This window comes from Paenibacillus sp. FSL H8-0548 (assembly GCF_038630985.1).
In the GTDB taxonomy this organism is placed as follows: Bacteria; Bacillota; Bacilli; order Paenibacillales; family Paenibacillaceae; genus Pristimantibacillus.
The window spans coordinates 1,507,501-1,565,171 of record NZ_CP152049.1 but is presented as its reverse complement, the minus strand read 5'-3'; the positions used below and the strand labels follow the sequence as shown (position 1 = coordinate 1,565,171).

44 protein-coding genes, 16 tRNA genes and 1 rRNA gene (2 of these 61 only partly in view) are annotated in these 57,671 nt (G+C 45.1%); 9 read left to right on the top strand and 52 right to left on the bottom strand.

The window, feature by feature from the left end; genetic code table 11:
• Positions 1–775, bottom strand: the start of a protein-coding gene (locus MHI37_RS06585; protein ID WP_076334533.1) for a histidine kinase. 962 nt of this gene lie to the left of the window's left edge; 775 of the gene's 1,737 nt are visible here — the first part of the coding sequence; the start codon lies at positions 773–775; its stop codon lies beyond the left edge, outside the window.
• Between the two features lie 357 nt (positions 776–1,132).
• Here MHI37_RS06585 and MHI37_RS06580 point away from each other — a divergent pair, with 357 nt between their 5' ends.
• Entirely contained in the window at positions 1,133–2,065 is a 933-nt protein-coding gene (locus tag MHI37_RS06580) for an AraC family transcriptional regulator (RefSeq protein WP_076334534.1), read from the top strand.
• Between the two features lie 93 nt (positions 2,066–2,158).
• Here the strand turns inward: MHI37_RS06580 and ltrA are convergent, their stop codons facing one another.
• From ltrA to MHI37_RS06555, 5 genes are all read right to left on the bottom strand, one after another.
• On the bottom strand, positions 2,159–3,595 hold the full coding sequence (ltrA, locus tag MHI37_RS06575; protein ID WP_076334535.1) for a group II intron reverse transcriptase/maturase: 1,437 nt from the start codon (positions 3,593–3,595) through the stop codon (positions 2,159–2,161).
• 747 nt (positions 3,596–4,342) lie between these two features.
• A complete protein-coding gene (locus tag MHI37_RS06570; RefSeq protein WP_076334536.1) occupies positions 4,343–8,911 on the bottom strand; it encodes a glycoside hydrolase family 3 C-terminal domain-containing protein in 4,569 nt (1,522 codons plus the stop codon).
• A gap of 226 nt (positions 8,912–9,137) precedes the next feature.
• Positions 9,138–9,956 carry a carbohydrate ABC transporter permease gene (locus tag MHI37_RS06565; RefSeq protein ID WP_076334537.1) on the bottom strand — a complete coding sequence of 273 codons (819 nt, stop codon included), beginning with the start codon at positions 9,954–9,956 and terminating at the stop codon, positions 9,138–9,140.
• Positions 9,953–10,822: a sugar ABC transporter permease gene (locus tag MHI37_RS06560; RefSeq protein ID WP_076334538.1), complete on the bottom strand. Its 870-nt coding sequence runs from the start codon at positions 10,820–10,822 to the stop codon at positions 9,953–9,955. The genes MHI37_RS06565 and MHI37_RS06560 overlap by 4 nt, the downstream gene beginning before the upstream one ends.
• A 26-nt stretch (positions 10,823–10,848) precedes the next feature.
• Positions 10,849–12,183, bottom strand: coding sequence for an extracellular solute-binding protein (locus MHI37_RS06555; protein WP_076334539.1), 1,335 nt, complete (start codon positions 12,181–12,183; stop codon positions 10,849–10,851).
• Between the two features lie 160 nt (positions 12,184–12,343).
• Between MHI37_RS06555 and MHI37_RS06550 the strand changes: the two genes are divergently transcribed.
• Positions 12,344–14,152 carry a histidine kinase gene (locus MHI37_RS06550; RefSeq protein ID WP_076334540.1) on the top strand — a complete coding sequence of 603 codons (1,809 nt, stop codon included), beginning with the start codon at positions 12,344–12,346 and terminating at the stop codon, positions 14,150–14,152.
• Positions 14,130–15,650 carry a response regulator gene (locus tag MHI37_RS06545; protein ID WP_076334541.1) on the top strand — a complete coding sequence of 507 codons (1,521 nt, stop codon included), beginning with the start codon at positions 14,130–14,132 and terminating at the stop codon, positions 15,648–15,650. The genes MHI37_RS06550 and MHI37_RS06545 overlap by 23 nt, the downstream gene beginning before the upstream one ends.
• Before the next feature lie 131 nt (positions 15,651–15,781).
• Here the strand turns inward: MHI37_RS06545 and MHI37_RS06540 are convergent, their stop codons facing one another.
• The 3 genes from MHI37_RS06540 to MHI37_RS06530 form a co-directional block, all read right to left on the bottom strand.
• Positions 15,782–17,071 carry an extracellular solute-binding protein gene (locus tag MHI37_RS06540; RefSeq protein ID WP_076334542.1) on the bottom strand — a complete coding sequence of 430 codons (1,290 nt, stop codon included), beginning with the start codon at positions 17,069–17,071 and terminating at the stop codon, positions 15,782–15,784.
• A 317-nt stretch (positions 17,072–17,388) separates the two neighbouring features.
• Positions 17,389–18,213, bottom strand: a complete 825-nt coding sequence (locus MHI37_RS06535; protein ID WP_076334543.1) for an RNA methyltransferase — start codon at positions 18,211–18,213, stop codon at positions 17,389–17,391.
• Positions 18,214–18,220: 7 nt separating this feature from the next.
• On the bottom strand, positions 18,221–18,886 hold the full coding sequence (locus MHI37_RS06530; RefSeq protein WP_076334544.1) for a TrkA family potassium uptake protein: 666 nt from the start codon (positions 18,884–18,886) through the stop codon (positions 18,221–18,223).
• Between the two features lie 136 nt (positions 18,887–19,022).
• Here MHI37_RS06530 and sspI point away from each other — a divergent pair, with 136 nt between their 5' ends.
• Positions 19,023–19,256, top strand: coding sequence for a small acid-soluble spore protein SspI (gene sspI / locus MHI37_RS06525; RefSeq protein ID WP_076334545.1), 234 nt, complete (start codon positions 19,023–19,025; stop codon positions 19,254–19,256).
• Here the strand turns inward: sspI and MHI37_RS06520 are convergent.
• Positions 19,250–20,455: an alpha-D-ribose 1-methylphosphonate 5-triphosphate diphosphatase gene (locus MHI37_RS06520; RefSeq protein WP_256709404.1), complete on the bottom strand. Its 1,206-nt coding sequence runs from the start codon at positions 20,453–20,455 to the stop codon at positions 19,250–19,252. The two genes, sspI and MHI37_RS06520, sit on opposite strands and share 7 nt — an antisense overlap.
• A 143-nt stretch (positions 20,456–20,598) precedes the next feature.
• Positions 20,599–21,156: a GbsR/MarR family transcriptional regulator gene (locus MHI37_RS06515; RefSeq protein WP_076334546.1), complete on the bottom strand. Its 558-nt coding sequence runs from the start codon at positions 21,154–21,156 to the stop codon at positions 20,599–20,601.
• Positions 21,157–21,394: 238 nt separating this feature from the next.
• On the opposite strand from MHI37_RS06515, the gene MHI37_RS06510 reads away from it, so the two are divergent.
• The 3 genes from MHI37_RS06510 to MHI37_RS06500 all read left to right on the top strand — a co-directional run bounded on the left by MHI37_RS06510 (position 21,395) and on the right by MHI37_RS06500 (position 24,391).
• Positions 21,395–22,594, top strand: coding sequence for a glycine betaine/L-proline ABC transporter ATP-binding protein (locus MHI37_RS06510; protein ID WP_076334547.1), 1,200 nt, complete (start codon positions 21,395–21,397; stop codon positions 22,592–22,594).
• The gene (locus tag MHI37_RS06505) at positions 22,590–23,426 is read left to right on the top strand and encodes a proline/glycine betaine ABC transporter permease (RefSeq protein WP_076334595.1); all 837 of its coding nucleotides are present in this window, start codon (positions 22,590–22,592) and stop codon (positions 23,424–23,426) included. The genes MHI37_RS06510 and MHI37_RS06505 overlap by 5 nt, the downstream gene beginning before the upstream one ends.
• 98 nt (positions 23,427–23,524) lie before the next feature.
• A complete protein-coding gene (locus MHI37_RS06500) occupies positions 23,525–24,391 on the top strand; it encodes a glycine betaine ABC transporter substrate-binding protein (RefSeq protein ID WP_306010649.1) in 867 nt (288 codons plus the stop codon).
• A 60-nt stretch (positions 24,392–24,451) separates the two neighbouring features.
• Here the strand turns inward: MHI37_RS06500 and MHI37_RS06495 are convergent, their stop codons facing one another.
• The 8 genes from MHI37_RS06495 to MHI37_RS06460 form a co-directional block, all read right to left on the bottom strand.
• A complete protein-coding gene (locus MHI37_RS06495; RefSeq protein ID WP_076334548.1) occupies positions 24,452–25,552 on the bottom strand; it encodes a Gfo/Idh/MocA family oxidoreductase in 1,101 nt (366 codons plus the stop codon).
• A gap of 42 nt (positions 25,553–25,594) precedes the next feature.
• Complete coding sequence (locus tag MHI37_RS06490; protein WP_076334549.1) at positions 25,595–26,317, bottom strand: ThuA domain-containing protein; 723 nt, start codon at positions 26,315–26,317, stop codon at positions 25,595–25,597.
• Positions 26,318–26,363: 46 nt separating this feature from the next.
• A complete protein-coding gene (locus MHI37_RS06485) occupies positions 26,364–27,527 on the bottom strand; it encodes a Gfo/Idh/MocA family oxidoreductase (protein WP_076334550.1) in 1,164 nt (387 codons plus the stop codon).
• A 17-nt stretch (positions 27,528–27,544) separates the two neighbouring features.
• Positions 27,545–28,585, bottom strand: a complete 1,041-nt coding sequence (locus tag MHI37_RS06480) for a LacI family DNA-binding transcriptional regulator (protein ID WP_342556558.1) — start codon at positions 28,583–28,585, stop codon at positions 27,545–27,547.
• Between the two features lie 974 nt (positions 28,586–29,559).
• Complete coding sequence (locus MHI37_RS06475; RefSeq protein WP_076334552.1) at positions 29,560–30,627, bottom strand: undecaprenyldiphospho-muramoylpentapeptide beta-N-acetylglucosaminyltransferase; 1,068 nt, start codon at positions 30,625–30,627, stop codon at positions 29,560–29,562.
• A 159-nt stretch (positions 30,628–30,786) separates the two neighbouring features.
• Positions 30,787–32,373, bottom strand: a complete 1,587-nt coding sequence (locus tag MHI37_RS06470; protein WP_076334553.1) for a peptide chain release factor 3 — start codon at positions 32,371–32,373, stop codon at positions 30,787–30,789.
• A gap of 39 nt (positions 32,374–32,412) precedes the next feature.
• Positions 32,413–33,969, bottom strand: a complete 1,557-nt coding sequence (gene zwf, locus MHI37_RS06465; RefSeq protein ID WP_076334554.1) for a glucose-6-phosphate dehydrogenase — start codon at positions 33,967–33,969, stop codon at positions 32,413–32,415.
• 120 nt (positions 33,970–34,089) lie between these two features.
• Positions 34,090–34,941, bottom strand: coding sequence for a YwmB family TATA-box binding protein (locus MHI37_RS06460; protein ID WP_076334555.1), 852 nt, complete (start codon positions 34,939–34,941; stop codon positions 34,090–34,092).
• A gap of 243 nt (positions 34,942–35,184) precedes the next feature.
• Between MHI37_RS06460 and MHI37_RS06455 the strand changes: the two genes are divergently transcribed.
• Complete coding sequence (locus MHI37_RS06455) at positions 35,185–35,892, top strand: hypothetical protein (RefSeq protein WP_076334556.1); 708 nt, start codon at positions 35,185–35,187, stop codon at positions 35,890–35,892.
• An 87-nt stretch (positions 35,893–35,979) separates the two neighbouring features.
• Here MHI37_RS06455 and glp read toward each other — a convergent pair whose 3' ends face one another.
• On the bottom strand, positions 35,980–37,299 hold the full coding sequence (glp, locus tag MHI37_RS06450) for a gephyrin-like molybdotransferase Glp (RefSeq protein ID WP_076334557.1): 1,320 nt from the start codon (positions 37,297–37,299) through the stop codon (positions 35,980–35,982).
• Between the two features lie 130 nt (positions 37,300–37,429).
• On the opposite strand from glp, the gene mobB reads away from it, so the two are divergent.
• Positions 37,430–37,948 (top strand): molybdopterin-guanine dinucleotide biosynthesis protein B, encoded by a 519-nt coding sequence (gene mobB / locus MHI37_RS06445; RefSeq protein WP_076334558.1) that lies wholly within the window; start codon positions 37,430–37,432, stop codon positions 37,946–37,948.
• 21 nt (positions 37,949–37,969) lie between these two features.
• On the opposite strand, the gene MHI37_RS06440 is transcribed toward mobB, so the two are convergent.
• The 32 genes from MHI37_RS06440 to MHI37_RS06285 form a co-directional block, all read right to left on the bottom strand.
• Positions 37,970–38,638, bottom strand: a complete 669-nt coding sequence (locus MHI37_RS06440; protein ID WP_076334559.1) for a response regulator transcription factor — start codon at positions 38,636–38,638, stop codon at positions 37,970–37,972.
• Between the two features lie 75 nt (positions 38,639–38,713).
• Positions 38,714–39,700, bottom strand: coding sequence for a sensor histidine kinase (locus MHI37_RS06435; protein WP_076334560.1), 987 nt, complete (start codon positions 39,698–39,700; stop codon positions 38,714–38,716).
• Between the two features lie 148 nt (positions 39,701–39,848).
• On the bottom strand, positions 39,849–40,556 hold the full coding sequence (locus tag MHI37_RS06430) for a PspA/IM30 family protein (RefSeq protein WP_076334561.1): 708 nt from the start codon (positions 40,554–40,556) through the stop codon (positions 39,849–39,851).
• A gap of 1 nt (position 40,557) precedes the next feature.
• On the bottom strand, positions 40,558–41,025 hold the full coding sequence (locus MHI37_RS06425) for a PspC domain-containing protein (protein ID WP_179090112.1): 468 nt from the start codon (positions 41,023–41,025) through the stop codon (positions 40,558–40,560).
• The gene (locus tag MHI37_RS06420) at positions 41,013–41,699 is read right to left on the bottom strand and encodes a PspA/IM30 family protein (RefSeq protein ID WP_076334562.1); all 687 of its coding nucleotides are present in this window, start codon (positions 41,697–41,699) and stop codon (positions 41,013–41,015) included. The genes MHI37_RS06425 and MHI37_RS06420 overlap by 13 nt, the downstream gene beginning before the upstream one ends.
• A gap of 74 nt (positions 41,700–41,773) precedes the next feature.
• Complete coding sequence (locus tag MHI37_RS06415; protein ID WP_076334563.1) at positions 41,774–42,070, bottom strand: hypothetical protein; 297 nt, start codon at positions 42,068–42,070, stop codon at positions 41,774–41,776.
• 190 nt (positions 42,071–42,260) lie between these two features.
• A complete protein-coding gene (locus MHI37_RS06410; protein ID WP_076334564.1) occupies positions 42,261–43,820 on the bottom strand; it encodes an ABC transporter substrate-binding protein in 1,560 nt (519 codons plus the stop codon).
• Between the two features lie 140 nt (positions 43,821–43,960).
• Positions 43,961–45,508: an ABC transporter substrate-binding protein gene (locus MHI37_RS06405; RefSeq protein ID WP_076334565.1), complete on the bottom strand. Its 1,548-nt coding sequence runs from the start codon at positions 45,506–45,508 to the stop codon at positions 43,961–43,963.
• Between the two features lie 88 nt (positions 45,509–45,596).
• Positions 45,597–46,529 (bottom strand): carbohydrate ABC transporter permease, encoded by a 933-nt coding sequence (locus MHI37_RS06400; protein ID WP_076334566.1) that lies wholly within the window; start codon positions 46,527–46,529, stop codon positions 45,597–45,599.
• Between the two features lie 53 nt (positions 46,530–46,582).
• On the bottom strand, positions 46,583–47,560 hold the full coding sequence (locus tag MHI37_RS06395) for an ABC transporter permease subunit (RefSeq protein WP_076334567.1): 978 nt from the start codon (positions 47,558–47,560) through the stop codon (positions 46,583–46,585).
• Between the two features lie 127 nt (positions 47,561–47,687).
• Entirely contained in the window at positions 47,688–49,301 is a 1,614-nt protein-coding gene (locus tag MHI37_RS06390) for a helix-turn-helix domain-containing protein (RefSeq protein ID WP_076334568.1), read from the bottom strand.
• Entirely contained in the window at positions 49,294–51,045 is a 1,752-nt protein-coding gene (locus tag MHI37_RS06385; protein ID WP_076334569.1) for a histidine kinase, read from the bottom strand. Before MHI37_RS06385 ends, MHI37_RS06390 begins: the two co-directional genes overlap by 8 nt.
• A 134-nt stretch (positions 51,046–51,179) precedes the next feature.
• Complete coding sequence (locus MHI37_RS06380) at positions 51,180–51,926, bottom strand: hypothetical protein (protein WP_076334570.1); 747 nt, start codon at positions 51,924–51,926, stop codon at positions 51,180–51,182.
• Entirely contained in the window at positions 51,923–52,621 is a 699-nt protein-coding gene (locus MHI37_RS06375) for an ABC transporter ATP-binding protein (RefSeq protein ID WP_179090113.1), read from the bottom strand. Before MHI37_RS06375 ends, MHI37_RS06380 begins: the two co-directional genes overlap by 4 nt.
• A gap of 13 nt (positions 52,622–52,634) precedes the next feature.
• Positions 52,635–53,009: a GntR family transcriptional regulator gene (locus MHI37_RS06370; RefSeq protein ID WP_076334572.1), complete on the bottom strand. Its 375-nt coding sequence runs from the start codon at positions 53,007–53,009 to the stop codon at positions 52,635–52,637.
• A gap of 712 nt (positions 53,010–53,721) precedes the next feature.
• Positions 53,722–53,803 (bottom strand) — tRNA-Leu (locus MHI37_RS06365).
• A gap of 23 nt (positions 53,804–53,826) precedes the next feature.
• Positions 53,827–53,903: transfer RNA gene (locus tag MHI37_RS06360), tRNA-Arg, on the bottom strand.
• 23 nt (positions 53,904–53,926) lie between these two features.
• A tRNA-Cys gene (locus MHI37_RS06355) sits at positions 53,927–54,000 on the bottom strand.
• Between the two features lie 8 nt (positions 54,001–54,008).
• Positions 54,009–54,083 (bottom strand) — tRNA-Gly (locus MHI37_RS06350).
• 7 nt (positions 54,084–54,090) lie between these two features.
• Positions 54,091–54,164 (bottom strand) — tRNA-Gln (locus MHI37_RS06345).
• Between the two features lie 31 nt (positions 54,165–54,195).
• A tRNA-His gene (locus tag MHI37_RS06340) sits at positions 54,196–54,271 on the bottom strand.
• Positions 54,272–54,289: 18 nt separating this feature from the next.
• Positions 54,290–54,363: transfer RNA gene (locus MHI37_RS06335), tRNA-Trp, on the bottom strand.
• Positions 54,364–54,372: 9 nt separating this feature from the next.
• Positions 54,373–54,457: transfer RNA gene (locus MHI37_RS06330), tRNA-Tyr, on the bottom strand.
• 3 nt (positions 54,458–54,460) lie between these two features.
• Positions 54,461–54,536 (bottom strand) — tRNA-Thr (locus MHI37_RS06325).
• A 29-nt stretch (positions 54,537–54,565) separates the two neighbouring features.
• Positions 54,566–54,641: transfer RNA gene (locus MHI37_RS06320), tRNA-Phe, on the bottom strand.
• Positions 54,642–54,655: 14 nt separating this feature from the next.
• A tRNA-Asp gene (locus MHI37_RS06315) sits at positions 54,656–54,732 on the bottom strand.
• A gap of 41 nt (positions 54,733–54,773) precedes the next feature.
• Positions 54,774–54,850, bottom strand: a tRNA-Met gene (locus MHI37_RS06310).
• A 20-nt stretch (positions 54,851–54,870) separates the two neighbouring features.
• A tRNA-Val gene (locus MHI37_RS06305) sits at positions 54,871–54,946 on the bottom strand.
• Between the two features lie 65 nt (positions 54,947–55,011).
• Positions 55,012–55,086: transfer RNA gene (locus MHI37_RS06300), tRNA-Glu, on the bottom strand.
• Between the two features lie 4 nt (positions 55,087–55,090).
• Positions 55,091–55,179 (bottom strand) — tRNA-Ser (locus tag MHI37_RS06295).
• Positions 55,180–55,183: 4 nt separating this feature from the next.
• Positions 55,184–55,259: transfer RNA gene (locus MHI37_RS06290), tRNA-Asn, on the bottom strand.
• A gap of 114 nt (positions 55,260–55,373) precedes the next feature.
• Positions 55,374–57,671: ribosomal RNA gene (locus tag MHI37_RS06285) — 23S ribosomal RNA — on the bottom strand (it continues 635 nt past the right edge of the window).

The window sequence follows — 57,671 nt, the reverse complement described above, 5'->3', positions numbered from 1 at the left end:
ACCCACCTTTTTTGGAGGACTCCGCGACAACCAAATAACTATTATTCTTACCCGTCATATAAAAGGGGAGTGTTTGGGGAAGCAAATCGATTTCACGTTCTCGTATATATTCCCCATGTCCCATTGCCTTTCCATCATGTGTTGCAAACAACGCAGCGCCTTGATCGCCAATACGAACTAGAGACAGCGGCAATAATAAAGTTTTTGCATTGACCCATGCCCCTATATACGTATTGCCGATACGCGCAATAAAACACAAATAGTACTCGTTACCGACTTGGACTGCCCGCCAGCCTTTCCCTGACTCCACGGTTGGAACTAATTGCGTTTCCAAATAATCTCGCACCTCCTTTACTTGTTCCGCCTGTTGGTTCGCGTGATCGACTTGCATCCAATCACGTTTGACTGGAGAATATACGAAAAAGCTGTCAATCGATTTATAATTCATTGAATCCGCAAGAAGCTCATTATAAAGTCTTATTTTTGCTAACTCATAATCAGGTTCCGCCGAGTTTGGGTTTTCCATGATTTCCAGATCGTTAGAGGTTGCTGCCATTGTTTTAATATATTGATCCGTATCATCCAACCCACTATCAATGAGTTGAATATACAGTGATATCATATTTTGATTTGACTCTGCTACCTGTTGACGCACCACATTGATCGCATAAAAATTGTTATAAGCAAGCAACGCGATTAAAGGCAAAGTAATCGCAAGCGCCCCTGTTATCAGCTTAAAGCTAATTGACTTTGTAGAAATACTCATTTTCTTCATCTGCGTGTCATCTTCCTCTCAATATCATATTTTCCATTTAGTATGCATAAGTATGCAAAACTTTCCGCGAACAAGTAAGACTTCCAAATGCATATATTACGTCTATTTTAAGTGGCTTTTTGATGGAAATTAAACAGGTGGTCTCAAGGAGACCACCTGTTTTGTACGTTTCACTGTATGAAGTTTCATCCCTCTAAGGGAGTGGTTCATATACACCGATCCTTGTTATCCTGTGTAGACCTCGTATACCAGTATTCTGCAACCTCGAAACATTTCCAAAGAAATCCCCCTTACGATTCATGTAAGAATAATTGTATAATAGTAAACTAAGAAACAACACAGGAAGAAGTGACATATATGGATGATAAATATGCCGAAGACTTGAAACAGAACGTAAAACAGGCAGCTCGATCATCAATCCATCATTCTCAGGTTACGGAACATTTTAAAGACGAATTCCCACTTTTCTTAAATAGATGGGAGGAAGGATTCGAACTAAGGGCGCATGATCACGATTACATCGAAATCGTGTATGTAATGGCTGGCGATGGCTATCACTATGTTGGCGATATCGTTGAGCGAACCTATAAGGGCTGCTTATACGTACTACCTGTCGGAACCTCGCACGTATTTCGCCCGAGTGGAGCATCTAATAAAAACAAACTCATTGTATATAACCTTTGTATTCGACCGGAATTTTTAGATGAGTTAACGGTTTGGCTGTTACGGTATTCCGATAATCAACCGTTCACAATTTTTAAGGGGAGCCCTGGAACCTATGTTGCAATTGTCGACAAAAGCATGGAACTCGTGAGCTTGTTTGAGCATATGTATAGAGAGTTTTCAGAGATGAAGTCGAGCTTTACTACCTCCATTTTCGGGAGTTTGATGCAACTCTCCGTACGAATATCCCGAATTTGGCATCAAGAGGTATTATCGGAAGACGGAGATAACGTTCATCTAAGCTCGAATCTGTCGAATATTTTAGATTATGTACACCTCCATTTCACCGAGCGGTTAACCGTTGAACAATTATCTGCCAAATTCGGCATTAGTTCCCGTCATTTCATTCGGTTATTTCAATCAGCAACAGGAACGGGATTTTCAGAGTTTCTTCAGCATAAGCGGGTTGAATATGCCTGTCGATTGTTATTGGAAACCGATTTTAAAATTGCATATATCGCGAAAAGCTCAGGCTATAAGGATACTGGGCATTTTAATGCATTATTTCATAAAATTGTCGGTACTAGTCCAAGCCTGTATAGAAAGACAAATAAGTCTTTGAAGTAATAAAGTAGGGGAACCACTCTCATGGCTCCCCCCTTATCGAACCGCACGTGCCCTACTAAGGCATACGGCTCACCAACGTGATTCAACTTGTAATCAATATGTCGCTAAACGTTGTGCGTATTGCATTTTACGGACGCGGTCGGGAGTATAATACTCCTGTCCTCGTTCCTTTGCTTTCTGCACCTTCTGGGCATGCTTTGCCTTCTGTCTGTTCTTCATGTAGTCGATATAGTTTTCGAGTGTATAACCATACTGCGCATTGTAATATGCCCAGAAGGCAGAAACGAGACCGATTCTAGCAAAGAATTCGTTGTTCCATTTCGTCTTCATCGCGTGTCCTTTTCTTTGGCTTGGATGGCTGTGAGTCATGGCGACTCGCAGTCGTTGTCTCACATACCCGTCCATATCAAAGAGCTGGTTTCTGCATGCATTAAAGAAACAACGACTTTCCTGTCCGTATCGCTTGTTTTCCTCTACTGCTTTATACAGGTTCAGGAAGTAGTTTACCTTTCCACGAATAATCGGATTGACGCGCTCTAGCCATGCTTTTTTGTTTAGTGTTAGGGTTTTCCGGGTCTTCGCCTTGACTTTCTGCTTGAAGTCTTTCCACGTGGCATCTTTTGGTTTTGCGATGAAATACGGCTTACCGTCTTTCTTCCGCTCTCGCCAGTGCTCAAACGTGAAACCTAGGAAGTCGAAGTCGTCTTCCTTGAAGTTAACTGTTTTGGTTTTCTCCATGGCTACTTCTAGCCCTAGTTCTCCCAGTGTTTCTCGGGTGACTTCAGCCGCTTTCCGGATTTCTTCCTCCGTTTTCGCGAACAATAGAAAATCATCGGCATAGCGCACGAAGCGGATACCATGCTCCTCCAACTTCCAGTCCAACTCATTGAGATACAAGTTGGCTAGTAAGGGTGAGATAACTCCGCCTTGCGGCGTGCCGGCATCCACTTCATGATATCTCCCCTCTTCCATATACCCCGCTTTAAGCCATTTCCAGATCATGTCCAATACCGTTCCATCTGCGATGTATTTCGTCAGTATCCCTATCAGTTTCTTGTGAGGGATATTATCGAAGAAGCCGCGGATGTCACAGTCATAGATAAAATTATGGTCTGTTTCAATGTTCCACAGGATAATCTGGGCGACGCGTTTCGCCCCATAGTTAGGGCGATACCCGCATGACCAACGATGGAATATGCTTTCCTCACATTTTGGCTGTAACACGTTCACAATGGCTTGTTGCACAATCCGGTCTTCAATGTTGGGTATACCTAGCGGGCGCATCTTCCCGTTCTTCTTTGGGATATATCGTCTGCGTACGGGGGATGGAACATAGGCTTTGTTTTTGAGTTTCTGCAAGAGTTCGCTTAGATTTTCGTCCAGCTTCTTCTCATAGCTCTCCAAGGTTTCACCGTCGATTCCACCCGCACCTTTGTTTTCTTTCACTTGTAACCATGCTGCGTGAAGTTTTCGTTCAAACAGAATTTGCCCATAAATACTGTGCCACTTTAGCTTCAATTCTTGATTCAAGTCTATCGCCCACCTTTCATCGTACCCAATCCGTTCGTTCTTACCGCAGTAACGTGACGGTTGTTTGGCACCACATTCAAGTGTTTGTTCACGAGGTCGTTCCCCTTCCGTTCAGCAGATGTTTGGTCATCTGCCTACTTCCGTACTATGAGAACGTCTGAATTCTCAACCATGACTACAATTTCGACGAAGCCTTATATGTAACCATCCTTTATAGGGAAGCAGAGAACCTCACGGGGTCATCGTATCTTCCTTCTGAACATACCCAGCACCTTCACTTGATAAGCCACCGCTATCCGTCTGGTTCATTGGACAACGATTTTTTTTCCTAGGCTTCCCGTTATTTACGCACAGTCGCCGACTTATCCTGCCGCTACGTGCTTCACGCTTTCGCATTTGGGTCTGCTCATCCGCCTACGGGTCTCTCGATTATCCGCATCTCCTTCAGACAAGTACCTCGCGATATTGCCCTAGATTAGGCTTCTCAAGTCGCACCAGAGCGCTTGAGGAGGGACTTTCACCCTCCAGAAAACATCCTTCCAAGCTCTCGGCTCGTGTTTACCTAAGGTAACGTAGCCGCCGCTTTTAACAGATTGCATATAGCGAATAATTCGCTAAAGAAACGACTGCCCGTCGCACACAAGAAAGCCGCCAATTTTTGGCGGCTTCGCTTATTCAAAAAATCTTGTACTCGTATAACTCCAATGTTTAATGTTTTATTAAAAATGAGATGTAATGAATGATAAGTTAATTCAAGAGATTTAAGATAACTTGTGCGCTTTCGGCACGATTGGCAATCGCTTTAGGATCAAATCTATTTCCTCCTCGCCCTTGGAGCAATCCTACCTCAACAGCCGCATTAATGTATTCTTGTGCCCAAGCACTAACATCCTGCTGATCGACAAAATTTGTTTTTGTGGACTCGTTTGCTTTATTCCCTTCCTGCAGCTCATAGGCGCGGACGACCATAACTGCCATTTCCTCACGAGTAATGGCTGCGTTTGGCGCAAACTCATTAGGTGTTCTTCCCATAACGATACCTGCCTCGTTTGCTGCAGTTACCGCTTCTGCATACCACGAATTCGCTGCCACGTCTTTAAATGAAAGTGCATTTTTTGCTTCAAGTCCTAACACTCTCACAATCATCGCAGCAAATTCGGCACGTGTGACTTTTTGCAACGGAGCAAAATTCGTTTCGCTTACACCGAAAATGATATGTTTTGCGGAAAGTACCTTAATCACTTCATTCGCCCAGTAAGATTCAGGTACATCCTCAAACGACTTATCGTATTCAAGTACGCCATACTTGCTAAAATGAACCACATCAGCTACTAAAGCTCCCTCTATCAGCTTCCCTGCTGCATACTCTAAATTCCCATTACCAGCGAAGTGATAAACGCCAATCAAATTTGAAACGTTTTCCCCATTAATTTTAAGCGTAATCGTCACAGGTTTGGAGAATTCAGTAAGTTTAATTTCCTTCCCATCATTTGAAATAATTGAGATAACAAATTCAATAACTTCTCCGATTGCTTTGAGACTCGCCTGGTTTTTTTGTGCAGCCTGATTGATAAGATTTTCTGCCTGCGAATCCTCAATCGCCTTCATTGTTAACGAAATATGAGACCCGTTTAAATCTGTCGCAGAGACAAGTGATTTGAACTCCTTCAACACTTCCGATGGAATTTCGACAGTGGAAGCATTACCTTTTACGAATAAAGAGCGATTACCATCAAATACGTTAGCATTAGCTGGGATCTGCACTTGGCTTTTCCCCGATGGCAAATTGACTTCTACATTACCGTCAGCGTTCAAGGTCGGGTTATTAACGACCTCGACATCGCTGTTACTTCCAGTTGAACCACCTGGCGTAATAACGGGGTCGCCTCCACCTGAAGAATTGCTGGTATCAAATGACAAGCTGTCAATCCGTAAATCCGGCTCATGAAAAACGACGTATAGATCATGATTGCCATTAGGAGCGGCTTGACTCAGATCTACCGTGACATCCTGATATCCGAGTTCATTCACAAGTACCCCCGCATTCGCAATCGTGTATGACTTTGGACCCGTAACCGGTACTCCCAGCGTTGCAAGTGGCATACTATCCGGGGAATCGGCATGTAACGTGATCATTCCGCCAGTAGTGGTGGATGCAACGCTTGCTGTCACTTTATTTGCTGCTGTTAGGTTAACTTTCGGAATAGCTATCCATGAGTTGCTCTCTTTTGAACGTACCGCGTAATAACCTCCAACTACCTTTTTTTCTTTCAGGTTAACGGCCGTACGCTCCTTAGATACTTCATGATAAATAACATCATTCGACGCAAAGGAATGATCAAACACGTTAAAAGGCTCGTTTATATTAAGCTGTTCCAGTGTTTGACCTGTAACACTTATATCCTTCTGAAGCCAAATATCCTTGGATGATGCACCGATCATAAGCGTATAAGATCCATTTTCCACGATAAGGTCATCTTTATTTACATCCCAAATTGCAAGTTCGCTAGGATCAACTTGTAACGTAACCTTCTTTGTTTCTCCAGCTGCGAGCATCACCTTTTCAAAAGAAACCAACTTTTTAGCAGGTGCATATTCACCGTAAGCTGACGCATGATTCTTTGCATACACTTGTACAACTTCGGCTGTGTCCACTGTCCCTACATTCTTCACATTTAACGAAACCTCGAAAGGTTTTTGAAAATCAGCAGTCGTTGGTGAGGAAAAATCACTATACGAGAAACCACTGTATGATTGCCCGTATCCAAATTCATAGGTTACAGGAGCATCTGTGTACATATAAGTCAGTTTCGTTTCAATCGGATCCGCATTAGTCATGTCAATAACATACCTAGGGTCAGTCGTTGACAGCGTTTGTGAATCATTTCCTTCCGGTATAGCGTATTCCGAAATTGACGGTAAAGCAGACATGTCTGCATACCAAGTAGAAGTCAGTCGACCTGTAGGTGCATAATCACCATAAAGTACTTGAGCTAGTGCCTGTGCGTCATATTGCCCAGCATACGGTTGATATAGTATCGCTGAAACGTTAGGATTATTCTGAATCTCCTCCAGAATAACTGGGGAACTTGCTCGCACGACAACTACCGTTTTCTTGCCTTTTGCAGCAAAAGCGCTAGAAACCTTCTCAACAAGCTCATAATCGTCGTCGCCTAGGTAAAGGCTGGATCTATCATTACCTTCCCCTGAGCTTAGACGCGGTATCGCTCCGACAAATAGAATCGCGTAATCGTCAGTTTCCGCTCTAACCGAAGTAGCAGCACCTACATCCTGTACCGTTACCATTTCAAACTTCGCTCTGCTATCTTTTTTCACTTCACTAACTGTAGCGGCATCCGTTAATGTGGTGCCTGCAGTTTGTAAACCTCCATCATCGCCAGTAATAATAAACTTTCCGGTTTTGTAATATTTATTAGTAAAATTTCCGAAGAAGCTAAAATGAAAGGAGTCAGACACCAATGAGACCGTATCATCGCTGTTAGTTTCAATTCTTAACGTTGGGGGAATGGTACTGGTATTTCCCTGCAGTAGTTCTCCATTCCAGTCATTGCTAGTCAAATTTAATTTCGTTGAGTCTGTATTTCCGATCTGAGCGTTAAGCGCGCTAGGAGAGGTTACCCACTTATTGTTTTTCAACGAAAGCAAGCTGACCGCTTCCTGGCCCCAATCATAAACTTCGAAAAGTTGTGCTGAATCGGAAGTATTTAAAGGATCTGTCGTCGTGACCAGCTGTGCCCCGGTCTCATTCTCGCTAGCGGTAATCATTTGATCATTAAATGTGGATTTTAACGCAATCACTTTGCCGCCAGTCTTATGGAAAACATTCGCTCCACCAATTTGCTTAATGATGGATGTCAGCGGTGCATCCCCAGAATTCGTTATACCTGGAGTTGATCGTAACGATTTTGCAGTTTTAAACCTAGAATCGGCATAAATGCCTGATATCGCTGCTTTTTTGTTCTTTGCCAGCGGGAGCGTACCGTCATTCTTGAGTAGAACAATACTTTCCTGTGCAGCCCTAAGAGCTATCTCCTGATGCTCAGGCAATATATAAGTCGCTTGAGTAGCAGACACATCACGTGCTCCGCTAGCAAACGGATAGAATTTCGGTATGCCATTTTCGTCTACTTCATTAAAAATACCTAGACGAACCATTTGGTTTACATGTGCTCGTGCAGCTTCAACCAAATCTGCCTCAGTTGCACCATAGAGACCCGATTCTACTGCATCAACTAACATAAGGACATCCTGAAGGCCATCACCTGACTTAGCTAAAGCAAAGAGAACAGATGCATGAGCACTATCAACTGCGTAATTTGTGTCGTAACCGTTCCCTTGAGTATCCTCTCCATTATTAAACGGATTACTATAAGCCCAACGATCGCTATAAAAGTCTGTGCTACTGTAAACTCCGTACTTTGATAAATTGTTCGCATGAATTTGAAATGGTGATAGGATATTAGGAATTCCATTCGTCCTACCGTATGAAGTCATAGCACCTGCAAGGGAACCACTCTCAAATCCTTTAATAGGACTACGAGTATAATACTCATAGATCGATCGAGCGCCAGCACTATTGCTTGCAACTTCTCGGAACCACTGAGAATTGTACACAGAAAAATGCTTTGTTGCTACAGCTGCACGCATCCAGAAGCCATCCGAGCTCGCATCTTGATCCGTACCGCTAAGCCCAGTTGCCATTGTATTCACCAAAGTTGAAGTTAAATGTACATCTTCGCTAAAGCTTTCATCGAATCTACCAATTAAGGGATTCATTCTTAAATCGCTCACAGCTGTGAAAGCGACAGAGTGTGACGCATTCGCTCCATCTTGGATATTGGAGTCTCCTTGTTTTACTCTAAGTTGGCTGAGCTTCTCTGCTCCCATGACATTACCGATATCCGCAATTAGCTCTTTATTCCAAGATTGCCCCATTCCAATATACGCCGGGAAGTCAGTTGAGATACCCTGATCATTATCCGCCGCGGATAATGCACCAGGAATTTTCTTCCCTGAATTTGGTCCACGCTTTAATGTATAATGATTTCTGGCTCCTGCTACGTATACGGCTGGTCCCTCAATCCCTGTATATTCGAAATATGTATCTACAAACTCATCTAAATGTTCGGGGTTCCCATCAAACAGCGGCATGCCGTCAAAGACACCACCTATTTGCGTCTTAAACATCGGAACATCTTCTGCATTTACTTTAATCGTTGGGGTAAAACCTGATATTAATCCTACGGATAATGTAAAAGCTAGTGTAACGGACATCCATTTCTTTTTAACCATCATATATAAACCTCCCTATTTAATTTAGATATATCTTCTTTTAAAGCGTTTACAATAATTGATTTGGATTTCATACATAGAAAAATAAAAGATTAATTTAAATTCCTCATATCAGCGTGCAGGCCGAGTAGTTAACAGGTCAGTTGAAAGCTTATCTGTTAGGTTAGTTTTTTAGATACGATCATAAATCGTACGAGGTTTACAGCTCGCACGATTTACGATTATTACCTTATCCTTTGACCGAGCCCGATGTCATCCCTTCGATGATATACCTTTGTAAGAACAGGTAAACGATCAACATAGGAATCATTACTGTGAGTAAATCAGCGAATACGTAGTGCCACTGTGTCCCATACATCGATACAAAATTATATACGGAGAAAGGCAGAGTCCACATATTGCTATCACTAATAATATAGAGCGTGTTCAAAAAATCGTTCCAAGAAGAAATGGAAACTAAAACAGTGACAGTTGCAATGGATGGCTTCAACAAAGGCAAAATGATCCGTGAGAAGGTATAGAAGCTACCTGCGCCGTCAATCGTTGCTGCCTCGTCCAGCTCTCTTGGCAAGGATCGAACAAAGCCATTCATAATAAAGATCGTGAGTGGAAGATTGAGTGCTGTCATGAATAAAATGAGACCAATGAATTCCCCAGAAATATGGAGTGCCTGCATCAACTTAATTGTCGGAATCATTGAAGGAGGTGCAATCATCCCTGCGAAAAATAAAAAGAACAATGATTGGACCCACTTCCCATGACGTCGTGCAATGAAATATGAACACATGGATCCTGCACCGATAGTAAACGAAACTGTTAATATCGTAACTAATAGGCTATTCTTCAATCCGTTTAGCAGTTTTCCTTCAATAAACACCGTTTTGTAGTTTGACCACATCCACTGAGAAGGGATACTTAGGTCTAACTTTGCCGCTTCAGCAGGACTTTTCAAGGAGCCAAAAACGACTAAAGCTACAGGCAGAATGATGACTAAGCTGCCAATGGCTGCTAATAAAGTAAGCAACCATTTTCTATATTGATTTTTCATTCTGCCGTCTCTCCTTTCCGCATTACTTTTAAGAGAAGAACTGAGACGGCAGCCACGGACAAGAATAGCACAACGTTTGCTGCCGTTCCGTACGCATAAAGTCCCGAACCAAATTGTTTGAAAATAAAGGTGTTCATGACCTCAGTGGCCCCCCCAGGCCCGCCACCCGTCGTAACGAAAATAATCTCGAACGCTTTCATCGAGCCAATCATACTTAGCAAAACGCTGATCGTGACTACCGGGGCCAGGATTGGCAACATGATATACCTGAGTCTTTGTGTATATGTTGTACCATCAATCACCGCTGCCTCCAGCAAATCCTTAGATATCCCCTGAAGACCAGCAAGATACAAAGCCATAGATAAACCAGCCCATTGCCATACATTAACTGCTACCACGCTGTAAAGCGCAATTTTCGGATCACCAAGCCAATCTCTGGTCCAATCAGATAGGCCTATAGTCGTTAAAAGCTGATTAAATATACCATCCGGGTGTAACACAGTCGTGAAGGTATATCCGACAACAAGTGCACTTAGAATACATGGTAAAAAGTATACACTTCGAAAAAAGTTTCGTCCCGCAAGCGATGAGTTAAGAAGAAGGGCTAAAAGAACTCCTATCCCATTTTGTAAAATTGTAACGAGTACAGCATAAATCACAGTATGTTTCATCGCTGTATACATTGCCTTAGTGCCAAGCAGCTCTCTGAACTGTTCAAACCCGACAAATTTAATTGTATCCTTATAGGGTGACCAGTCTGTCATTGAGTAATAAAATCCTGACAATGTAGGATACAAGTAAAGAACACCGTAAATGATAAGCGCTGGAGCAATTAACCACCCAGGGTACATTTTTCTATGAAGCATGGTTCTCTCAACTCCTTACCTAAGCTCTAGAAACCAGCTACTCCTGCTGCTTTCGAGTTTTTCTCTATAATTGATTGAAGACTTTTCGCAACATCCAATGGTGACGTACCGCCGTACATTTGCTGTATGAGAGATGGATAATCACCAAACTCGACTAAAGCAAGTGAGTTAAAGAATGGTACCGCTTTCCCTTGTTCAACGAATACATTCATATCAGCCGTTCCAGGATTCAGTGTTACATCCAGACCTGTCCATGTCGGTATTGATTTGACTTCGTTAAAGTAATTGTTTAATACCTCTGGCTTACTAAAGAACTCAAGAAATTGCTTAGCAACTTCGACGTTCTTTGAGTTTTTGAGAACGTACAGGCCATTTGGATCAGAAATCCCAGCGTAGTTATCTCCGTCCCATGGCATAGGGAACATTCCGATTTCCGCATCCGGATACTTTTCTAAAAGTGGGCTAATTGCCCAGTCTGCTTGGAAAATCATAGCCGATTTTCCAGTCGCAACTTGTTCCAATGACATATCATAAGTTGCGGAGAACAAGTCTTTATTTAGATAACCTTTAGTTTGAAGGTCGGCCTGTTTCTGAAGTGCATCGACGTATTCAGGTACTTGGTCAAACGTGCTTTGTTTAGTATTAATTTTATCCATGAGATCTGGCTGTGTTTTCATAATATTTGCCATAGCGTTGAAGCCGAAGATTTGAAGCGGCCATGCTTCTTTACCTGCTTCGTACACTGGTGTAATACCAGCACCTTTAATTTTCTCGGCAGCAGCTAAAAACTCATCATATGTTTTTGGAATCTCGATCCCAAGATCAGCGAATACTTTTTTGTTATAAATAACTCCCGAGACGCTCAGTCCCGTTACAGGAATGCCGTAAAGCTTGTCATCATTTTTGAGGAAATATTTCGTTACAGCAGGGTTAATGCGGGATACGTACTCTTCATTACTTAGATCCAATAAATTCTTCTCGGGATTAAGCCTTGTGATGGATCCTTTCTGACCCCAATAAAATAGAAGATCTGGAGTATCGCCTGTTGCCAAACGAGTGCTTACAAGATCTGCGTAACTGTTTACAGGTGCACTTTGAACTTCTATTTTATTCCCAGTAGTTTCTGTAAACTCATCGAACAAGGTTTGCCACTTTTTCTCTTTCAACCAATCGCTGGCTACCATTACTTTAAGAGTAACAGGATTTGCGTTCTCACCCGCTGTCTCGGTCGGCTCCGAATTGACTGAATTTCCATTTCCAGTGTTAACTTCGTTTTTCCCACATGCGGCAAGCAAAACGACAAGGGCAAGTAAAACCATCGTTATCTTACTTCTTTTCAATCTAGCCCCTCCAATTTCCATTTTAAACCCTCCAATATAGTTTTGATGTCGGCTTGCTTTTCTATCTTATTGCTTCATTTAAATTTGAGGAATGGAAATAATGAACCTGTATCATGTAAATATCGAACCTTTCCGCATTCTTTAATGCCACGTGATACAATGCTAATTAGGAGGAGTTGGCATGCAACTAAGTATTCAAACACGCTTGTTTCTCAGTTTCACTTTGCTTAGCTCGGTATTGGTTGCCAGTAGTGGTTATCTATACTTTACACAGGCGTCTAAAGATCTTTCGATCCGCATGGAAGAGACGAATCGTCAACAACTATACAGATACCAAGAGGCACTGGACAATATCGTCGAGGATATGGACCGCATTTCAGCACAGGTCATTTACAACTCTGATATTAAAGATTATCTAATTGATAATGACGAAGATCCGTCCTCGTTCCAGAGCTTCTCCAAACGTAAAAAATACGAAGAATTGCTGGCTTCTTTTAATGGGCCTTGGTTCATCGCAGCACAAATAAATTTATTGAAAATGGATGGTTTTTTTCTAACTTATGGACAAAATATGGATACTGTACCTGACATAAAGGGACGAATCCAGCAATCCCTTTGGCTAAAAGAAGCGCTGAATCTGGATGGCGACAAACTCTTGATCCCTCCTCACGAGAGCGAATGGCAGGACAACCATCCGCTTTACTTCTCTTTAGTTCGAAGCTTTAATTTCCCTCAGGCTTTTTCGCCTGCCGCTGTCGAGGTTCAACAGCCGTTTAGTCTTTTATCAGCAACGATGGAAATCGGCCGGAATAAGCATTCTACAGCTCAGGTTTACGTCATTAACGAAAACCGTGATATATTTTATCCATATTACTCCACCGACGCTGACCATCCGAAAATACCTAGATGGATCGGAACCAAAAAAGAGATCGAACGCGTAGGAGGCGGCTTGGATATTTGGAGCCAGGTTACGTCTGAATTCAGCGGACTGACGGTTCTAATTCAACAACCGAAATCGGAAGTCATGCAGCCGATTTCCAATCTTCGACGTATAACACTTATTTTAGGCCTCTTAGGCGAAGCCATATCGATTGTTATTGCCTATGCTCTTTCGGTTGGAATCGCTTCACCCATTCGTTATTTACAAACCCGTTTACAAAAATTGACGATTGATAACCTCCAGACGTCGAAGGTAAAAAAAATGCAAAATATCAAAGAAATCGCCATGCTTTATGCAACTTTCGAAGAAATGCGAAATCGTCTCAATAATTCATTAAATGAGGTCATTCAATCCCAGAAAAGGGAAAACATTGCCCATTTACACGCGATGTATGCTCAGATGAACCCTCACTTTCTTTTCAATACTTTGACGGCTATGGCGTCCTATGCGGAGGAGTCTGGTTTCCGCGAATATGCTCGTGTTTCGCAACAACTAAGCGGTATGCTTCGTTACTCGACCAATTCAATGTCGCATTCCGTAACGGTGAAACAAGAGATTCATTATACAGTCCAATACATGGAATTAATGCAATTCCGTTACGAGGGGCAATTTACATACTCGATACAAGTCGACTCGCTACTCGAAGACGAACCTATTCCAAAGTTTTTACTACAGCCACTTGTCGAAAACTCATTTGCACACGGATTTCAGCTGGCACGTCCGCCCTGGATTATCGAGGTATCTGTTACTAACTTAAATGATAACCAAGCGTGGGAAATTCAAATCAGAGATAACGGTTCTGGATTTACGGAAACCGCTTTTTCCGAAGCCCAGGATCTCATTAAGGAATTGAATGCCGGACAAATCCGGCGGTTGGAAAGCTTATCAACCCGAGGGTTGGGGAAAATGGGGATCGTTAACACGCTGACTCGCTGCAGACTCTTCTGGAATGATAACGTCAGTTTTTCATTAAATCGTTGCCCACAGGGGATGGAATTTATTATTACAGTAAGGAGGGGGATTGAAGATGTTCCGAATGATTCTCATTGAAGATGAACCCCGAATTCTTCGTCATCTGAAGGAGAAGTTCAGCACCTTAAGCCCAGACTTTAAAGTGGTTGGTGATTACAATAACGGAGAAGATGCGCTAGTGGAACTGCACTGGACACAGCCACATGCCATTCTAACAGACATTCGCATGCCTATTATGAATGGCTTCGAACTGCTCAATAAAGTTAAAGAACAGATGCCTGACATACAATGCGCGATACTCAGCGGTCATGATGACTTTGCTTACCTTAGAGAAGCTATTCAAATCGGAATTACAGATTACCTGCTAAAACCTGCAACAGACGACGATATTCTAATACTTCTTGGTAAGATGAAGAATAAGCTAATGGACAACCAATTATTACTGGAACGTGAGGTTGCAAAACAGATTACTGAAACATCCGAAAATACGGATCAGAGGCATTCTGGTTGGGATAGTATAGCGAAGGAATTATTCTATCATGGAAATTTCGTCACTGTGTACGCCTGGTCACTAATGAGTGATATTCCTGAAGGCATTCATGACGACTTCGTAGCTTTGCTTCGTGATGGGGAAAAATTCACCCCTTTACCCCCTAACATAGGAAATGAAGACATACTTTTATTTGGCCTACATACTTGGTCAAAAGAACGACATGCAGAATGGACTCGAACTTTTACAAGCAAGGCACAATCAGTAGACGGCTTAACAGTTGCCTTGGCCATATCTACGAGAGGCTTACATCCGGTACCTGCACTCCTTGCTGAGTGCAAGAAGCAGGCACGAATGAGAAGTCGCTTCGAGGGAAGTTGCTTTTGGATTTCAGACCATGAACCTGAAGATATTAAACCATTATTGGAACCTCTTCAAGCAGAGTTGCTTCGCTTAGCCCAATTCGTCACTAAACAACAAAAACAATTATTTGCTAAAGAGTTAGACTCTTTTTTTTCAAATGGACCTGAAACCTTATTCCCAGTAACACGAAAAGGTTGGGAGCTTATGCTGCTGCATTTCTCTCACACGCTGCACAGCCTAATTAAAGACTCTTTCACGTCCAGCTTCGAAATCAAACAAGCCATGGAACTTGAATTAAGTGACGAAGTTTGGAGGGTTCGGAAACGAAACGACTTGTCTCCCCATGTCAAAGAAATCTGGTGCTCTTACTTTTTCCGGTCTGATCATGAACAAGCTGGCAATCGGGATCGAGCAAAAGAAGTACAAGAATTTATACAGCATCATTTTCTTGAGAATATTTCTCTCACCAGCATCGCGGATGTGTTTCAACTGCACCCTGCTTACATGAATCGAGTTTTCAAACGAACATTTACTATTTCGATTCCAGATTACCTAGTAAAGCTTCGCATGGATGAGGCATGCCGTTTTATGAAGGAGCACCCCTTTGTGTTAATTAAAGAAATCGCAGAACATGTTGGCTATATCGATCCATTATACTTTAGCAAGGTGTTTAAATTGTATACTGGATTTAGCCCTACTGATTATAAGAATAAAAATAATTAATCTTCTACGAAATAGAGGCAGCTTCCTCATCTAAAGAATGTTGCCTCTTTACCGTGTGTTAGAAATAACGTACAACTATATTCAACGTTCCTCGTAAGAAAACGATTCACAAATACGGACTACATTTTACTTTAAAAACCCGACAAACCAGCAGCTTTTGAATTTCTATCTACATTTTTCTGCAGTGCTCGTGCTACTTCAACTGGCGTGATTTGCCCCCCATACATCTCTTGCAGAAGAGATTGATATTCGCCGAATTCGACCAATCCAAGAGAGTTGAAGAATGGAACAACTCTACCACTTTCAACATACTCATACATTTCTTCAGTTACTTCATTCAGTACAACATCCAGACCAGTCCAGGTCGGAATGGACTTAACCTCATTGAAATATTTGGATAGTATCTCTCTACTTCCGAAAAATTCAAGAAATTCTTTTGCTGCTTGAACATTTTTAGAATTTTTGAAAACATACAATCCGTTGGGATCAGATATAGCAGGATAGTTGTCACCATCCCATGGCATTGGGAACATACCAATAGTGGCATCAGGGTATTTCTCCATGAGTGGATTGATCGCCCAATCTGCTTGGAACATCATAGCTGACTTTCCAGTAGCTACGTGTTCTAAGGACAAGTTAAAGGTCCCCGTAAATAAGTCACTATTCAAATACCCCTTCTTCAGTAGATCCAATTGTTTTTGAAGCGAATCAATAAATGCTGGAACTTGCTCAAACGTTGTTTTTCGTGTATTAATTTTCTCCATAAGATCTGGCTGCTTGCTGATGATGTTTGCCATAGTACTAAGAGTGAACAATTGTAACGGCCACCCTTCCTTCCCCGCTTCGTAAATCGGTGTAATGCCAGCGGACTTTATCTTCTCGCAGACTGCGAGAAACTCATCATAAGTCTTAGGAATTTCGATGCTGAGATCTTCAAACACTTTTTTGTTATAAATTACACCCGAAACACTGATACCCGTTGCCGGAATTCCATAAAGCTTGCCGCTGCTTTTGAGAAAATATTTTGTTACCGTAGGATGTATTCGTAAAGCAATCTCCTCACCATTCAAATCCAGCAGGTTCTTCTCAGGCTGAAGCATCCTAACAGCACCTGCTTGTCCCCAATAAAACAAGAGATCCGGAGAATCCTTCGTTGCTAAACGCGTGCTTACTAAGTCAGAGTAATTATTCACGGGAGCACTTTGGATAACCAATTGATTTCCCGTCCTCTTCTCATATTCGTCAAAAATCAATTGCCACTGTTTTTCTTTCAACCACTCGGTGGCTACTAATACTGTGAGCGAAACCTGCTCTTTGTTTTGTTCATTCGTGTTGTTATCAGTTTGGATTCCGTTTCTACATGAGGTAAGAACAGAAGCCAAGAATACAGTTAAAGACAGCCAAATTATATACTTTACCATCAGGGACCTCCATATCTTTCTAAACTAACTAAAACGTAATATCTTGCCAATAAGTATAGGTTACAACAACAAACTCTTCAAGAAAGAGGGTCAACCATGAATAAATGGTTGACCCTCTTATGGTTTAATAGATAATCATTATTCGTGCCAAAAACGAACTATATCTCTGCTTTCAAAACGAAGAGGATATAGGATGGGTATTCCTTGCTCACCGACATCACTTATCTCCCGCATGGCAACCAAGTTCCAGCCTTTCGAAATTTAGATGAGGTTATTTTTATTCAGGACAGTTATGTGGGTTCGTGGACAGGAATTTTTTATTTGTTAAACTCCCGCTGCCTGAGGCCCTCATACAGCAACACGGTAGCTGCCATCGCAACATTCAGCGATTCCGCTTGGCCAACCATCGGAATAATGACTGATTCATCAACAAGATCGCGAATCTCGGGTAAGAGTCCCTCCGATTCGTTGCCCATAAGCAGCCAAGTAGACTGCTTCCAATCATAGCTATAGCAAGTATGCTTCGCTTGCAGGCTCGTACCGACGAGTTTAGCGCCTTTTGCTCTAGCCTGCGGAAGAAGCTCCTTCAAATCAGCTTCAATAATCGGCAAATGGAACAAAGAGCCCATGGTTGATCTTACTGTTTTCGGATTATAAATATCTACACAGCCTTTGCCAAGGATAACCGCATCGGCGCCAACGGCGTCTGCGCTGCGAATGATCGTTCCCGCATTTCCGGGATCACGTACACCGTCAAGCACGACAACTAGGCAGCCTTTACGGTAAATAGCGGCAGTGTCCACAGTGAACTTAGACAAAATCGCAAAAACCGGAGGCGGTGTATCCGTCCCTGTACATTTTGCCATAACTGATCGTGAGGCTTGTACCCACTCTAACCCCAGCATGGCCTCCGTATCATTCGATTCACGCTCAAGCATAAGCTCTGCGGGAATGCCCCGTTCAGCATCATACACGATCGTTTTTACGTCTGCATTGCCCTTTATAGCCTCCAGCAGGAGATGAACGCCTTCAATTAGAAACTGTCCGCTTCGATCGCGGTTCTTTTTGTCAAGCAGAGATGCCCAATGCTTAACCTTGTCATTTTGAACAGATGAGAGCAATGGATCAAAGTTTTCATTCATAGTTAAGTTAACCTTCCGAATATGCGATTTCTAAATTTGTTAAATCCGAGTTTTTGCCTACAATGACAAGGACATCTTCCTGACTGATGAGGTCATCAGCATAGGGCGCAATGTTCATTTCGGTTCCTTTTTTGATAGCCATGACGTTGCATTTATACTTAGCCCGAATATCGAGCTGCTTCAAGCTCCGCCCGATCATCGGGACTGGTGCTTTAATTTCAATGATACTGTAATCATCCGATATTTCGATATAATCGAGAATATTTGGCGATACGATGTGATGAGCAACGCGCACACCCATATCACGTTCTGGGAAGACGACCTTGTCCGCCCCAATCTTGTGAACGACCTTGCCATGAAGCTCATTTTGCGCTTTGACGATCAATGTTTTAACACCTAGATCCTTCAAGATCAGCGTAGTAAGTATGCTCGATTGAATGTCTTGTCCAATCGCTACGACAACGACATCAAAGTTCCGAATACCGAGTGCACGAAGCGCTTCCTCATCCGTGGAATCCGCGGATACTGCGTGCGTAACTGTATTGACGACCTCCTGAATTCGCTGCTCGCTCGAATCAATCGCCAGCACCTCAAAGCCCATATCCGTCAATGATTTTGCAACGCTGGAGCCAAAACGTCCCATTCCAATAACTGCGAACTGCTTCTTAGCCATCTTTCCAAAATCCTCCTTGCAGGATGTTTGCTGCAGTGATTTTAATAGTATACCATAGCTTGCACGCTCGGATGAAAACAGCCCTTGATGGATAAAGTAAATAAGTAAATTCGAATGCGCCAGGAGGCTATTTAGAATGGAAATCATTGATTTGCGGCAAGCAATTGTTAGACGTGTACAGGATAATTCCGCCGAGGAGCTGTCAGAAGTAATCGAAGATTCCGTTGGCGCAGATGAGCGGGCATTGCCCGGCCTTGGCGTTCTGTTTGAAATGATCTGGCAGCAATCCTCTGAGCCGGAGCAAAGTCAGATGGTTAATTCTTTATATAAACATCTTCATCATGCGGAGAATGCTAATCCATCTCAATAACGAACGGCTGAATGATAAACCAATTGGCCTCCGACGATCGTATGTGTTACCCATGGTAGATCATCATATCGATCCACAATAATGATATCCGCTGCTTTGCCAAGCTCAATGGAGCCTAGCTCGCTGCCTGCGCCTAACGCCTGAGCAGCATTCAGCGAAGCCATTCGTACCGCTGCCGGCAAAGCAGCAATACCTTCATCATGCAGCTTAAAAACCGCTGTCAGCATGGAGGCTGGATGATAGTCTGAGCATAAAATATCAGCTGCCCCTGAGCGAATCGCATCAACGGCTCTTAAGTTTTTATCATGCGAAGCTCCTCTAACTACATTGGGAGCACCTACACAAACGTGAAGACCAAGCTCTACAGCATGCCTTGCAGTCTCTAGATTAATTGGAAATTCACAGACCGATACCTGTAATCCTGCCGATTCCTCCACCTTTTGCCTAGAATCATCATCATGCGAGGCAATAGCGATTCCGTGCATCTGGGCTATTTCGCTAAGCTTCTGCAGCTGTTCTTGATCAACTTGCTGTCTTCGCACAATTAAATCCTCCACAATAACCCGAACCTCATCGATGCTGACGCCCTGATTTTTCATCACATAACGCTCAAATGAACCTGGCTCTCGGTATTGTCCCTGTCCAGGAGAATGATCCATAAAGGATAAATAATCAATCGCCCGCTCCTTTAAATAACGCTCGACAATCGGCATTCCCGCCAAATAGGAAACCTCAAACCTTAAATGTATGCGATTGCGAATCATCGACCTTTTGGTCCGATAGCTATTAATTAAGTCAACCATCCCAGTCAGCAAATGATCGCCGCGCAGGCTTAGACCAACCCCGAGTGATAAAGAATGATACATCGTCGTAATGCCATGCACCGGCAGCTTCCGTTCAAACTCCAGCAAAGCCATATTCAGCGGAAAAAGTGTGTTCGGCCTAGGCTGCACTTCCTTCTCAATTGCGTCACAATGGATGTCGATCAGTCCTGGCAGTACATATTGCTGCTTTGCATCCACTACTTTAGCGCTCGGATATTGCAAAAGCCAATCCTTAACTGACTGTTCATTATCAATAATTGCTGCAATTCGTCCATCTATAATAGCAACTGCCGCCTGTGCAACATGCTCTGGCAATACGACCTTTCCATTCGTAATCATCATCGGTCCTGCGCTGGCAATCATGCGATCATTCATCCATTTGGCCGTCCCTTCACTCTATAATTATAGCTTTAAGCTTACCATATTCTGCCTAGCAAAATCACCCTCATTATCCTTCTGTCAACGCTCAAAAAAAAATAAAGCCGAAGGAAAAAACGCTCCCCCCGGCTTCCTTACCCTTATTCATCTTTAGGTATAAATTTATAAATGTCACCTGATTCAAAAGAATCAATCAGGCGTTCCAGCCATCTATAATATTTTAAAGCTTCTTCATTCTTCTGCGTGTCATTCTCCAGCACGTCAAGAAATGCTTGATCCGCTTCATATTGCTGCTTCAATCCTTCGATTTCCTTCATCGATCGGTTTAAAGCATTCATATTTTGCTCAACAGCCTTTCTCCATTTATCAGAGAAGAAATCCGCAAAGTTCTGATGCCAATTCGGTTCAACCTCATAAAGATCTTTCCTGGAGCCCTTGCCCCATACTTTATTTATCATCTTCATATCATGCAGCGTTCGCATGCCTGTACTCATTGACGTCTTGCTCATCCCCATCGTCTTACTCATTTCATCGAGTGTGACAGGCTCACGATTAAAGTACATATTACCGTAAAGATGACCAATGGATAGTGTAATGCCGTACAAGTCCATATTTTTCCCTATGGATTCGATGACGCGGCGACGCGTATTTTGCAGCTTAGCGAGCTGTTCTTCTGTTAATGCTGAGAGTTCATTCATGTCGTTCCTCCTGAGGAGTGTCTTCCCCTATCATTCCCACATTAATTATTGTAATCAAATGGCCGTCCATAGTAAAGAATACACTTAGGTTCAAAAAGGGAGTTATACAGACTATACAGTACGTATAGTACGTAAAGTTATAACTGTACGCACTATACGAGGGCTCACGCCTTTTGACCATTACAAAGATAACCAACTAAACTTATAGGTGTCGAAATATTCCACAAGGGGGCATAATATGGCGATCATAGAAGCCAAGAGGCTAACCAAAATTTTCGGAGCCGATCCGAAAAAAGCGATCCCGCTGCTGGATAAAGGATGGTCTAAAGAGAAAATTTTTGCAGAGACGAAGCTGACCGTTGGGGTCAACCAAGCTAGCTTCTCCATTGAAGCAGGTCAAATATTCGTCATAATGGGCTTGTCAGGCAGCGGCAAGTCAACACTCGTTCGTCTCCTCAACCGATTAATTGAGCCCACTCTAGGGCAAGTGTTGTTTAACGGAACAGATGTCCTAAAGATGTCTGCAGAGCAGTTGAGAAGATTTAGAAGAAAAAATGTAGGAATGGTATTTCAAAAATTCGCATTGTTCCCGCATCGCACCGTTATTCAAAATATTGAATATGGGCTTGAGGTTCAGGGCATTGAGAGGCAAAAGCGCAGAGAGATGGCGATGACTTCGCTGGAACTTGTAGGCTTGAAGGGCTGGGAGAACAGCTACCCTGACCAATTAAGCGGCGGTATGCAGCAGCGTGTTGGACTCGCAAGAGGTCTGGCTAACGATCCTGATGTTATTCTCATGGATGAAGCCTTCAGTGCGTTAGACCCGCTTATTCGCAAGGATATGCAGGATGAGCTGCTGGAGCTCCAGTCGAAAATGAAAAAAACGATCGTTTTTATTACCCATGATTTAAACGAGGCTCTCCGTATTGGGGATCAAATTGCTTTGATGAAGGATGGAAGCATTGTCCAAATCGGTTCCCCAGAAGAAATATTGATGCAGCCAGCGAACAAATATGTAGAACGCTTTGTTGAAGATGTAGATCTATCCAAAGTATTGACAGCATCACATGTCATGATCAAGCCAGAGACCATTACGATCGAGAAAGGACCTCGTGTCGCTTTGCAATTTATGCGTGACCGCGGTGTATCAAGCTTGTATGTCGTTGACAAGGGGATGCGTTTGCTTGGTGTTATAACGGCAGAAGATGCAGTAAAAGCTATAAATAACGGCTTGAAGCTAGAAGATGCAATGGAGCGTGAAGCACCCTCAGCTGTACCAGATACGATGCTCAACGAACTATTTGAATTAATGAGCAATTCCAAATTTCCCGTATCCATCATTGATGACAGCGGTCGCCTGAAAGGTATTGTTATCAAGGGCGCTGTTCTTGCTGCATTAGCCGGAAATTCCGTATTGGAAGTTGGTGCTAATCATTAATCTACCTAAAATTCCGTTAGCAAACTGGATTGAGTCAGTTGAGGCTTGGCTTGAAAATAATTTTGAACCATTGTTTAAGTTCATAAGATTAGTGGTCGGCGAGACGGTGAACGGCTTGGAAGTGGTGCTTAATTGGTTTCCAGCACTCGTTCTCATCTTAATATTCACACTGATCGCATGGTTTATTGGCAAATGGAAGATGGCACTATTTACGTTAATTGGACTGCTGATTATAGAAAATCTCGGCTTATGGAGCCAAACGATGCAGACGCTCGCACTCGTTCTGACAGCTGCCTTCATATCCGTGCTGATTGGCGTGCCCGTTGGTATCCTGTGCGCTCGCAGCAGCAATATCCAAAAAACGATAACACCCCTGCTTGATTTTATGCAGACGATGCCTGCCTTCGTTTACTTGCTTCCTGCCGTAACCTTCTTCTCCTTGGGCGTAGTGCCTGGCGTAATTTCTTCAATCATCTTCGCCATCCCGCCGACCATTCGTCTAACGAATCTAGGTATCCGCCAAGTACCGGAGGAATTAGTTGAAGCAGCTGACGCTTTTGGCTCTACGCCAACACAGAAGCTCTTCAAGCTTCAGCTTCCGATTGCTATGCCTACCATTATGGCAGGCATCAATCAGACCATCATGCTATCGCTTTCGATGGTCGTTATTGCTTCAATGATCGGTGCACAAGGTGTAGGCGCTTCTGTCTATCGTGCCGTAACACAAGGTAATACCGGTGTGGGCTTTGAGGCTGGACTCGCTATAGTCATCTTAGCGATCATTTTAGATCGTCTTACACAGCAGGTTATTCGTAAAAGCAAAACAAACTAATCTTTGTTAAGCATGCTTTCGACGCTATTTTGTTACACAAAATTTAAGGATATGCTTTCGAAGTAAGTTTGCTTCACAAACTTTTAAGGAGTGATTTTTTGAATTTCAAAAAAATGAGTACAATTGTAGCAGCGATTATGATAATCGCATTGATAGCCGGATGTTCTTCTTCCGGCAACGCCGGTAAGAAAAAAATAACGCTCGCCTATGTGGCTTGGGATTCAGAGTTAGCAAGCACTCATGTCGTAAAAGAGGTGCTTGAGCAAAAACTCGATTATCAGGTTGAACTCATGCAGGTAGACGCGGGTCCTATGTGGGCTGGCATCTCCGATGGCAGTGCGGATGCCATGGTAGCTGCTTGGTTGCCTTCGACGCATGCTTCCTACGTATCAAAATATAACGGGAAATACGACGACCTAGGGCCTAACCTTGAAGGCACCAAAACTGGTCTAGTCGTTCCTGCCTATATGGATATTAACAGTATTGATCAATTGAATGATGCGGTTGGTGATACGGTAGATCATACGATTATCGGCATTGAGCCCGGCGCTGGACTAATGATGGCTACTGATAAAGTAATGGATGAATATAACTTGCGTGATAAGTGGACGCTGCTTGAAAGCTCTTCCGCAGCCATGACACAACAGCTTCAAAAAGCTTATGCCAACAAAGAGCCGATTATCGTTACAGGCTGGACTCCGCACTGGATGTTCGCCAAGATGGATCTGAAATATTTGGAGGATCCTAAAAACGTATATGGTGGAGCTGAGCAAATTCATACAATGGCACGTAAAAACCTAAACACTGATTTGCCGGAAGCTTACGCTTTTCTTGATAAGTTTAACTGGACGCCAGACGATATGGCCGAGGTCATGATTCAAATTCAAGATGGCGCTACACCTGAAGCTGCCGCAAAAGCATGGGTAGAGGCAAACGCTGAAAAAGTTGATACGTGGATAAAATAGTACAAAAAAAGCAGAGCGAAACATCGCTCTGCTTTTTTTGTTGCTTTCTTTGCTGCTGTATTAGTCCAAGCAATACGGCTGTAAGCCTAGTGGCAATGGCGCTGGACGCTCGCAGGTGCTCTCCATGACATAATGCTTGCCTTGCTCCGATGCATCGTGGAAACCATGCATTGCCTCAAGCACATGATAAGCTAATTCGCCATTAGAGCGATGCTTGCGACCGGTTTGAATCGCTTTCGCCATATCAGCTGCGCCTACACCGCGTGCGTTCTCCGTGTAGCCGTATGCCAGAGGAATATCCGACCATTCATTCGAGCCTGCACGCCAAAGCTTAATTTGACCGCCGAAGCCGTTAGGATCGGGAACGAGCAGCGTTCCCGCGCTGCCGTATACCTCAATACGCGGCAATGTTGATCCGCCTTTAACGTCAAAGCTCGTCAGAAGGGTGCCGATTGGACCAGATGCAAAATCCATTACGCCTGCGATATGAGTAGGAACCTCAACCTCAACCTGCTGACCGTATTTCGGCTTGCTCGTAATCGTTCTCTCCGGATAGGAGATACGTGCTGAGCCTGTGACGCGAGTGATAGGTCCAAGCAGCGCAACGAGAGCGGTTAAATAATAAGGACCCATGTCAAACATCGGGCCGCCGCCCTTCTGGTAATAAAACTCAGGAGACGGATGCCATGACTCATGACCGCCGCACACCATAAACGCAGTCGCGCCAATTGGCGTGCCGATCCAGCCATCCTCAAGCAGCTTGATGCTCGTCTGAATTCCTCCGCCGAGGAACGTATCCGGCGCGCTCCCTACATACAAACCTTTTTGCTCTGCAAGATCCAGCACCTGCTTGGCTTCCTCGCGTGTAACGGCGAAAGGCTTCTCTACATAAACATGTTTTCCAGCTTCAAGCGCCCGTAAGCAAACCGAAGCATGAGCCTGAGGAATGGTCAAATTAATGATCAGCTGAATGTCAGGATCAGCAAGCAAGTCCTCTACAGAACAGCCGCGTACGCCAAACTCCTCACCCTTCGCTATTGCCCGTTCAACATCCAAATCCGCACAAGCTACAACCTGAAGTGCATCAAAGCGATTTCCATTCTCAAAATATATCCCGCTAATATTGCCTGTTCCAATAATCCCGGCTTTAATTTTGTCCATTTCAGTCTTTCCCTCGTCTCATATCATGTATTAGGAATAGAATTACAGCTGATTGTCGGCCATACCGCTGTAGGCAGCTGTTGCTGCGCCAGCCTCTAATGCTCTTGCTTTGCCTTCTGCACACCATAGGAAGCCGCGTCGCATAAGCTCCTTCACGGTAGGAATATCAATGATGTTCGCCTGATGGCCAAGCGAGTTATAATAAACCCGTCCAACACCCCAGCGCTTTGTCCAAGCTACCGGCATATCGACAGCTTTGTTAAGCGAATGAGGTCCCTCCGTTATAGGAAAACGTGTCGTTGCGAGCACTTCTACCGCAGGGTCCACATGCAAGTAGTATTGCTCTGAGCTTACAACAAAGTCTTCGATTCCATCTGTAAGCGAGCTGCTTGAATTGTTAATATTCACTGTGTATTCAACACCATCATTGCCTGGATGCGCTACCCATTGCCCGCCAGTCATAAACTGCCAGTCTACATTTTCACGGAAAGCATCACACATGCCGCCATGGCAGCCAGCGAGGCCAACCCCACTTTGTACCGCTGCTGAAACGTTATCCACCAGCTTCTGCTCGATTCGCGCCATCGTCCATACCGGTACGATTAGATCCAGTCCCAGCAGCTTCTCTGCATCTGCGAAAGCTTCCAGCGTATCCGATACCTCTACCTCAAAATCCTCCGAGGCAAGCACCTCGCGAAATATTTCCGCAACTTCTTTGGGCTGATGACCATCCCAGCCTCCCCATACGATCAACGCTTTTTTCATTCGTATCTCCTGCCTCTCTAAGCACTCTATAAATGCTCTATATCTTCTAAGCTAATTCGCTAATTGAAACCCAGCGGCGCTCTGCAATCGAACGATCCACTGCCTCGAGAACCTCTTGGCATTTCACACCGTCAACAAAGTTAGGTACTGGCTGGCGATCCTCAGCAAATGATTGCATCAGCTCATGCATCTCATGGGTGAAGGTGTGCTCGTAGCCAATCGTATGTCCGGCCGGCCACCAAGCATCCATATAAGCATGTGAAGGATCGGTTGCAAGCACCCGGCGGAAGCCCTGTACATCCTCATCATCGTTTGTAAAATAAACCTGAAGCTCATTCATTCGCTCAAAATCAAACTTAATGCTGCCTTTGCTGCCGTTAATTTCAAATGCATTCGTACAGCGGTGACCCGCTGCGAAGCGAGTAGCCTCGAAGCTGCCTAGCGCGCCGTTAGCAAAGCGAGTCATGAACAGCGTAGCATCATCAACTGTAACTTCGCCGCGTGGACCATCCTCACTGCCTTTCGCGCTGAGTCCGGTCATAGCTGAAGCAATCGGACGCTCCTTAACGAAAGTCTCATTCATCCCAATGACTTCATCGAATTCACCAACAAGGAAACGTGCCATATCAATCAAATGCGCTCCTAAGTCTCCATGGGAGCCTGAACCAGCAATCTCCTTCTGAAGACGCCATACGAGCGGGAAGCTCGGGTCAAGAATCCAATCCTGCAAAAATACAGCACGGAAATGATGAATTTCACCGATTCGCCCATCAGAGACAAGCTTCTTCGCCAGCTGTACTGCCGGCGCAAACCGGTAGCTGAAGCCCACCATATGCTTGATGCCAGCTTTTTCTGCCGCTTCCAGCATTTCACGAGAATCCGCAAGCGAGAGAGCGAGTGGTTTCTCGCAGAAAATATGCTTGCCCTCAGCTGCTGCTCCGAGCGCGATTGCTTTATGTGCATCACTTGGTGCATTAATATCGATTAGATCGATATCCTCACGCTTAACGAGCTCCTTCCAATCGGTTTCTGCGCTTTCCCAGCCAAACTGCACTCTAGCTTGCTCCAATGCTTCTGGATCACGTCCACAAATCGCTTTCATTTCCGGTTTAATCGAATCTGGAAAAAACATTGGAAGCGCGCGATAAGCGTTGCTATGCGCTTTGCCCATAAACTTATAACCGACCATACCTATTCTTACTTTCTCCATAGAAAAAAACCTGCCTCTCATTTAAGGTTTATATTTGTCATTTCAGTTGTTTCCCTCTGGACCAGGCTGACCGGTAAAATATCATGCCTTAGCATGGACTTTTCGTTCTCTTGCTGTGATTCGAGCAGTCTTGCAGCTGCACGCTTGCCCATTTCGTAGAAAGGAACCGCTACCGTCGAGAGCCTTGGGCTAATGATTCGCGAACCGTCTGAATCGTCATAGCCGATTAGAGCATAATGCTGCCCTGCATGAAGCTCCCGCTCCCGCAAGCCCTGCATTAATCCAATCGCCATCCGATCATTGGCTGCGAATATCGCATCCATGCTGCCTGCAAGTATCTCTTGCGCCAGATGCTCTGCCAGCTCATAGCCGCTCTTCCGACTGTAATTGCCTGCGTAGACGAGCTCCTCCTTAAACGTTATGCCTGCTTCCTCTAAGGCTGATTTATAACCATCCAACCGATCAGCACTATTGGAATATTGCGGAGGCCCGTTTACGAAGGCAATGCTGTGCCTGCCTTGCTCGATTAAGTGGCTAACTGCCGCCTTGCTTCCAGCAAAATGATCCGCATCAACATACAAGTAATCTTCCTCATCGTAGCGCTGATTCACCAGGCAGAACGGAAAGCCTCCTGCTCTTAATTCATCAAGAGCCAATCGTTCTTCCGGCACATTCTGAGAGCCAAGCAAGATGCAAGCGTCAATTTTCTGCGTGCGGAACAGCTTCGCATAATCTCTTGCTCCATCCGGTTCTCGGAAGATGAGCAGTAGATCATAGCCACAGCGCTTCGCCGTTTCACCGATACCGCTTAATATTTCCGAGAAATAGTACGTAGAGAACAAATGTACCTTTGGCACGAACGGCAAAATAACACCAATATTACCGCTCTTCCTGCGGGCAAATTGCTGTGCCAGCGCATTGGGAACGTAACCAAGCTCAGCGGCAGCCTGCAATACACGTTTCCGTGTTTCCTCCTTCAAGGGGCCAACATTGTTCAAAACTCTAGATACTGTTGCTTCCGAGACACCTGCCAGCTTTGCTACTTCTTTCCTGCTAATAATCGTTTTCCTCCTGTAAAGCTAATAGACAAAGCAACATTTCCACTTTAATGTACACGCGTACATTATGGCATGAAAACGGTTCATCGTCAATAACTTTATGACAGACTTGTTAATTATCTAAGTATAGAATTAGGTAAAATATTCCTCTTTGGCGGGATTGTATGTGAATAGATCTATTAAATGAAATATTGAAAACTTATAGATTAGACTCCAATGCACAGCTATCCTTACAGCATCCTTAGCTGCCTACGAGCCAAAATTCGCTATATCATGCACTTAAAGTATCCGCTAGATGAAGGAGAAGCGCCTACACTGCACTTCGTACAATGAAAACCTCACATGAGAGCTGTTTCTGCTGGCTACATGGTAATTTTGCAGGAGAATGAGCTCCAAACCAACGAATATCGCCCTAGAATAGGCCATCTATTGCACAAACTACAGTGTACGTATCGAGTCAGGCAAGCAACGTCAATTACGTTGTACAAACTGCAGCGTAGCCTCGTCCTATAGCGCTATTCCCTAAACGAACTAACCCAACTATATCAGTTGAACCAAAGAAATCGGCGGTGTCCTTGATTCCTTTTCCCTTAAGATATAACTGGAAATCGCAGACGCATCCACTCACACTTCTAACGGAAACCACAGACGCTAAATCGCCTTGATTTTTCGTTTCAAAATTCTAACGGAAACACGGACCTCTATTTGTACCCTACATCCCTGATTTCGCTTCATTTCTACGTAATAGAGTCTCTGGTTTCCGTTACAATGTGACGCTAACCAAAAATGGAACTTTAGCGTCTCTGGTTTCCGTTAGATTTCGTTATCCGCTCTCCGGCTGCTCGCACAGCATCGTTATCATTAGGTTCGGAGAATCCATAGTTTCCTATACAAACCAAAAAACGACCCAAAACGTCAAACAACGTTCTGAATCGTTTCTTCTTAGCTCACATACAAGCTAGTTATTTTGCGAATTACCGCTTGGCAATTTCGTTAATCCAGTCATAAACAGCGGCTAGAGCGTTAGCTTCCTCGCTCAGATTCATACGGTCTGTATAAGCCTTACGGTCATCGTACAAACGTTCAACGCTGTCCGCTAGCGTAGCTGCTGTCAGCTTCTCTTCATACAAAACATCGGCGTAGCCTGACTTTTCAAACGATTGTGCGTTAAGTATTTGATCGCCTCGGCTCTGCTCTTTCGTTAGCGGGATGAGCAGCATCGGCTTTTTCAAAGATAAAAACTCAAAAATCGAATTAGAGCCCGCACGTGAAATAACAACATCGGTCATTGCGAAAATATCGGGCAGCTGCTCATTTACATATTCAAATTGCTTGTAACCAGCGATATCGATCGAAGCGTCTGTCTGGTTTTTCCCGCAGAGATGAACGATTTGAAATTGCTTAGTCAATCTTGTTAACGCCTGCCTGACTGTTTGGTTAATTTTCCGAGCACCCAAGCTTCCACCCATAATGAGAATAATCGGCTTGCTTCTCGTAAATCCGCAAAATTGTCTGCCATGGTCAGCGTTTCCGAGCTTCACTTCCTCGCGGATTACAGCGCCTACATGACGGCTTTTGTCTGCCTTCAGCATACTTCCTGTCTCCGGGAACGTTGTACATACGCCAGTTGCAAAAGGGATCGATATTCGATTGGCAAGGCCCGGCGTTAAATCCGACTCATGAATAAGCAGCGGCACTCTGTTCAGCCATGCTCCAATGACCACTGGCACCGAAACGAAGCCTCCCTTAGAGAAAATGACATTAGGCTTATTTTTCTTAATGAGCCGATAGGCTTGAAACAGCCCTTTTACCACCTTGAATGGGTCCTTGACGTTCTGAATATCCACATACCTTCTGAGCTTGCCTGTCGATATCGGAAAATATTTCACCTGCGGAATCGTTGCAGTAAGCTGCCTTTCAATACCGCTCTCCGATCCGATATATTGGACTGACCAGCCCTCCTCCAAAAATCGCGGGATCAAGGCCAGATTTACCGTAACGTGTCCGGCTGAGCCTCCCCCGGTGAACATGATTGTTTTCATGTATGACTAGCCACCTATCGTTGTTTATCCATTTATTATACGGTTAAATCTTAAAGTTAGCACTGGAATTCACCCTTTTTAAGCACAAAAGCATCCCCTGCCGCAAGCGCTGCTGCGCAATGGGCTGAGGATGCTTCCAGCTTTCCTATAACCTGACCATTAAGGCGCGGTTTCCAGAAATTTAGACGTTGGGTTTTTGTCTATTGCCGTACGCATCGCATATTCATTCTCGAACAAGACGACAAAATTGCCCTTCTTATCCTTGACGAGCGTCGTATTGATACGGAATTTGCCCGGGTCGATGTTATCGTCCACGATCCAGCGCGCGAATTGGAACTGCATCCGATGCAGCTGAATATCTACGCCATACTCCGCCTTCATCCGATGCTCGAATACCTCGAATTGCAAATGACCGACAACGCCGAGAATCGTCTCGTCGAAGTTGCCTGTGGAATGGAACACCTGAATCGTGCCCTCCTCCGTCAGCTGGTCAATCCCTTTCTGGTACTGCTTATGCTTCAATGCATTTTTTACGGTTACCTTAGCAAAAATCTCAGGTGAGAACGTCGGCAGCTCATCAAACACAACTTCGCCGCCCTGTGATAAAGAATCACCGATGCGGAAGATGCCTGGATCGAATAAGCCGATAATATCGCCTGGATATGCCGTATCGACAATATCACGATCCTGCGCCAAAAATTGCTGTGGCTGCGCCAGCTTAATATCTTTGCCATTGCGAACATGACGAACGCTCATTCCTCTCTCGAATTTGCCTGAGCAAATGCGAAGGAAGGCAATCCGGTCACGATGCGCCGGGTTCATATTCGCTTGAATTTTAAAAACATAACCTGAAAATCTCTCGTGGTTTGGATCTACCTCGCCGGTCATGCTGTGACGCGGCGACGGCTTAGGAGCCAGCTCCAGGAAGTTTTCGAGAAACGTCTGCACACCGAAGTTGTTGACCGCGCTTCCGAAGAACAGAGGTGTCAGCTCGCCGGCACGCACCTTCTCTAAATCGAATTGATCGCCTGCAACGTCAAGAAGCTCAAGATCTCCAATCAGCTGGTCTGTCAAATAATCGCCAGCCATTTCACGAATCATCGGATCATTATAATCGCTGACAGGCTTAACTTCGATTGTAGAGTGGTCATTGCCTTGGAACAGCTCAACCTGCGTTTTCATACGGTCATAAACACCGCAAAGCTCACGCCCCATACCAATCGGCCAGTTCATAGGCACTGCGCGAATGCCAAGCACGCGCTCAAGCTCTTCCATCAATTCAAATGGATTTTGGCCTTCGCGATCCAGCTTATTAATAAATGTAAAAATCGGAATCCCACGTTTGCGGCAAACCTGAAACAGCTTAATCGTTTGTGCCTCTACGCCTTTGGCGACGTCGATAAGCATCACGGCGCTATCAGCTGCTGTTAATGTACGATACGTGTCTTCACTGAAATCTTGGTGACCAGGTGTATCGAGAATGTTGATGCGGTGTCCCAAATAATCGAACTGCATTACGCTGGACGTTACGGAGATCCCCCGCTGCTTCTCAATTTCCATCCAGTCGGATGTGGCATGACGGCTCGCTTTACGCGCCTTAACCGACCCTGCAAGCCGAATGGCTCCTCCGAATAGGAGGAGCTTCTCAGTAAGGGTTGTTTTCCCTGCATCAGGGTGAGAGATAATAGCAAATGTACGGCGCTTATCTACTTCCTGTTTAATTTCTTCACTTAACGATTGGCTCATGCTAGCCTTCCCTTCATTACGTAAGGTGCAGGGCAGCGATTATTTCCCGCTGTTCGACACCCAAATCACCTTATCTTCCTCTTGTCCGTTCACAGGCCACCAATGGAAGCCATCTTCTTTAAGCAGCTCATTCGCTGCATCTGGACCCCAAGATCCTGCTGGATAAAGCTTCAAATCGCTTTCGTCCTCGCGCCATGCCTGTGCGATGCGATCAACAAACGCCCATGCCTGAGAAACCTCATCCCAGCGCGTAAAGTAGGTTGAATCACCGCGTGCCGCATCATGAATAAGGCGCTCGTAAGCTTCCGGCGTATTCAAGCCAACTTGGCAGCTTTGGCAAAATTCCATCGCAACCGGCTGTACCGAGTTATTTTCGCCCGGTGTTTTTGCATTGACTTTAATATATATGCCCTCAAGCGGATTTACGCGAATGACAAGCAGGTTTGGCGCCAAATCATGACGCTGTGCAAACAATACGTTTTGCGGCATCGATTTAAACTCAATAACAATTTCAGTCGTTTTTACCGGAAGACGTTTTCCTGTTCTAATGTAGAAAGGTACGCCAGCCCAGCGGAAATTGTCCACAAACACTTTAGCTGCAAAATAAGTTTCTGTCGTGGAATCCTCAGCTACAGAGTCCTCTTGGCGATAGCCTGCAAGCTCTTTGTTCTGAGTGCTCCCTTCGCTGTATTGACCACGTACGACATTCGAGCGAACGATGTCACTGCTCGTGAAGTTGCGCAGTGAGCGAAGCACCTTAACCTTCTCATCACGCGTATCTTCTCCGTGCAGCCGACTAGGCGGCTCCATTGCGATCATCGTCAGCATTTGAAGCATATGGTTCTGACCCATATCCCGCAGCGCTCCGGATTTGTCATAATAACCACCGCGATCCTCTACGCCGACCGTTTCTGAAAGCGTAATTTGAACGTTCGCAATATGGTTATTATTCCACAATGGCTCGAAAAATGCATTCGCGAATCGAATGACTTGTATATTCTGAACCATTTCCTTACCAAGGTAATGGTCGATTCGATAAATCTCTTCTTCCTTAAACACTTGGTTAATTTGCTCGTTCAGCTTTTGAGCAGATGGAAGATCGTAGCCAAATGGCTTCTCAATGACTACACGATGCCAGCCTGTAGACTCGAGCAAGCCGCCGTCGCGCAGACTGAAGGACACAGGACCAAAGTTTGAGGGCGCAAGCGCTAAGTAAAAAAGACGGTTGCCCGGAATGTTGAATTTCACATCCAGCTGCTCCGACAATTTGCTAAGCTCGCGGAAGCCGTCTACATTATTAATATCAAGCGACATGTAAACGAAATGCTCTGCGAAACGATTCCAAAGCTCGGCATCCTCCGCCTTATATCGACAAAATTCCACGATGGAATCATAGAGGTCTGAACGGAATTGTTCATTCGTCCGAGGACGTCTAGCAAGACCAACAACCGCAAAATTTTCAGATAGCTTGCCTTCTTTATATAAACTAAAAAGGGCTGGAAACAGCTTGCGCCGTGCCAAATCGCCCGTTGCTCCAAAAAGGTAATAAACTGCACCCTCTGCGGAGATCGAGTCAAGATTATTAGTAGATGTCATTTGCCTCATTCTTTCCCAGTGTATTTTTATACAACTTATATGTTATGTAGTTTAGCATATCCGAATATAAATCGCTATTCAACAAGCCATAAAAAATACTGATAAGTTACGTTACTTCTTCTAATTCTTTATGGCTGCTTGCGCTGTTTCCGCTGCGGAAACGCTATAATCTCCTGTAATCACAGGTATTCCGATCGTTAAAGCTGTATTATTTGTACTTTTTTCATGATTTACAGCGATCTGAAAATTCGCAGCTTTCCCGTTTTCGACAGCAATCGCTGAGCGCAGCATACGTGTATAATACGTTTCGCTGATTGTTCCTCCATCCTCATAACGATCAACTAGGCTGGCATTCGTAAGCTTGACCAGGCGCTGAGACACCTGTTTCTGCTCCGTATACCCCTGAACCTTCATACTGCTCGTAAATGAAGCCGAAATGAATGCCAGCTCCTCAGAAATATCTGATGAAGCCTGCAGCAGCGAGCTCTTCGTAAGTGGAAATAAACGATTGGTCTCCAGCAAAACCATAAGCTGCTCGCTCTGCTCATCTGCTTGGATAAGACTAATCGAAACGAGTCCGCCATATTTCGGAATAGTCCCTGTGACCGTTTTCCCTTCATTTTTCTCAACCCTGGCTATCGCCGCTCCTTTTTCATCTGCGAAATAGATACGTACAAGCTCCTGCATTGTGCCGCTCCGGCCTGTCACATTCCATCTCAGCGTCCAGCTTGCCGCTTCCGATCCGCCTCTTAGCTGGCCGTCGCTCCATTGCCATAACGATTGCAAATCATGCTGAAGCAGCTTGACCGAGGAGGCGGTTGTCTGCAAAGCAGCGTCCGATTGCCGCATTGCCCATACCGCGCTCAGCAAAATGACAAGCAGCGCAAGAATGATACCAAACCTCGTTTGCTTAGCACGCTGCTTGGCAGATCGCCGATGTCTGACATGCTTTGTTTCTTTTGGAATGTACATATTTATTTCACTCCTATCCTCTTCCGATTGGGTAAACATCCATACATGCTCTACTGTAGGTGAATACACTGGTTGCAGGATTAATCAATTTTAGGAGGTGTCGTCATGTGGAAGCTGCGCACTCGGCGTAGAGTCGCCGCTTGTTTTATTTTTTGAGACGGTGACAGATTTCGTCAGTCTTTTTGCACACGCTATAGTATGCTGACGCTGCAGCCAACTATGGAGTTTAAGGGGAGTTTGCATATGAGCTCATATATACGTTCGATTAGAGGAATTGAAAGGACAAATGCGTACGTCCCTGTACAAGCTGCCAATCGCTATACTTATTATCCTTATCACGATGGTGAGATACAGCAGTTTTTCGGTAATAAAAACGAATGGAATCGCAGCTTTCAGCAAGCTGCGGGCAGCGCCTCCGCTTGGCTTCGCACCTCCAATGAGGCACAATCCAATATCGTGCAATTGACCGCAAAGCTGAGCAGCGAGCTGCATAATCATAAGCCGATCACTGACAGTCTAAGCACGCTTACACGGCTGCTCAATCAATGGGAATCGAGCTATAAGCAGCATGCCGAGCATTTAAAACCAGAGCTTTGGGCGAGTATAGAGCTTGCCTTAAGGCATCCTGCTTCTCACCACATTCATCTGCGCCGCAGTATGAGTGATGGCCTATGGGTTACTGGCTCTGGAATTGAGAGCAGTCAGGAGGATAGCTCAGCCTCCCGTTTACAATCTCCCGCCACAGCCGAACGGTTGAAGAGAGTTCTTCTCGGAGCAGACGGCTTGTTAAATGTCTTGAAGCACGCTTTTACTTATGGGGATCAGCATAAAGCGATCGATTTGCTCCAACCACAGCTTACCTCGACGCTCCCCTACGCAGCTTATCTGGGCTCTATACAAAGCTATTCTCCTGTCCCTTATGCCGGATGGATCGTAAATCGCTATTTATAAATAAGTTTACTGCATTATATATTCGATCTTATAAATAGATTTCCCTGCCAAATAAGGTTTTAAATACCTATATTTAATTCAACTCATTTATGGCAGAAGAATAACCTTAATGAGCTCGCCCGCATCTGCCCCCCTTGACCCTGAGGGAATGACAGCTAGTCCTTCAGCATCGGCAATGGATGCCATCATGCTCGATTTAGAAAAAGCTAGCGGGTCTGCGAGCAAACGACCGTCCGCTTGATACAGCAGCCTTGATCGTACATAGCGTTCATGCGGGCTGGGCTTGTCTACTGCCGTTAGCAGCTGTGCCATGACTGTTCGAGGCAGCGCTGCTTCCACACCTTGCATTCTCAGCAATGCAGGTCGGGCAAATAACTCAAAGCCAACAAAGCATGCGCCGGGATTTCCAGATAATGCAATCAATAATCTTCCATTCACAACCGCTGTCGATGTCGGACTGCCTGGTCTCATCGCAACACGATCGAACAAGACCTGACCCTGTATTCTCCCCTGCTTCATAGAGCTGAACAAATCCGACATAACATCAAAATCGCCCACCGATACGCCGCCAGTCGTTACAATCAGATCAGCATGCGCAGCAGCCTGTGCTAAAGCTTCTTCAACCGCGGCCCGCTCATCAGGCAGCGGGCCGCACAATATCGGCTCAGCGCCGCTTTGCTCTATCATAGCCGCGACCATACAGCTGTTGCTGTCGCGGATCTGTCCCGGCGCCAGCGGCGCCGCAACCGGCAGCAACTCGCTGCCGGTCGCAAACACCGCTACGCGCGGGCGCTTGCACACCGGCACCTCGGCATAGCCGAATGTGCCTAGCAGCGCAATATGCCCCGGCCGCACAAGCGTGCCGGGCGCAGCCAAAGCGCCACCAAGGCGAAACTCCTCGCCTTGGGGCGCAATGTGCTGGCCGGCTGCGCCGGCGTGCTTGATCAGCACCGCCGCCGAGCCATCTGCCAGCATAGCTTCCGCGGTCTGCTCCAGCATGACGACCGCGTCAGCCCCTACAGGCACAGCCGCGCCAGTCATAATGCGCGCGGCCGTGCCCTTCTCCACAGCCGCTAGGGCGAGCCCGCCCGCCGCGACTGTATCAACGACGCGCAGCGTCGCCGGCTGCCCCGGCGACGCCTCCGCGATATCTGCCGCGCGCACGGCATAGCCGTCGAGCCCCGAGCGCGCGAAGGGCGGCCAATCGCTTGTCGCGACTAACGCTCGCGCAAGCCTCCGGCCGCCGCTGGCCCGCAGCGGCACAAGCTCGCTGCCGAGCTGCAGCTCAGCCGCAGCAGCAAGCACACGCTCCTGCGCCTCACTGACCTTCACGGCCTGCCGATTGAACCGTCCGGCCCCCTCTCTCCCTATTGTCCTGCCCGCTCCAGTGCTGTTAGCCTGCTCCATTACAATCATCCGCTCCTATTGCTGCTGCATGTCGGTCAGCAGCAAGCTTATTAAGCATTTATTTTACAATGTATGTTAAACTTATGGCAATTACAGATGCCTATCGCATCACTTACAAAGGAGAAAGACCATGCAGCCAGCAGCAAACAGCCAGCTTATTATCCAAGTGATTGGATATAAAAACACCGGCAAAACCACATTGGTTTGCCGGCTAACAGAACGATTCAAACGAGAAGGATATAAAGTTGGAACTATTAAGCGCGATGCGCATGATTTTCAAATCGATAAGCCGGGTACTGATACTTGGAAGCATCAAGCTGCTGGGGCAGATTTAACTGCCATTACTTCCGCATCGCGGACAGCAATTATGAAAGCATACCCCGAATCGCTTGAACAGCTTATTGCGCAAATGACAGAAGCCGATGTCATCCTGATCGAGGGCTTTAAGAACGCTCCCTATCCGAAAATTATCATGCTTCGTTCAGAAGCCGACTTTGTGCTGCTAGCGCCTGCATCTAACCCCATTGCAGCTGCGATCTGGCCTGAGCTCTGCGCAGCTCACATAAAGGACTGCTCCACTCCGATGATTGCTATAGATGATACCGATCAACTATTCCAAATGATATTGAAAAGCTCTACTCACCAATAATCTCATAAGCTGAAAGCTCGTTTATTCTGCAATCCCTTGCTTATGCGCATAGATAGCCGCCTGTGTCCGATCATCAACGTCCAGCTTATTAAAAATATTCGTAATATGAAATTTCACTGTCTTCACGCCAATAAACAGCTCATCAGCAATTTCCTGATTAGACATCCCCTGCGCTACTCGTTTAAGTACATCCATCTCGCGATCCGTCAGGTCATCATGCAAAGGCGCTATCTCCTGCTGCTTCGGCTGGCGGAAGCGATTCATCATTTTCGCCGCAACTTGGGATTCCAATACAGATTGCCCGCGAGCTGCTGCGCGAATCGCATCGGCAATTTCTGTCGCTCTTGACGTTTTAAGCAAATAGCTGAAAGCACCCGCTTCAATAACCGGATACAGCTTGCTGTCATCTAGATAGCTCGTTAATACGATAACCTTGCAATCAGGGTACAGCTCCAGCAGCTTCGCTGTCGTTTCAACCCCATCCATGCCATCCATAACTAAATCCATGAGAACGACGTCCGGTTTATATGCTTGCGCTAATCGGATGCCATCCATGCCGTTGCTCGCTTCACCGACCACCTCAATGCCATCCTCGGTATCGAGTACCGCTGCAAGCCCGATCCGCACCATTTCATGATCATCAACGAGCAGAACCTTTATCGGCTGACTCAATTGCCCCATTGCCTCCATACCCTGCACCGCCTTTAATTTATCGTATTGCCTTGAAAACTTAGTTGATTATATTCCTATTCATCAGCTTGATGCTTATTGACCTTCGATCGGAACCCAAATAAGAATAGCAGTTCCCTCGCCAGGCTTTGAAACCATTTGCAGCGATCCGCCCAGCTCAATCACCCGCTCCTCCATCGTAAGCAGCCCATAAGACATTTGCTTCTTCGCCTCAAGGTCAAAGCCTACACCATTGTCTTGCAAGCTCATATGCGCTTGCTTGCCAGTACTTATCAGCTTAATATCCAGTCTGTCAGCTTTGGAGTGCCTAAGTGTATTCGATAGCGCCTCCTGGGCAATTCGAAACAAATGATCCTCAGCATTAGGAGGCAGCACGATCATCTCATCTACCTCAAGCGTAATGACCATCGGTACCTTCTGCTTCAGCTCATCCACTAGAACAGTAAGCGCCTGTCCCAGATTTTTTCCGTCCAAGTGGACGGGCCGAAGATGAAGCAGCAGCGCACGCATTTCTGATTGTGCAACAGCAGCCATTTCCTCGATCAGCTGCACCTGGCGCTTTGCTCTTTCCCAATCTCGCTCAATCGTTCGACTTACAGCAGTTGCCGTCATCGATATGGCGAAGAGCTGCTGACTAACCGCATCATGAAGCTCTCGTGCCAGCCGCTGCCGCTCCTCGATTACAGCTGTGAATTTGACCTTTTTCGTCCAATTCGGATCGACCTGCTCCTGCTCGGATATCTCATTCTCTGTATTATCGCCATTGCTTAGCGTAACATTGAATCTTCGTTTCTTTTGCTGCTCCGTCATCCGCTTCAGCGATTCCTTCAGCCGTGAGTTTTGCAAATACCCATTTAACGCTGCCGCAGCGAGACCTATACCAACGATAGCAAGACCAATAACCGCCCATTTGCCCTGCAAAGTAAATAAATCCACATAGCCGATTCCTTGCAGCACGATAATAACGAGGCTGATAATAATAAGCAGCCACAAAATCGTCTCCGATATATTGCGCCTGCGTGCCGCATGACTCGGTTCGTGCTTCTGATTTCCCTGCTCCATACGGCTCACTTCCTTCTATGTACTATTTTAACCTTATCGGACAGCCTATGCTATGCTCTTAATTGAAAATAAGCCCCAATCGGATTCAGCATTACACAAATGAAAGAGCAGACCGCTAGGGTCCGCTTCTTTCATTGCTTTATTTATATTATTCTTCTGTTTGTTCCTTTGATAAAGAAGTTGTTGGATTCAGCTTGTTTTTCAGCGCTTGGAGCTGCTCGTCAACCTTATGCTGCTTCTCAACCTCAGCAGCGTTAAAGTTATTTGTTGCACCGCTATAGGAGTAAGGAGTGCGCAGAACATCTGCTTCTGCTTCCATTTGCATAATTTTCTCTTCCATACGGTAGAAGCCGCGTGATGCTGAGCCGCTGTCAATCGTGTGGTTAGCTGATAATTGAGCCATTTGTTTTTGAACCTTTGCTACTTTGGCACGGGATTCAAGCTCGTTGCGTTTATTGCGCAATTGGTAGTACTCTTCCTTCATAATGTGCAATTGCTGCTTCATTTCCTCTGCTTGAGCATTGGATTGTGTATGAAGACCTACATATTCAGTTACCTTCTGGTCAAAGTACAGCTTCTCTTCAAGCAGCTTGCGTGCATGCTCCTCTTGCCCTGCTCTTAGAGCTGCCTCAGCCTTCGATTCACGATCAGCCGCGTTTCGTACAGCTTCTTCCAAGCGCTGCTTCATGAGGCGTTCATTTGCCATTTGCTTAGCTACAGTGACCTGTGCTTGATGAATTTCAGACTCCATATCGCGCAAGTATTGATTTAGCATAATAATCGGATCTTCAATTTTGTCCAATGCCTCATTAACCGATGCTGTCGTCATATCCTTAATCCGTTTGAAAATTCCCATATTAAAAATCCCCCTTCTCATATTTAGCAAGTTTGGCTTTCAATTCTTCAATTTCACGACGCAATGCTTTCTTCTCCAAATCATCCATCATGCTGTCGAACTGCGTCGACGCTCCGGGCTGCGGTGCAGGACCTGTCGAGTTCCATGATCCTGGCGATTGAGGCGGGTTTTTGTAAGGTCCGCCGAACTGCGTTTGCGCTTGCTGCCCGAATCCTGGGTTGTAGCCGCCGCCATAACCATTACCATGTCCATTTGGGCCATAGTTATAAGGGTTCTGCGGTTCCTTAGGAACGACTAGCCCTGCAATAATGTAAATCAGTATGACAGCTCCGCTAGTAAAAATCGTGACAACAATAAGTAAAATCCGCACTAAAGTTGCATCGACGTTCAACATTTCTGCTAAACCGCCGCAAAGACCGAATAACTTCTTGTCTCGCGAAGAACGATACAATTTCTTCAAGACGACCATCCTTCCTTCTCAAGCTTTCGTTTTAGCTGCTCAAGCTCTCGTTCTATAACGGATTGTACCGTATTGCTCGTTTCCGTTACGAATTGTTGTCCTATCTTGCGAATGTCGCGCAAGCTCTTCGCTTCAAGCTCCATGCCGCTGATCCGGTCCTCAAGCTTTCTAAAAGCATCACCTGATTGAATGCCGTTGTCTCCAAAACCGCTATTATAGCGGCTGTTCATGCGCTGCTGAAGCCTTAAAGATTCCATTCGAGCCGCATAGTATTCACGTTTGTCATATACCGTTTGATATTCACTGCGCATCTCGCGCAGCTGCTCTTCAAGCTCCAGCGTACTTTGTCGACTTTGCTCGAACAACTCCCGATACGATGCTGAACGCTCATCGCAGCTTGCCTTCTCATGCAATGCGATTCGTGCAAGCTGCTCCTCTCCTGCCTTCAGAGCCATCAGCGCTTGATTCTCACGCTTCTCCTTCTGCTCCTCCGCCTGCAGCCATTGTATCTTCAGATGGTTGCTGTGCCCTGCATACTGCTGGTAGAGCTTCTCCGCCTGGATAATATCTTCTCTTGTTGACCAAAGGAACTGATCAATCATCCGGACGGGATCCTCTGATTTTTCTAGCCGTTCATTTAAAGTGGCGACTGTAATGTCGCGTACTCGCTTCATAATGCTCATTGCGTGTCCTCCTTAACATTGTTCAATGCAGAACGAGCTTCTTCATCCAAAACCATCCATGATCATTACAAATATTAATATGCTCTGCGTTTATCTTTCTTGAAGAAACTAACACCGACAACGATCAAGCCGATTGCAAGCAGCAGCATGATGAATCCGCCAAACTTCCCAAGAAGCATCATTCCACCGACTACAGTAAGTATGCCGCCAATCCATTTCTTGTTGTTCATCCAACCGACGATTCCAAATCCGATTAATATGAACGGAAGCAAGAATCCGAATATCGCACCAAAATGAACTCCGACAAAATTAAGTACCGCGATGCCGCCAACAATGACCAGCAGTACGCCTAAAGCGCTTTTTCCATTCATCCTCAGTTCCATCTCCTTTCGCGTATTAGCATTTAGTTATTGTTTGTTTACTGCCTTGTTCGTGTTGCTCTTCCTTATGTACTTAGTTTAGATCAATTTCTCTCTTTATAAAACGGACCTTCGGCGGTTTCTTCACTGGACTTAGGTCGAGTCGGCAGCCAGCCTTCAGGGGTATTATGGGCATTCGCCATTACTTATTCGCGAGAAACTGATCGAACTGAGCCTGCTTCTCCTTGATGATTTTCTCAATCCCCGCTGCCTTTAAGCTCTCCCTATACTCCGGCAATACTTTATCTACGTCCACAGAGCCGGTTTCCAGCGCTGTTTGATATTGTCGATCTACATTTACTACAGCTGCGACCTCTGCTTTGACTGCATCTCCATTAAATACGAAGCCAAGCCCAGGAGAGAGCTTTGCATTTTGACTAAATTCTTTGAACCTTTCCCATTTCAGAGGATCCTCGGTCTCCCATACATAATTCAAAAATTGATTGCCGAACATCCAGTTGGCACCGGGATTATAATCCTTTGTAAGCTCAGTCGACTTAATGATGTTATCCTCTAGCTTTATGTAGTGCTTGCCTTCAATTCCGTAATTAATCAAATTATTCAAATAGGGGTCCGTATGGAGCATATTAATAAACATCATTGCACGTACAGGATTTTGTGAGGTAGAAGAAATGGCAAGCATAGAGCCTGCTGTTTCCGAGGTAGCAATCGTTTTCTCATTCAAAGCGAGCTGAGCCAGCTTGCCAATTAACCCTGTCTGAATGGCCAGCTCCTCATTCTTGCCGGGCTTTAATGCCGACGTAATCGAAAAAACGTCGCCCGAGCTAATCGCGTCGTTGTTCATCGTTTGATTCGTAGCCGCATCTTTGTTGATGTAGCCCTTTTGAAAAAATTGCCTCGTAATTCGAAGTGTATTCACATACCGTTCCACCTCGTATGCGGGCTTCACTATGGTGCCATCCTCGTCCTTTAGAATAATTCCAGGGATCGAAGTATCGCCAAGCCCATCAAAATTGCCGATGTAGTGTGTATTAAAGGTTTCTCCAAGCTTCATATAAAGCGGGGTCATACCTGGTTTTTTCGAAATAATAGTTTGATAAACCTCATCTAGATCTTCAATCTTCTTTACCTTAGACATATCGATGCCAAGCTCTTCCGCCACGTCTGAACGATAAATAATACCACCTTGTGCAGCTAGCTCCTTATTTGTGGGCACAGCATAATTTTTCCCATTGATCTTGGCGCCCGCGAGAAAAACAGGATCAAGCGACTGCAAAATGCCTTGACCATACTGCTCCAGCAGCTCATCAAGCTCTAAGAACGCACCTTTAGATACATTTACCGCATGCTTATTCCACTGTGCAGTAAAAATAATATCAACCTTCTCGCGTGAGGCGATCATCAGATTCACTTTGTCATCCCATGGTCCCCAATCGATAGGCATAAGATCAATTTTAGCATTTATTTTAGTAAGCAAATATTCATTCATGGCTTGTTCTACTGCCAGCTCATCACGCTGCGGCGATCCGGTGTATACGAAGCGCAGCGTATAGGGCTCCAACTTATTGTTATTTTCATTCGCAACGTTTGAAGCGCTTACAGTTTCATGGTTATTTATGCTGCTTACATTGTTATTGGGCGGGCTATTCGTACCTGTCTCTTTAGAGCAAGCGCTCATTAGAATTAAGCAGGCTAACAGGAGCATAGCTGTATGAATCACTCCGCTCTTTGTTCGAGTCATTTTTCGAATTGCCCCCTAGCATGGGATCTTTATAGTATTAGTTAGTTTAATTGTAAGGAATACACAAAAAAATGCAAGCAAGAAAAAACCCGCACCTATTTATAGGTACGGGTTTTCGTTATTTTTGCTTTAGGTGTTATTTATTTACTTGCAAGAAACGCATCAAATTGTTTTTGTTTCTCCGCTACTACTTTATCAACGCCTGCATCCTTCAACTTCTTCTCGTAATCAGCTAACGTTTTATCAACATCAACCGAGCCTGATTCTAGAGCTCTTTGGTATTGACGAATGACGTTTGCAAGAGCGCCAACTTCCGCTTTTACCGGCTCGCTGTCAAAGACGAAGCCTAGAGCAGGCGATACCTTAGCGTTTTGGTTGAATTCTTCGAATTTTTTCCATTTGTCTGGATCCTCTGAATCCCAAACGTAGTTAAGGAATTGACTTCCGAACATCCAGTTTGCGCCAGGATTGTAATTAGCCGTGTTGCCAGTAGCCGTAATAATTTCACCATTGCGAGTGAAATGCTCGCCTTCAATACCGTAGTTAAGAAGGTTGTTAATTTCCTTGTCTGTATGAAGCAGGTTAATCAGCATCATAGCGCGAGCCGGATCTTTCGATGTAAAGGAAATTCCAAGCATAGAGCCTGCTGTTTCTGATGTAGCAACTGTTTTTTCAGTCATCATAATTTGTGCAAGCTTGCCTGACAATCCAGAAGCGCTTGCAATCTCAGAGTCTTTGCCTGGCTTCATTGGTTCAATCGTGGAGAAAACCGTTCCAGCCTTCCATGCATCTGCCGAGGCAACCTGAGTCGTTGCCGCATCTGCATTAATATAGCCCTTTTTGAAGTAATCACGAGTAAGATTCAGATATTCCTTGTAACGATCAAGCTTCTCCTGCGGAGCTACCGTAGTATCGTCTGCATCTTTCAAAATCGCTCCAGGAATCGTGGAATCACCCAAGAAATCATAGTTAGCGAAGAAATGGGAGTTGAAAACGCCGCCTGTTGTATAGAGCGGTGTCAAATCAGGCCTTTTCTCTTTTACCACTGCATAGACAGCATCCAAATCTTGAGGTGTCTTTACATTGCTCATATCGATACCCAGCTCGTCGGTTACGTCTTTGCGATAAACGATACCTCCAGCAGCTGCAAGCTCTTTATTTGTTGGAATTCCGTAGCTTTTGTTATTGATCTTGGAGCCTTCAATGAAAGCCGGATCAAGTGAGCTTGTAATGCCTTGACCATACTCTGCAAGAAGGTCGCCGAGCTCCATGAACGCTCCTTTGGCAACATATTTTGCATGGCCATTCCACTGTGCGGTGAACACGATGTCTACTTCTTCTTGAGAAGCTACCATCAGATTGATTTTATCGTCCCAAGCGCCCCAATCAATCGGTCTAAGATCGATCGTTGCATTGATTTTTTCAGTAAGAATTTTATTTAAAGCTTCTTCAATCTTTTTCTCATCAGCTTGCGGTGTACCAGGATACACAAGTGAAATTTGGTATGGCTTCAATTCATTAGAAGGCGATTCTTCATTAGCTTTCACAGGCTTGTCGGTAGCGGCAGCCGCTTCCTTCGTTGGCTGAGTATTATTTTTTGCGTTGTTGCCTGAGCATGCAGATACAATTAGTACGACGGTCATCAACATGAGTAGAAGCATAGATGTTTTTTGTTTAGTTTGCTTCATAGCGGGTGGACCTCCCTCAAAAATTTGGTTTTGTATGCTAAACCGGATTTTCCGGATAAAGCCAAATCAACAATTTGATAGTTTGCTACTAGCCCTTAACAGCACCGACAGTCAGCCCTTTTACAAAATACTTTTGGAAAAACGGATAAGCGAATATGATTGGGCCAATACCGACAACAACCATCGCCATACGGACCGTTTCACTTGGAAACCTGAACGTTCCGCCCGCTGCTTGAATGGCTGCTGCTGCCGTGCTGTTGTTCGCAAGAAACTGAATGTTCAGCATCGTCTTATACATCAAGTATTGAACGGTTATATTGCTTTCCTTCGTAATGAACACGAGGCTTAGAAACCAATCATTCCAATAGGTGAGTGTCTGGAAGAGCGCAACAGTCGCAAGTACTGGAAGCGATAAGGGCAATACAATTTTCACAAAAATCGTAAGCTCACCCGCTCCGTCAATTTTCGCTGACTCCAAAATCGCAGTAGGAATCGTCGTCTGGAAGAACGTCCTTATAATAAGGACGAAGAAGGCAGCTACCAGAAGGGGCATAATAAGCGCTATCAATGTATCCTTCACGCCAAGTGTCCGTACATAAACGAGATACCAAGGAACAAGCCCGCCGGAGAACAGCATTGTAAAGAATACGAAGAAGGTGAAAAATTTAGCGTGTGGAAAATCTGCTCTCGATATGGGATAAGCGTACAACGCCATAACGACAAGACTAGTCACTGTTCCAACGATAGTTACAAAGATGGAAATGGTATAAGAGCGAATGATTTGGGTCGCATCCCTGAACAGAAACTCATAAGCCCCCAAATCAAGCTTAGATGGAATAAACTGATAACCTTCTCGAATAACTGTCGATTCATCCGTAATCGATACCATGACGATCAACACTAGCGGTATTATACAAAGCAGGGAATAAATAATGAAGAATACATTGATGCCTAGAGAAGCCGGACTCGACAATTGATTTTTCGGATTGGATCCAGATGATATGACCTCGGCTGCTTCCATAGGTTCACCTCCATAAAATTTTCATAAAAAAGTAAGGTTTGTTTTGACGGATGTTAGAATAATGCATTCTCTTTATTGATGCGGCGCACAACCCAGTTCGATAAGAAGACAAGCGAGAAGCCGATAATCGATTGCAAGAGCCCTGCAGCAGATGACAACCCAATGTCTCCAACCGTGAGGAAGGTTCGATACACATACGTATCAATAACATTTGTAACTGGGAACAGCACGCCAGATTCTCGAGGGACTTGGAAAAACAGCCCGAAATCCGCATTGAAGATTTTTCCGATCTGCAGCAGCGTCATTATCGTAATGACAGGCATGATGAGAGGAATGGTAATATTCGTCATTTGCTTCCATTTGCTTGCTCCATCAATCGTAGCAGCCTCGTAATATTCATCATCAAGCCCGATGATAGCGGCCATATAAATTACCGTAAAGTAGCCCATGCTTTTCCATGTATTCACAAGCGGCAAAATGTAAGGCCATACCGACTCTGTAAAGTACCACTGCACCTTCTCCATCCCTAAAGCTGGAAGCAGAGAGCTGTTCAGATATCCATGCTCATCGCTCAAGAAGCCGAAGACAAGATAACTGATAACAACCATCGACAGGAAGTAAGGGAGAAACATAATCGTTTGATGCAGCTTGGCTAGAAATCTACTCCTAATTTCATTGAGCATAATTGCGAAGGTAAGCGGGAAAAACAAGTTCAAGACTATAAACCCTGAGTTATACAAAAGTGTATTTCGTGTAATAACCCAGGCATCTGAGGTTTTGAATAAATATTCAAAGTTCTTTAGTCCGCTCCAAGGGCTGCCTAGTATTCCGTCTGCGTAGTTAATGTTTTTGAAAGCAATGATAATCCCGAACATTGGAATATAATTGTTTAACACTAGCAGCACAATAGCTGGCAGCATCATGAGATAGAACATCCAGTATTTGCGGAAGATACGCATTTGTGAAATCTTCTTTACTGATTTTTTTGGAATATAGGCGGCTGCAGCCTCATCTGACGTTGGTATCGCCATCGCCTTCCCCCTCCTCTTTCTAGGTCTCTTTTTGTTTACTTGTTTCTTTCTTGAACTTATTGTATAAAAAAAAGACGCCGACATCTGTCGGCGCCGTGACTATATTAACGGTACGGTGACTTCTCCTTTATACATCCTGATACTTTTTGCGATATTCCTGCGGCGTCAAGCCGGTCATCTTTTTAAATAGCTTAGAGAAATGCGAGAAGTTGGCATAACCTACGTTTAACGCAACATCACTAACCCGATTATTCGTCTTCTCGAGCTCAGCTTTCGCCTTCGTAATACGCAATCGCACCAAATAATCCGTTAAGGAGAAACCGGTCTCTCTTCGGAATAGACGAGACAAATACGCCGGATTCAAGTAAACCTCCTCAGCCGCATGCTCACGGCTGAATTCCTCTCCAAGATGCTCCTCCATATAACGCTGTACTTTCCCTACTACCTGAGAAACATCCTTACCGTTTTGGCCGGCGTATTCCGTAATTTGCAAACATAGCTGCTGTGACCACGTTCTCATTCTAGGCAATGATTTAAGAACGTTCTCCCCAACCTCCCACTCTTTATTCATAAATACATCTGTCATTTGCACTGATTTTTTATTGAGCCATTGAAATAGCATATTCATAAAACCATAATAAAACGAAGCCATAAATGTATAATCTACTTTGCTTTCCTGCATTTGATCGAAACACTCATCTATTCGAAGTGACAATTCCGTCTGCTTGCCCGACTCAAGCAATAATGCCCAATCGGAAAAAGGCGTTGGCGTCAGACCGCTCTGCCCCTGATTTGGCAAATGGTTTCGCTCCATAATAACAGCGCATGTTTCGCTTACATTGCAGCGCTCCAACGATAGCAGCGCTTGTACAGCTGTACGAAGACGCGTCGCCTCTGTTATCTCTCCGATATAGCAGGACAGCTGACAATGCAGCATCCCTCTGCACTGCTGAATAAAGCTGTTGCAGCGTTCAGCAATCACCTCTGGCGAGATCTCATCCCTAGAGGGTAAGCTGTAAAACAACACATACATAATGCCGCTGCCATCCTGCACGATATGACCTGGATCGCCCTGAAGCACAAGCTCCTCGGCTGCATTTTTGATTCCGTATGTCATAATTTCCTCATCGCGAGCGGACCATTCCTCACGCCACTGCTCAATGCTAATAAGTATGATGCGAAGCTGACTGTCAGCTTGCAGCGGCAATGCATAGTTTTGCATAGCAGCTTCTAGCTGCTCGGGTGCTGCCGAGATCCTGTAGTGGATCACATCCTGCCAGAATCGTTCGATTAAGATGGGACGCTGCTTGCTCCACTGCTCATAAAACAAGCTATATGTACCGCGTATTTTTTCCAGTTCGTCCATTTCACGAACCTTGTTCAGTGCTTCGTTTACACAAGCCTTTAATGCGCTATGATCAATAGGCTTGAGCAAATAATCGAAGCAGTCGAGCTGAACCGCTTGCTGGGCATATTTGAAATCCGCATGTCCTGTCAGAAAGATCGTTACACTTGATGGAGAGTGCTCATTGACCCACCCCAGCAATTCGATTCCACTCTGGTTTGGCATATCAATATCCGATAACATAACATGGATCTTATGCTCTGTCAGCAGCAATTGCGCTTCCTCCGCATCAATTGCCGTGTAAATATTAGCAATGGGCAGCGTCGACCAATCAATCCCCTCTACGACGCCACGAATCGCAATTTCCTCATCATCTACAACCAATAAATTATACAATGGCTTTCCCGCCCTCCATCAGCTTTGGAAATACAATAACAATAATGGCACCACTGCCCTCCGTTTGATTACGGAACGTAATCGATGTCTTCTCGCCATACAGCAGCTGAAGCCGATGGATTACGTTCATGATGCCAAGCCTGCTGGTTTCGCCTTCTTGTAAAGGCTCCATGCGCTGCAGCTTTGACAGCACCTCGGCGCTAAAGCCTACTCCATTATCGCTAATGGTAAGAGAAAACTCATTCTCATCAGACATCTCTGCCGTTATATTAATTTGGAACAGCTGACGCCTATTTTTAAACCCATGAATAATCGAATTTTCCACAAACGGTTGGACAGTTAATGCCGCTATAGGATAATCCAATACGTCATCCATACCATTGAAGATACATTCAAGCTTACCCGGAAAGCGGATTTTTTGGATCGTCATATAATTTTCGATATGAAGCAGCTCTTCCTTAAGCATGATCGTGTCCCGATTTGCCTTCATAATAAATCGAAAATAATCAGCGAGATGCAGCGACATCTTTTTCACCGATTCGGTATCGCCCAGTGCAGCTAGATTATAAATAATATTTAGACTGTTCATATAGAAGTGCGGATTAATCTGAGCCTGAAGCTGCTTAAGCTCCCCCTGCTTCACTCGAAGCTGCTCCTCATACACATCGATTTTTAACGTTTTGATCTGTTCCGCCATAATGTTGAAGGTATTGCCAAGAAACTCGAACTCTAAAGTTTTATTCTTTTTGAGTCTCACATCGAGCATCCCAAGAGAAATTTTCTTCATTCCTAAAATGAGCTCAGTCAGCGGTTTAAACAGCATATTTCTCATAAAGAACAAATAAATAAGCAAAATGGCTAAAAAACCGATCGGGGCGATTAACGTTGCATTTCTAAAGAACAATAGATTGCGCAGCAGCGTTTCCTCTGGGATGACAACACGGTATGCGATATTTACCATATCGCTCATTCTGTTCATCACAAGATAGGACTTCCCTGTCTTCCGATCCGTCAAGGACTCATAGGGCATATCCGAAATTTGATAGCTGAGATTTAGCGGTGCCAGATTCTCCGTTAGTGACTGGGTTAGCCGATCGCCGTCGCGCAAATAAATGCCATTATGACCGATGTCACCATCGCTCCATTGAATAGACAGCATTTTGTTAATATCCTGTACCTTTATCATCGCTCCGACAAAAAGACCATCAGCAACCTTTATAAAGTTAATTAGAAAATATGTCCCAGGCATGCGATTATCGGCTCTTACCTCCCAACTGTGCTGATCGTTCATCATCAAATTTTCCTCGGTCGTCATGTTATCCATGTGAGTCTTAATGATTTTTTTCGTATCATTATATATGCTGTTTGTTCCGAATATAATATCGTCCTTATGATACAAGAATACAGCGTCGATAATATTATAAACGCCAACATCCCGGTTAAGCTTGGAGTCAATTCTAATTTTCGTCAGTGTGTAGCCATCATTCTCCATCGGATAGGACATAAGCAGACCGACATCTGAATCCAGCACTGACATTTTATAAAGATAATCATTAATTTGCGATAAATTGTTGTCCGTCTGCCCTACATAAATATCGAGCGTATTTCGGTAGGTTTCAGAGACCTTCTCTCGAACAATATCACGCGAGTAGCTGTTATTGATCAGCATATAAATAACAACCGGCAGCATAACTGCCATAAACCCGATTACCAGTCGAGCTCTAATCGATTTGCTGAACCTCACGCCTTCATTTCCCCCTAGTAGTATTCAGAATATCTCTAATACTACCATTTAAAGCGTTTTCTTAACATCATAAAAAAAAGACATATCAGAGTCCCCATTAAAGGAATCCTAATATGCCATTTCTCTATTTAGCCTTAAAGCTCCACTTTCTTATTTAACAAATATATCATCAATGTTAAAAGACTTGCGGTAATGACTAGGTCCAGCAGAAATGGTCCGAATAAAAAATCCGTATTAAACGAAGAACCTAAAGAAATACTGTTCAACCCTGCATCAGTGCTATTTAACGAAATAATACCGAATGACGACTCATCTTGATTAAATAGCAGATGATCAATCCATACAGCAAAGCTTTGTACTGCGAAGAAAAAGACGATACCTATCCAAGCAGAGCGCTTAATACGAAAGCTGCGTGCAACTGTAATTGAAGCAAGAATAGCTATAATTGCAGCAGTGTATGACCATATTCCAGTTAAGATAACGCTAAACCAGCCCCACCCTGTAAACTCAACGTACTCACTTATATTTATATCTAGGAACACGCTATAAAGCAGAAAATGAATGGCTGCAATTGCTGTAACCAATATCCACACAATCCAGCTGAGTACAATCGATGCCCCAATCCCTTGGATGGGATGAAGCGGCAGCAGCCTGCGGCTGAAAGACTTAATATTACCGTCAAACGTCTTGCAGCAATGGATGAACAGCATGAGCATCACCATAATATAACCGAAAATACTCAGCGGAATAACGAGCACTTCATCCCAATTTCTCAAGGAGCCTGTTATACTGAGTGCTGCTTCCAAAATGATCAATATTGCAAGTGTGCTGAGAATACCATCGTTGCTTCGTTTCCAGTCATATTTCAGCAGCTTCATCATTCTCCAAACACCTCCTTGAACATTTCATCCACACTTTTCCCATGAGCGGTGCGAAGATTTTCCACTTCATCATGCAGCACGATTCTTCCCTCACGTAGAAACACAACCTCATCAAAGATTCGCTCTATATCACGTACGAGATGAGTCGATACAATCAGGCTGCTTTCCTCATGGAAATAGTTCACAATGGCATCTAATATTTTCGCTCTGGCAACGGGGTCTACTCCGCCGATCGGCTCATCAAGCAAATAAAGCTTTGCATTGCGAGACAAGGTAAGGGTTAGCTGTAATCGCTCATTCATGCCTTTAGATAAAGAGCTCACACGATTGTTCATATCCAGCTTCATAAACTCAAGCATTTCCTTTGCTTTGCCACTGTCGAAATCTGGATAAAAGTCTCTGTAAAAATCAATAGCATCTTTAACACGCATCCAATTTTCCGTTAAAGGCTTATCAGGCATAAATGAGGTAAATGCTTTGGTTTCTCTCCCTACTAGCTGTCCCCCTACCTTAACGGCACCGGCTGTAGGATGAATAAGACCTGCAGCAATTTTCATTAATGTACTCTTACCGCTGCCATTGCTCCCTAAGAGACCGATAATTTTTCCAGGCTGTAACGTAATGGATACATCATTTAATGCTTTTTTTCCTGCATAAGACTTGGATACATTAGTCAGCTGCAAAATATTTTCCACGCTTGTTTCACTCCTATTCGGTATCATTCTTTTCCACAGCCTGGCTAACGATCGTTACGATATCGTTGCTGGCAAAACCAAGCTCCTGCATCCCTTGGATAAATCGACCGAGCAATTCGCCCGCCATTTCCTTCTTGATCTCCATAATCTTCGACTCCTCGCTAGTCACATATCGGCCAAGCCCCCGCCTTGTTTCTACAATTTGCTCACGTTCGAGCTCTTGAAAGGTACGCTGCACCGTATTCGGATTAATTTGCAGTTGTAGCGCCAATTCCCGTACCGCTGGTATTTTATCACCGGCCTTAAGATTCCCGATAATAATTTCTTTTTTTATATAGTTCATGATTTGCAAATAGATCGGCATATTATTATCGAATTCAATACTCATAATTTCACTACTCCCTTCTAGATCCCCACTTTAATCAGAGAATCTTTCCTATACAAGTTGAACTGGAAATTTACGTTGTGGGCGCTGCGCGAGTAGATCATTTTTTAAGTTCAACTTATATAGATCTCATAATAGGTGTTTAATTATTTTCATCCACCGTGTACCTGTGTGTTAGTTAAATGGTACACTGTATTCATTAAGTTGTAAATAGTCGATTATAAAAAAAATTCAAACACAATAAAATACAAGATGAAACGGCTGTCGCCGTCCTTATGGCGGTAGCGCGTTTCATTCCAGAGAAATATAGAGAATGTATGCAAAATGATATACTTTCCTATATTTGAACAAAATCACCCTTACGGGTGATTGGAAATCGCAGACGCATCAGCTCAACCTTCTAACGGAAACCACAGACGCTAAATCTCCTTTATTGTTCGTTTCTAGATTCTAACGGAAACACTCGCCTCTATTTGTACCCTACATGCCCGATCTCGCTTCATTTCTGCGTAATAGCGTCTCCCACTTCCGTTAAAATGTAGCGCTAATCCAAAATGCAACTTTAGCGTCTCTGGCTTCCGTTAGCTTTCGTTATCTGCTCTCTCACTGCTGCCGCAGCATCGTTATCGACTGGTTCGGAGAATGTATAGTTTCCTATAAAACACAAAAAAGCTCCTAAGATCAAATTGATCTTAAGAGCTTGCGTTAGATTAATTGGTGCCGATGAGAGGACTCGAACCTCCACGGTTTCCCTCACGATTTTGAGTCGCGCGCGTCTGCCATTCCGCCACATCGGCATATCGTATTTATTTTCAAAAAATGGCGTGCCCTAAGAGATTCGAACTCCTGGCCTTTTGATTCGTAGTCAAACGCTCTATCCAGCTGAGCTAAGGGCACATATAGTGTTCATTAAAAATTTGTGGAGGCGCCACCCAGACTCGAACTGGGGGTAGAGCTTTTGCAGAGCTCTGCCTTACCACTTGGCTATGGCGCCAACAAAAATGGAGCGGAAGACGGGAATCGAACCCGCGACCCTCGCCTTGGCAAGGCGATGCTCTACCGCTGAGCCACTTCCGCAAACAAATGGCTGGGGATTCAGGATTCGAACCTGAGATGACGGAGTCAAAGTCCGTTGCCTTACCGCTTGGCTAAACCCCAACGTTTTTTTTGCTAAACAATTAAATAATAATGGGGCGATCGAGGGGAATTGAACCCCCGAATGTCGGATCCACAAACCGATGCGTTAACCACTTCGCCACGACCGCCACGTTTAGTTATTTAATTGGCAGGGGCAGCAGGAATTGAACCCACACCAAAGGTTTTGGAGACCTTTGTTCTACCTTTAAACTATGCCCCTAAAGAAAAATGGTGGAGGATGATGGATTCGAACCACCGAACTCAGAGAGAGCAGATTTACAGTCTGCCGTGTTTAGCCACTTCACTAATCCTCCATATGGTGCCGTCGAGAGGACTTGAACCCCCAACCTACTGATTACAAGTCAGTTGCTCTACCAGTTGAGCTACAACGGCATATTTACTTATTACTACTCGTACAAAAATGGTGGCTCGGGACGGAATCGAACCGCCGACACGAGGATTTTCAGTCCTCTGCTCTACCGACTGAGCTACCGAGCCTGATGTTGATTAAATGGCGGAGCTGACGGGATTCGAACCCGCGGTCTCCTGCGTGACAGGCAGGCATGTTGGGCCACTACACCACAGCTCCACATCATATCTCGGAATTAACCGATAGCTAAAACTTTTTTTTGGTTGCGGGGGCAGGATTTGAACCTGCGGCCTTCGGGTTATGAGCCCGACGAGCTACCGGGCTGCTCCACCCCGCGTCATTAATAATCAAGAAATATGGTGGAGGATGACGGGATCGAACCGCCGACCCTCTGCTTGTAAGGCAGATGCTCTCCCAGCTGAGCTAATCCTCCATGTTGAGCGACCTTTATATCTTATCATAGGCCATTCTTTGTGTCAATATTTTTTTAGAAATTATTGGTGACCCGTAGGGGACTCGAACCCCTGTTACCTCCGTGAAAGGGAGGTGTCTTAACCACTTGACCAACGGGCCTTACTGGCAGAGAGGAAGGGATTCGAACCCTCGAGACCTTTTGAGCCTACACGATTTCCAATCGTGCTCCTTCGACCACTCGGACACCTCTCTATAATGGCTCCCCGAACAGGACTCGAACCTGTGACAACTCGATTAACAGTCGAGTGCTCTACCAACTGAGCTATCAGGGAATATAAATCACTTTCAAAGCAAGTTGCGCCCTGAAAACTGGATACGAAAGTTAGGTTTGCTGAAAACCTGTTCTGCTGCTGTCTACCGGATGTATGGGTCCGAGTAAACGTGTTTAGGATAAGCCCTCGACCGATTAGTATTCGTCAGCTACACACATTGCTGTGCTTCCACCCCGAACCTATCAACCTCGTCGTCTTCAAGGGGTCTTACATACTGGGAAATCTCATCTTGAGGGGGGCTTCGCGCTTAGATGCTTTCAGCGCTTATCCCGTCCGTACTTGGCTACCCAGCGGTGCTCCTGGCGGAACAACTGGTACACCAGCGGTACGTCCATCCCGGTCCTCTCGTACTAAGGACAGCTCCTCTCAAATTTCCTGCGCCCGCGACAGATAGGGACCGAACTGTCTCACGACGTTCTGAACCCAGCTCGCGTACCGCTTTAATGGGCGAACAGCCCAACCCTTGGGACCTACTTCAGCCCCAGGATGCGATGAGCCGACATCGAGGTGCCAAACCTCCCCGTCGATGTGGACTCTTGGGGGAGATAAGCCTGTTATCCCCAGGGTAGCTTTTATCCGTTGAGCGATGGCCCTTCCATTCGGTACCACCGGATCACTAAGCCCGACTTTCGTCCCTGCTCGACTTGTAGGTCTCGCAGTCAAGCTCCCTTATGCCTTTGCACTCTGCGAATGATTTCCAACCATTCTGAGGGAACCTTTGGGCGCCTCCGTTACATTTTAGGAGGCGACCGCCCCAGTCAAACTGTCCACCTGACACGGTCCCCGAACCGGTTTCACGGTTCTAGGTTAGAACTCCGATACGATCAGGGTGGTATCCCAACGGTGCCTCCACACAAGCTGGCGCTCATGCTTCGTAGGCTCCCACCTATCCTGTACAGATCGTACCAAAGTTCAATATCAAGTTACAGTAAAGCTCCATGGGGTCTTTCCGTCTTGTCGCGGGTAACCTGCATCTTCACAGGTATTAAAATTTCACCGGATCTCTCGTTGAGACAGCGCCCAAGTCGTTACGCCATTCGTGCGGGTCAGAATTTACCTGACAAGGAATTTCGCTACCTTAGGACCGTTATAGTTACGGCCGCCGTTTACTGGGGCTTCGGTTCACAGCTTCGGGTTACCCCTAACCGCTCCCCTTAACCTTCCAGCACCGGGCAGGCGTCAGCCCGTATACTTCGCCTTACGGCTTCGCACAGACCTGTGTTTTTGCTAAACAGTCGCTTGGGCCTTTTCACTGCGGCCCCCTCGGGCTATTCACCCTACCGAGGCACCTCTTCTCCCGAAGTTACGAGGTCATTTTGCCGAGTTCCTTAACGAGAGTTCTTCCGCGCGCCTTAGCATACTCTGCTCGCCTACCTGTGTCGGTTTGCGGTACGGGCACCTAGATCTCACTAGAGGCTTTTCTTGACAGCCGGAGTACATGACCTTCGCTACTGTAATTTTCGCTCCCCATCACAGCCCAGCCTTAATGATCGACGGATTTGCCTATCGATCAGCCTCACTGCTTAGACGGACTATTCCATCAGTCCGCGTCACTGCCCTTCTGTGTCACCCCATTGCTCAAACAATCTTCGGTGGTACAGGAATTTCAACCTGTTGTCCATCCACTACGCCTTTCGGCCTCGCGTTAGGTCCCGACTTACCCTGAGAGGACGAGCCTTCCTCAGGAACCCTTAGGCTTTCGGCGGACAAGATTCTCACTTGTCTTTTCGTTACTCATACCGGCATTCTCACTTGAATACAGTCCACCAGTCCTCACGGTCCAACTTCAATCCGTATTCAACGCTCCCCTACCCAAGTACCCTAAGGTACATGTCATAGCTTCGGTGGTGTGTTTAGCCCCGTTACATTTTCGGCGCAGAGTCACTCGACCAGTGAGCTATTACGCACTCTTTAAATGATGGCTGCTTCTAAGCCAACATCCTGGTTGTCTTTGCAACTCCACATCCTTTCCCACTTAACACACACTTGGGGACCTTAGCTGATGATCTGGGCTGTTTCCCTCTTGACAATGGATCTTAGCACTCACTGTCTGACTCCCGAGTAGCACGTCTATGGCATTCGGAGTTTGACTGGACTTGGTAACCCTTGGCGGGCCCCGCACCCAATCAGTGCTCTACCTCCACGACGCTCATTCCTCGAGGCTAGCCCTAAAGCTATTTCGGGGAGAACCAGCTATCTCCGAGTTCGATTGGAATTTCTCCGCTACCCCCACCTCATCCCCGCACTTTTCAACGTGCGTGGGTTCGGGCCTCCAGTGCGTGTTACCGCACCTTCACCCTGGACAGGGGTAGATCACACGGTTTCGGGTCTACGACCACGTACTTATTCGCCCTATTCAGACTCGCTTTCGCTACGGCTCCGTCTTCCCGACTTAACCTTGCACGTGATCGT

Coding starts and splice junctions, on each gene's coding strand:
- MHI37_RS06580 (WP_076334534.1), top strand. CDS start 1,133: ATGGATGATAAATATGCCGAAGACTTGAAACAGAACGTAAAACAGGCA.
- MHI37_RS06570 (WP_076334536.1), bottom strand. CDS start 8,911: ATGATGGTTAAAAAGAAATGGATGTCCGTTACACTAGCTTTTACATTA.
- MHI37_RS06565 (WP_076334537.1), bottom strand. CDS start 9,956: ATGAAAAATCAATATAGAAAATGGTTGCTTACTTTATTAGCAGCCATT.
- MHI37_RS06560 (WP_076334538.1), bottom strand. CDS start 10,822: ATGCTTCATAGAAAAATGTACCCTGGGTGGTTAATTGCTCCAGCGCTT.
- MHI37_RS06555 (WP_076334539.1), bottom strand. CDS start 12,183: ATGGAAATTGGAGGGGCTAGATTGAAAAGAAGTAAGATAACGATGGTT.
- MHI37_RS06550 (WP_076334540.1), top strand. CDS start 12,344: ATGCAACTAAGTATTCAAACACGCTTGTTTCTCAGTTTCACTTTGCTT.
- MHI37_RS06545 (WP_076334541.1), top strand. CDS start 14,130: ATGTTCCGAATGATTCTCATTGAAGATGAACCCCGAATTCTTCGTCAT.
- MHI37_RS06540 (WP_076334542.1), bottom strand. CDS start 17,071: ATGGTAAAGTATATAATTTGGCTGTCTTTAACTGTATTCTTGGCTTCT.
- MHI37_RS06535 (WP_076334543.1), bottom strand. CDS start 18,213: ATGAATGAAAACTTTGATCCATTGCTCTCATCTGTTCAAAATGACAAG.
- MHI37_RS06530 (WP_076334544.1), bottom strand. CDS start 18,886: ATGGCTAAGAAGCAGTTCGCAGTTATTGGAATGGGACGTTTTGGCTCC.
- sspI (WP_076334545.1), top strand. CDS start 19,023: ATGGAAATCATTGATTTGCGGCAAGCAATTGTTAGACGTGTACAGGAT.
- MHI37_RS06520 (WP_256709404.1), bottom strand. CDS start 20,455: ATGAATGATCGCATGATTGCCAGCGCAGGACCGATGATGATTACGAAT.
- MHI37_RS06515 (WP_076334546.1), bottom strand. CDS start 21,156: ATGAATGAACTCTCAGCATTAACAGAAGAACAGCTCGCTAAGCTGCAA.
- MHI37_RS06510 (WP_076334547.1), top strand. CDS start 21,395: ATGGCGATCATAGAAGCCAAGAGGCTAACCAAAATTTTCGGAGCCGAT.
- MHI37_RS06495 (WP_076334548.1), bottom strand. CDS start 25,552: ATGGACAAAATTAAAGCCGGGATTATTGGAACAGGCAATATTAGCGGG.
- MHI37_RS06490 (WP_076334549.1), bottom strand. CDS start 26,317: ATGAAAAAAGCGTTGATCGTATGGGGAGGCTGGGATGGTCATCAGCCC.
- MHI37_RS06485 (WP_076334550.1), bottom strand. CDS start 27,527: ATGGAGAAAGTAAGAATAGGTATGGTCGGTTATAAGTTTATGGGCAAA.
- MHI37_RS06475 (WP_076334552.1), bottom strand. CDS start 30,627: ATGAAAACAATCATGTTCACCGGGGGAGGCTCAGCCGGACACGTTACG.
- MHI37_RS06470 (WP_076334553.1), bottom strand. CDS start 32,373: ATGAGCCAATCGTTAAGTGAAGAAATTAAACAGGAAGTAGATAAGCGC.
- zwf (WP_076334554.1), bottom strand. CDS start 33,969: ATGACATCTACTAATAATCTTGACTCGATCTCCGCAGAGGGTGCAGTT.
- MHI37_RS06460 (WP_076334555.1), bottom strand. CDS start 34,941: ATGTACATTCCAAAAGAAACAAAGCATGTCAGACATCGGCGATCTGCC.
- MHI37_RS06455 (WP_076334556.1), top strand. CDS start 35,185: ATGAGCTCATATATACGTTCGATTAGAGGAATTGAAAGGACAAATGCG.
- glp (WP_076334557.1), bottom strand. CDS start 37,299: ATGGAGCAGGCTAACAGCACTGGAGCGGGCAGGACAATAGGGAGAGAG.
- mobB (WP_076334558.1), top strand. CDS start 37,430: ATGCAGCCAGCAGCAAACAGCCAGCTTATTATCCAAGTGATTGGATAT.
- MHI37_RS06440 (WP_076334559.1), bottom strand. CDS start 38,638: ATGGAGGCAATGGGGCAATTGAGTCAGCCGATAAAGGTTCTGCTCGTT.
- MHI37_RS06435 (WP_076334560.1), bottom strand. CDS start 39,700: ATGGAGCAGGGAAATCAGAAGCACGAACCGAGTCATGCGGCACGCAGG.
- MHI37_RS06430 (WP_076334561.1), bottom strand. CDS start 40,556: ATGGGAATTTTCAAACGGATTAAGGATATGACGACAGCATCGGTTAAT.
- MHI37_RS06425 (WP_179090112.1), bottom strand. CDS start 41,025: ATGGTCGTCTTGAAGAAATTGTATCGTTCTTCGCGAGACAAGAAGTTA.
- MHI37_RS06420 (WP_076334562.1), bottom strand. CDS start 41,699: ATGAGCATTATGAAGCGAGTACGCGACATTACAGTCGCCACTTTAAAT.
- MHI37_RS06415 (WP_076334563.1), bottom strand. CDS start 42,070: ATGAATGGAAAAAGCGCTTTAGGCGTACTGCTGGTCATTGTTGGCGGC.
- MHI37_RS06410 (WP_076334564.1), bottom strand. CDS start 43,820: ATGACTCGAACAAAGAGCGGAGTGATTCATACAGCTATGCTCCTGTTA.
- MHI37_RS06405 (WP_076334565.1), bottom strand. CDS start 45,508: ATGAAGCAAACTAAACAAAAAACATCTATGCTTCTACTCATGTTGATG.
- MHI37_RS06400 (WP_076334566.1), bottom strand. CDS start 46,529: ATGGAAGCAGCCGAGGTCATATCATCTGGATCCAATCCGAAAAATCAA.
- MHI37_RS06395 (WP_076334567.1), bottom strand. CDS start 47,560: ATGGCGATACCAACGTCAGATGAGGCTGCAGCCGCCTATATTCCAAAA.
- MHI37_RS06380 (WP_076334570.1), bottom strand. CDS start 51,926: ATGATGAAGCTGCTGAAATATGACTGGAAACGAAGCAACGATGGTATT.
- MHI37_RS06370 (WP_076334572.1), bottom strand. CDS start 53,009: ATGAGTATTGAATTCGATAATAATATGCCGATCTATTTGCAAATCATG.